This window comes from Methylophilus sp. 13 (assembly GCF_015354335.1).
In the GTDB taxonomy this organism is placed as follows: domain Bacteria; phylum Pseudomonadota; class Gammaproteobacteria; order Burkholderiales; family Methylophilaceae; genus Methylophilus; species Methylophilus glucosoxydans.
The window spans coordinates 1-57,671 of record NZ_JADKYR010000006.1 but is presented as its reverse complement, the minus strand read 5'-3'; the positions used below and the strand labels follow the sequence as shown (position 1 = coordinate 57,671).

The following is a 57,671-nucleotide window of genomic DNA, read 5'->3' as shown; positions in this document are numbered from 1 at the left end:
ACATCACCAAACTGGAACGGTTTCCAATTTACTGCAGGTTTGACACAAGGCTGGAATGCTTTGGCAGGTACAGGTACCAACAGCGTTGGTTCAACTGACCGTGCTGGTTCACAAACTGCGTACGAAGGTAAAGCTTCTTACGAGTGGACAGGTGACGTAGCTGGTAAAGTTTGGGTTTCTGCAATCAGCCAAAAAGTTGACGGCTTAGGCACTGCTGCAGTTGCTGCAACTGTATCTAACGTTAACGGTGTTGTTACTGCTGTTCCAGCTGTTGCTGCACAAAACTTTGGTAACGAGCGCGCTTACGCATGGGACTTGGGTACAAGCCTGAAAATTGCTGATTTCGGCTTAGTTGGTTACTACGGTCAAGGTAAGGGTATCGGTCAGACAGTTCAATTCTTGAACGGTTTCGATCGTAACGGTAAACGTCGTGATTCCGATCAGTGGTATGTTCAAGGTTCTTACACTATTCCAGGTGTAGGTACTAAATTGGCTGCCTCTTACGGTGAGTCCACATTGGATGGCAACGGTGTTGATTCATTCAGCGACATCAAAGCTAATATGTGGGTAGTTGGTGCTTACCACCCATTGACAAAACACCTGAACTTGGTAGCAGAGTACTCTCAAGCTAAAGATGAAGTTAACAACCGCACAGCGGCTGACACTGACTTGAAAGCAAAAACCGTTTCTTTGGGTGCTATCCTGTTCTTCTAATTTAATTGCAGTTTAACTGCTTAAATTAGAGTCAGAAAAAACGGCAACTTCGGTTGCCGTTTTTTTATCTATAAACTTTGCTGATTAGACTTGTTGGTGAATTATGAATTTGTACCCTGTAACAATCGTTGAAAATTTCTACGAAGATCCGGATGCAGTGCGCACTTTTGCACTTAATCAGAAATATCAATTTCGACATCAGTTAAAGGATGTGCCATATGTATTTCCTGGCGCAAGAACCAAAGACTTATCTGTGATCAATAAGCCATTATTTGAGAAGGTAAGCACTAAGATTATCTCGTTATTCCATAACTCGGAATATGAGCATATGCGTTGGGCCATTTCGACCAACTTTCAGAGTGTCAGTGAAGAATACGGCCGTGGTGTAATTCACACGGATGGGAATGCTGTTTTTGCAGCGGTGTTATATTTAAGTCCTGATGCGCCTTTGGATTCCGGGACTTCTTTATTTAGGCCTAATAAAAGCTTTGATCAGGCTTTATACGAAAAAGCACTTAAGGTGAATGATAAGCGCTTTGCAGATGGTACTGTAAAGATGGATACCGCTTATCACAGCATGTTTGATGAGATTGTGAGAATCAATAACGTTTATAACACCTTGATACTCTATGAAGGCAGACATTTTCATGCCGCAAATAACTTTTTTGGGAAGACATTAAAAGACTCACGACTGGCGCAAGTCTTTTTTGTCAGTAGTATTGATGCACAACGGCACAGCTCGTTCCCGCTTTGGCGCAGTCAGCAAGTACACATTTAATTTGCTAATCATCAATCCCCAACTCCTGTATCTTGCGAGTAAGTGTATTTCTCCCCATGCCCAACTGATTGGCGGCTTCAATCCGGCGGCCATCGGTGTGGGCGAGGGCACGGGTGATCAGGATGCGCTCAAACTCTTTGGTTTTGGCATCCAGGATATTGGTTTCTCCGCGATTAAGCGCGTCGGTGACTTCTTGGGCTAGCGCTTCTTGCCAGGAGCCTCCGCTACTATGTTTGCCAGTATCTTCTTTAAGCTCTGGGGGTAAGTCATTAACATCCACGTTTTGACCTGGCGCCATGACGGTGAGCCAGTGGCAGACGTTCTCAAGCTGGCGAACGTTACCGCTCCAGTTAACTGACATGAGATATTTAATGGCTGCTTGTGATAACTGTTTAGGTTCAACCCCTAATTGCTGTGCGCTGTGGGCGAGAAAATGTTTGGTCAGCAAGGGTATGTCTTCCCTGCGCTCACGCAAGGGCGGCAAGCGCAGACGAATGACGTTCAGGCGGTGAAACAAGTCTTCACGGAACAGACCTTGTTTGACGCGCTCTTCGAGGTCCTGGTGAGTGGCGGCAATCACGCGTACATTGACTTTGATTGGTTGATGTCCGCCCACGCGATAAAACTGGCCGTCGGACAAGACGCGCAACAATCTGGTTTGCAAGTCAGCAGGCATGTCGCCGATTTCATCCAGAAACAAAGTGCCGTTATCTGCTTGTTCAAAGCGGCCCCGTCTGGCGGCGGCGGCCCCTGTAAACGCTCCGCGTTCATGACCAAACAATTCGGATTCTAATAAGTCTTTGGGAATGGCTGCGGTATTAATGGCGATAAATGGCTTGTCAGCCCGTGGACTGTGTCTATGTAGGGCGCTCGCGACCAGTTCTTTACCGCTGCCGGATTCGCCGTTAATGAGCACGGTGGAGTGCGAGCGGCTCAGGCGGCCAATGGCACGGAAAACCTCTTGCATGGCGGGGGCCTGGCCGATAATTTCTGGCGAGGGGCCGGTGTCTTCTACAGCCTCGACAGATTGACGCATGCTTTCTTCAACGGCACGTTTGATAATTTCGATGGCTTGGTCTACATCAAACGGTTTGGCCAGATACTCAAACGCGCCACCCTGAAAGGCGGCGACAGCACTTTCGAGGTCTGAGTAGGCGGTCATGATAATGACGGGAATCTCGGGAAAGCGCTGCTTTACCTCGGATAAAAAGTCCAGGCCCGAGCCATTCGGCATGCGGATGTCACTGACAATGACTTGGGGTTGTTCACGATTTAAAGCGTTGAGGGCTTCTGCCGGGGATGAAAATGTTTTGAAATCAAAGTCCGTGCGGGCGAGTGCTTTTTCAAACACCCAGCGGATGGATTTGTCGTCGTCTAGGATCCAGATTGGCTTCATAGCTGTTTCTCGTGAATTATTGTACTGATGATTTTAATTGCGTACTTTCAATAGGTAGCAATATATGGAAGATGGTTTTACCCGGCTGTGAATCACAGTCGATCATGCCATGGTGTTGGGTGATAAAGGTTTGCGCCAGCGCAAGGCCCAAGCCTGTGCCGCCTTCGCGACCAGATACCAGCGGGTAGAAAATGCGTTCTTTGATGCCGGCAGGGATGCCTGGGCCGTTATCAATAATCTCTAAATGAATCCCGACACGGTAACGTTTTCTGGCTAGCGTAATTTGGCGCTCAGCACGCGTGCGGAAAGTAATGCTCGCGCCTTCGGTCTGATGCTGTTGCATCGCTTGTGCCGCATTACGCGCAATATTGAGCACGGCTTGGATCAGTTTCTCGCGATCGCCAATGAGCTCCGGCAAGCTGGTATCGTAGTCGCGGATCACGCGGATATGGTTAGGCGATTCTGCCAGTAACAGGCTGCGTACGCGCTCCAGCACTTCATGAATATTGGTGGGCTCATATTTTGGCACGCGGTGAGGTGCCAGCAGTCTGTCCATGAGGCTATGTAGTCTGTCAGCCTCTTTGATAATCACCTGGGTATATTCTTTTAGGCTGGGTTGCGGCAACTCAAACTCAAGCAATTGTGCCGCACCACGCAAGCCGCCTAGCGGGTTGCGGATTTCATGTGCCAGATTTCGCAGCAGTTCAGAATTGGCTTGCTGCTGTATCAGCATGCGCTCTTCACGCGCAATACGCAATTGCTGATCCATTTGCACAAACTCCAGAATCAGCATGTCTTCCGGCGTTTGGTTGAACGCGGCTGAAATAGGGGTGGCTGTGCAGGTCACGGCCGTTGTATGGCCGCGTTGGGTGGTCAGTGCAAACTCATGCTCACGATATGGGCTCTGTGTTTCAATGGCGTTGGTCACGGCCATTTGCAAAATTTCGCAATTCACAAACACGTCATGGATATGCGCCCCTTGAATCTGGTTGGCACTAAATGCAAACAGAATCTCGGCGCTGGAGTTGGCGTAAGTAACTTCTAGTTGGTTATTAAGCAAAATGACTGCCGTGGCAATATGCTCTAAACCACTAAAGCCGTTGGGAGATTTCTGTACCATGTCCTGAGCTTGTTAAAAAGAGTGAATCACGCCCTGTTTTAAAGCAAAACCCAAGCCAATTCTTGTGCACAACGCAAAAATGATTGAGAAAACTCCCAAAATGGTGCATTTAAAGATTGAGCTCTTTATTTAACAGCTCGATATTACGCTCATGCGCCTGAATTTCGGCCTCAATGACGCGCAGCTTTTCCTCATATTTGGCGACGTTTCTAAACGTTTTTCCATTCGCGCCTCTGTAGACTTCTGGCGTGTTCTGGGCTTCTTCATATAACAGGCGAGCATTCTCAAGTGCTTGTTTTTCTTGAGAAAGCTCGTTCATTAATAGCTCTCGCCGCTTTTGGTCGCGTTGATTTTGTGTCTGATTATCGACTTTGGGAAAATCGGCCGGAGAGGGTGTTTTGACATTGGCTTTTTTCTCTCTGGCAGGGGGTGGAGGCTCTGCGGTTCTGGGCCCACTAATAATGAGCTCTGCCTTGCTTTTGCCTTCGGGTTTGATATTGGTATAGGTGGTGACGCCGTTACTGTCGGTATATTTGTAAATATCTGCCCAGCTTTGGTTGCACATGAGCGCGAAGGTGCAAATGTAAAAAAGTCTTTTCATGGCAATAGTTTAGAGTAGATCGTTGAGGGTATCAACGTCTGCTCGCCTAAAAACGTTGACGGAACAGCGCGCACATAAAAAAACAGGGCAGCCTGGGCTGCCCTGTTTTAGTGCGTGCTCTTGTGATTAGCAAGAGTAGTACAGACCAAATTCCACTGGGTGTGGTGTTTGGCGCAGTTTAGTGACTTCTTCCATTTTCAATGCAATGTATGCATCAATCCAGTCGTCTGAGAAAACGCCGCCGCGTGTTAAGAACTCGCGGTCTTTATCCAGATACTCCAATGCTTGTTCCAGAGATGAACATACCGTTGGGATCAATGCATCTTCTTCTGGTGGCAGATGGTACAAGTCTTTAGTCGCTGGTTCACCTGGGTGAATCTTGTTCTGAACGCCATCCAGACCAGCCATTAACAGGGCTGAGAAAGCCAAGTATGGGTTAGCAATCGGGTCTGGGAAGCGCGCTTCAACACGACGGGCTTTATCAGAATGCACGAACGGAATACGAATCGCAGCAGAACGGTTTTTAGCGGAGTAAGCCAGTTTGACTGGTGCTTCGTAATGCGGTACCAAGCGCTTGTAGGAGTTAGTACCTGGGTTGGTAATCGCATTCAGTGCGCGCGCATGCTTGATGATGCCGCCGATGTAGTACAGAGCGAAATCGCTCAGGCCAGCATAACCATTGCCTGCAAACAGGTTTTTACCATCTTTCCAAACGGATTGGTGAACGTGCATACCAGAGCCGTTATCGCCAAACATTGGTTTTGGCATAAATGTGGCTGTTTTACCATAAGCATGGGCTGTGTTAGTCACTACGTATTTCAGGATTTGTGTCCAGTCAGCACGTTGTACCAAGGTCGCAAACTTAGTACCGATTTCACATTGACCGGCTGTTGCCACTTCGTGGTGGTGCACTTCAACAGGCACACCCAGTTCTTCCAAAGTCATGACCATGGCAGAGCGGATGTCGTGCAATGAATCGACAGGAGGCACTGGGAAGTAGCCGCCTTTAACGCCTGGACGGTGGCCAGTGTTGCCGCCCTCGAATTTTTCACCTGAGGACCAAGCGGCCTCTTCGGAGTTGATTTTCACAAAGCTACCACCCATGGTGGCATCCCATTGTACGCTGTCAAAAATGAAGAACTCTGGCTCTGGACCAAAATAAGCAGTGTCACCCAGGCCGCTGGATTTCAGGTAGGCTTCAGCGCGTTTTGCCAGGGAGCGTGGGTCACGGTCATAGCCTTTACCATCAGTAGGGTCTACTACGTCGCAGGTCAGAACCAAGGTTGGTTCGTCAAAAAATGGATCGATGAATGCGGTGCTTGCATCAGGCATCAATTGCATGTCAGAGGCTTGAATGCCTTTCCAGCCAGCAATGGAAGAACCATCAAAGGCGTGACCTTCGGTAAATTTATCTTCGTCGAAGGCAGACACTGGCACGGTCACGTGCTGCTCTTTACCTCTGGTGTCGGTAAAACGGAAATCAACAAATTTGATGTCGTTTTCCGCAACCAGTTTCATTACGTTTGCAACGGACATTACATTCTCCTCAGTGATCAAGATCTAAAATGATTCAACTTGCGCACGCAAAAAAGGGACATGTTGCGGATGTCCCGGAACGTGAGCAAATATAAAAACACAAACTAGCAAAACAAATAGATATGTGGAATTTTTGGTTTACGAATTCCATTGAATCTTAGGATGTAATAGTAGCAGGAAGCATGCCACCCAAAAACAGGCATTTTGCATGGATATGAGATATCTGACATAAAAAAGCAAAATCAATGCGCACCAAAAATGTGCTCAACAACAAATTGAGCACAAAAATGGTGCTTCATGCGCTTGCGTGACTTTCACAGGTATACTCGCGGTTTGACTAGCTTATTAAAAGAACGAAGGTGTCCTTTGGAAAGTGTTGAGAAAATCTTGCAACAAGCCGCTCAGCGTGCTCAGCAAAATGGTTTGCCGTATGCCGGCGCGATGACGCCCCAGGAGGCGTATGCGCTGATTAGCCAATATCAAAATGCGGTGTTGGTGGATGTGCGCTCACGTGCCGAGTTGGAGTTGGTTGGGCGCGTGCCGATGGCAGCCCATCTGGAATGGGCGTTTTATCCAGGCATGATTGCCAATCCTGAGTTTGCCGATCAGCTACAGGCGCTGGTTGATCCTGCGCGCACCGTTGTATTTATGTGCCGCACGGGTGGCCGCAGCCATAATGCTGCCTTGCTGGCGCAAAAACTCGGATATCCCAACGCTTACAATATGCTCGAAGGCTTTGAAGGCGAAGCGAATGAGGCCAAGCAAAGAACCCTGATCAATGGCTGGAAACATGCAGGCTTGCCCTGGTCCAACTAGGTGATCTTGCTATGTCGGTTGAAAAATACGCAGTCATTGGACACCCGATTGCGCACAGCAAATCGCCGTTGATTCACCAGGCATTTGCGCAGCAATTTGGCAAGACGATTGTTTACGAAAAGGTGTTGGCACCTCTGGATGGCTTTGCGTCCACGGTGCAGCAATTGCAGCAACAAGGGTATGTGGGTGCAAATGTCACGGTACCATTCAAATTTGAAGCCTATGACTTAAGCCAGACTTTATCTGAACGCGCGCAGGCGGCTGGGGCAGTGAACACCCTCAGTTTTGGCCAAACGCAGATTCAGGGCGACAATACTGATGGCTGTGGGCTGGTCAATGACATTCTCAAACATCACCAGACGGCTCTGGCCGCAAAAAAAATCTTGTTGCTGGGCGCAGGCGGCGCTGCGCAAGGTGTGATGCTGCCGTTGATTGCACAAGGCCCGGCGCAATTGACCATTGCTAACCGCACACAGGACAAGGCGCAAGCCATGCTGGATAAGTTTGCGGACGCGGGGGGGCAATGTGGCGTCTTGCTGGCCGTGACCACGTTTGCAGCACTCACCGAGACCTATGATGTGGTCATTAATGCCACTTCTGCGGGATTGTCTGAGACACCGTTACAGCTTCCATCGGATGTCTTTGGCACGCATACCCTGGCTTACGACATGATGTACGGCCGGGAGACGCCGTTTATGCAGCAGGCGCGTACCGCAGGTGCACAGGTGGCAGATGGCTTGGGTATGCTCATCGAGCAGGCGGCAGAAGCGTTTTTTATCTGGCATGGATTGCGTCCTGACACGGCCCCAGTGATTCAGACATTCCGCTAATCTTCTTTCAGTCATGAAACAAAGCATCAAGCTGTTTTTTGCCCTGTTTTTACTCTGGGCCTTGTTATATCAGGTTTGGATACTCGGCCATATTTTGTGGTGGGTAGATCACAATCCGGACGCCACTGCCTTCATGCAGGCGCGGCTGGAACTGATGCAAGAAAGCCATCCCGAAGCCACCATACAGCAGCAGTGGGTGCCTTACGCCAAGATTAGCAACCATTTAAAACGCGCAGTGATTGCGGCGGAGGATAGCAAATTCGTTGACCATGAAGGCTTTGACTGGGTCGGGATCGAAACCGCTTTTGAGAAAAACCTCAAGAAGGGCAAAATCGTCGCTGGCGGCTCCACCATTAGCCAGCAACTGGCCAAGAATTTGTTTTTATCCGGGCATCGCACGCCCTGGCGCAAAGCACAAGAAGCGGTGATTACCTTTATGCTGGAAAAGCTCATGACCAAGCGCCGGATTCTGGAAATCTACCTGAACGTGATTGAGTGGGGCGAGGGCGTGTTCGGTGCACAAGCGGCGGCCAAGCATTACTTTCACGCTTCGGCCGCCAGTCTGGCACCCGCCCAAGCGGCGCGCTTGGCGGCCATGATTCCTAACCCGCGTTTTTATGATCTGCACCGCAGTACCCGCTATTTAAATCGCCACACCGCTACCATTCAGGCGCGCATGCGATTGGTCAAAATACCCTGATTTTACGGGCCTGATTTAGGCATGAACGTGAAACACGCCTGCATACAATGTTTGCTATCAATGGATTTGATACATCATTTCCATCGGCGGTGTATGCAGATGCACCGTCAGGCAGGTTGCATGTTGACCTTAGCCTTTGACAGCGAGATGTTTTACAAGGGTGTGAGGTAACGGCCAGGTAACTGGCCGTATTTTTTTGAACGCATCCACGCTTACCTCACCAAACTTCAGTAGGTGGCCGGTATTAACTGGACCCGATATCAAACATGGCGTCCAGATCCTGTTTGCGGTACGTGCGCAGTGATAGCATGGTTTCGGTTCTCACAATGCCGTTGATGGCAGCCAGTTGGTGGTTCACCAGTGCCGAGAGTGCCTCGGGCCCGGTGACTTGTATGACGGCCACCAGGTCATATTGACCACTCACTGAATAGACTTCTGTCACTTGCGCTAATGATGCCAGGGTTTCCGCCACCGTGGCCATTTGTTGGCGCTCAGCGTTCACCAGCATAATACACGTCATCATAAGACACTCCTTTTCAAGACCTCCGCCTGTGCGCGGCGGAGGCTACGCCCTTCAAACGGTTTTGGTCTGTACCGGCATCTTCTGTGCAGCATGAGGCTGATGGCGTTGCAGCAGGGCCTTGTGCAAATACTGAAAATCCGCCGGATCAATCGGTAAAAACCACTGCTTGAAGCGGGTCGCGACGCCCAGCGGCAGGCGCATGTCCGATAACAACTCGTCAATATGATGCAGTGAGAACGGAATGATATTGGTGCCTTTAGAGTGTTTGCCTTCTGTACGCGCTTCCATCCATGCCAGACGTTCCTTGATTGTGCTGCGTTGTGCTTCTGCGGTCGGCAACTTCATCTTTCCACCAATCCAGTCGGCCAGCCAGTAAGCGCCTACTTCGGCATTGAGCTGGCTAAAGAATGAAGAGTTATAACCATTAAACGCCAGACCTGGCATGCCAACCGGTGCCATCGACCGGTACAGCACAAAATTACCTTCTGCATCGGTCACATGTTTCATCACGTCATCGTTCAAAAAAGGCACACGCTGATGCCAGCCTGTCCCGCAAATCACAATGTCGGCTGGCAAACGGCGGCCATCGGTTAAATGTGCATAACGCACGCCATGCTCAATGCTAAATCCTGTGATGCTGTTTTGTTTGGCAACGTCAATATGACCCGCTTCCACGCTTTCAAAGAAACCTTCGGTGACCAGGCTGACGGTACTGCGCGCAATCGATTCTAGTGGTTGGTCAGGCTTGAGGCCCAGTTTTTCGAGGCGGCATTGGCGGTTGATGACCCACTGCACCTGATTCAGCATGCTGTTACGGATCGGTTTGCCGATGCCGTGCAAAAAGCGCTCTATGCCTTTAAGGCGGATATATTTAAACAAGCCTTCGCCCATGCGCGTCAAAAACAGGTATTTGTAATTGAGCACATTCATGAGTCGTTTGGGCACTTTCCAGATCAAATGTCTGGCCACCACCGTAGTACTCGCCGCTTGCTGGCAAACCGCTTGTGCCACATCGGTAGAAGATTTTCCGTAGCCGACAATCAGCACATGTTTGCCTTTGGCATCTGCAAGCTCCTTGAACTCGCTGGTGTGGCAAATACGGCCACCTGCGGCGGTAAATACGGCTGCACCCGGATAGTCCGGGATCATGGGCTGCGAAAAAATTCCGTTACAGACAATTAAAAAATCAAAATGTCGCGTTTCCTCTGCTTTGCCTTCGGTCTTGACGGTGAGTTGCCAGCCTTGACCAATCGGTGTGGCCAATTTCACTTCGGTATTCAAGCTGATCAGGTGTGCAAAATTGAACTGCTTGGTATAGGCATCCAGATAGTGCTGCACCTGCTCGCCACTCGGCCACTCAGGGTAATGCTTGGGATAGGGGAAATCTGAAAAGGCATAAGTGGACTTCACATTTTGTGTGGTCAGGTTAGGGTAGCGTCTGGAGGCACTCCACACCCCGCCGACATCAGCCTCCTTCTCAAACACCGTGACCTGGTGACCAAATGCAGTCAGCACTTTTGCTGTACTCAAACCGGCAAACCCGGCACCCACAATCGCAATATTCATACGGTTTCCTTTGCGCTGAAAAAATCATACAGGGCCTATCCCTGTATCGTCGGGTGCAGTATTGAGCGAGCAAAGTTTGCCGACTATCCAGAAACTGCCTGCACTATCCGCGTTCGGCAACAACCTGCATGCGCACTGCATTTGGCTGCGCAATGCGGATAGTGGCTGCACGGAGCGGATAGCCCCGCCGTCTGCGCTGCGAGAAAGTAGCAACCACAACGAAGGTGATCACTTGCCTTCCCACCCTTCAACCGAGCAAGCGAGACGAAAAATGGGACAAATGATAGAAATCAGCGCGCAATTCCCGGCCTTTAAAGGCTATCTGGCCCTGCCAGCCACCGGCAGCGGGCCGGGCCTGGTGTTGTGCCAGGAAATTTTTGGCGTGAATGCCAATATGCAGGCCATTGCCGACCTGTATGCCGAAGAGGGTTATATGGTGCTGGTGCCAGATTTGTACTGGCGCCTGCAGCCTGGCATTACCCTGACCGATGCAGCCGAGGATATGCCGGCCGCGTTGGGCTATTACCAGCAGTTTGATGAAGCGACCGGCATGCAGGATGTCCAATTGGCCATCAGCTGTCTGCGTGGCATGGCAGGGGCCAATGGCAAGGTGGGTGTGCTGGGCTATTGCCTGGGAGGCAAGCTGGCTTATCTGGCGGCCAGTCAGACCGATGCCGATGTGGCGGTGGGCTACTACGGGGTAGGCATAGAGCAGGCCTTGCCACAGATGGCTGCGCTACGTTGCCCGTTAACCCTGCATATCGCCGAGCAGGATGCTTTCTGCCCACCTGCGGCCCAAGCCGAGATTCTGTCTGCAGCCAGCACACAGCCGCTGGCGAAGACCTATGTGTATGCCGGCGTAGATCATGCGTTTGCCCGCCTGGGTGGTGCGCATTACCACGCCCCCTCGGCACAAATGGCATATAGCCGCACCCTGGGCGCCTTGCGTAAAGCCATGGGGCCGGATTATGACCTAAGTGCGATTGCAGATCATCACTTTGCGCTCGAATTTGCCACCCGCGATGCCGATGCCACCATGACCACCATGGTCGCCCAGCCGTATGTGAATCATGTGCCCACCATGACGGGCGGGGTCGGCTACACCATGCTGCGTCGCTTTTATCAGCATCACTTTATTCACAATAACCCGGCAGACATGCAAATGACGCCAATTTCACGCGTGGTCGGTGCAGACCGCATGGTGGATGAGTTTGTGCTCAGTTTTACGCACGACTGCGAGATTGACTGGTTGCTGCCGAATGTACCGCCGACCGGGCGTCGGATTGAAATCCCCATGCTGGTGGTGGTGACTTTCCGTGGTGACAAGCTGTTTAACGAACATATTTACTGGGATCAGGCCAGCGTGCTGGTGCAAGCGGGACTACTTGATCCCGCCCTGATTCCAGCCATCTGCGGGGTCGAGCAAGCACGCAAACTGCTGGACCCCAACCTTCCTTCCAACACGCTGATGGCCAACTGGTCACTCAGCGCCAATGCATGAGGTGTGCCATGAAAGGGATCGCAAACAAAGTCGTCATCGTCACCGGCAGTGCCACGCTGATCGGTGCGGCCGTGGTCGAAGCCTTCCACGCCGCGGGCGCAAAAGTGGTGGCGGTGGATATTGATGCACGTGGGGCGGCGGTGGCGGCTGGCATCAGCCCGGACATTGTGTTTTTACAAACAGACATTACCGATGATGCCGCCTTGCAACAGCTGGTGGCGACCACGCAACACACCTTTGGCGGTGTAGATTTTCTGGTCAACCTGGCCTGTAGCTATGTGGACAACGGCTTTGCTGCCAGCCGCGAGGATTGGTTGCTCAGTTACAACGTCAACCTGGTGAGCAGTGTCATGCTGGCCAAGGCTTGCTATGCGGCCATGTGTCAGCGTGGCGGTGGTGCCATCGTGCATTTTTCCAGCATCTCAGCCAGCGCTGCGCAAACCGGCCGCTGGCTATATCCGGCCAGCAAAGCTGCAACCGAACAACTGACGCGCAGTATGGCGATTGATCTGGCCAGTGACCATATCCGGGTCAATGCAGTGGCCCCCGGCTGGATCTGGTCACGCGTCATGGACGAGCTGACGGGCGGCAACCGCGCCAAAACCGATGCCGTAGCAGCGCCTTTCCATGCCCTGAAACGCGTAGGTGACCCGCAGGAAGTCGCCGATGTGGTGCTGTTTTTATGTTCTGACCATGCTTCGTTTGTCACGGGCGCCGTGTATGCCGTCGATGGCGGCTACAGCGCGATGGGTCCCGAGCAGGCAGAGCCCGCCATTCCCAAGCTGGCGGATTGATATTTATACCCAGATTTTTTAAACGATTGAATCTCACTCTGAAAGGAACCCCTCGATGAACCTCCTCTCCTCTGGCAGTAAACCCCTTGCCACACTGGGGCTGGCACTGGCCACCACCAGCTTACCCATGCTTGCCCACGCCTACGATTTGCCCCCAATCAACCTTGGGTTCACCAGCTTTCTGGATGGTGCCCCGCCCGCAGGCAATGGCTGGTATTTCAGCCAATACGTGCAGCAATACCATGCCGACAAGTTCAAGGATAACGCGGGCAATAGTCTAGGCTTGCCTAACCCCAAAGTGGATGTCACCGTCAGTCTGTCGCAAGTACTGTATATCTCGGATATCGAAGTCGCCGGGGCTAATCTGGGCATGGATGTGATTGTGCCCGTGGTCAGTCCGCATACCAGTTATGGCGCCGCCTCCAATGCGTTCCCCAAAGCGGGTGACAGTGGCGTAGGCGATTTACTGGTCGGCCCCTTCCTGCAGTGGCCTATTGTCATGGGCGAAAAAGGGCCCAAATTCATGCAGCGCGTTGAATTACAGTTTATTTTGCCCACGGGCGAATACAGTGCTAACCGCGAAATCAACCCGGGCAGCAATGCCTGGTCGTTCAACCCTTACTGGTCAGGCACTTATTTTTTCACGCCAGAATGGACCGCCTCTGTGCGTGCCCACTATTTGTGGAACGGCAAAAATGATGATCCCAACCGAGGGTTTCAGGCACTGGGCGCCAGCAGCACGCGTGCAGGGCAGGCGTTTCATACCAACTTTGCCATGGAGTATGCCTTTACGCCGCAATTGCGCTTGGGCGTTAACGGTTACTACCTCAAGCAAACGACCGATACTCAAATGAACGGTCATGACGTGTCTGGGCGTCGCGAGCAGGTATTGGCACTGGGCGTGGGGGGCATGTACAGCTTTTCCAAGCAGGATCATCTGATGTTTAACTTCTACGATGAAATGGCGGTGAAAAACCGTACCGAAGGTGAACGTTACAACCTGCGTTTTGTGCATCACTTTTAAGGATTCGAGGTCAATATGAACGCTATTCAAGCACAAGCCGTCCAGTTCCATGCTGGCAAGTCCCAGTCTGGTGAGCCCTTGCTCAAGTTTCCCACCGATGACGGTTCACGTATTCCCTACGCCGTGTTCAGCTCGCAAGCAGTGTATGAGCTGGAGCAAGAACGCATCTTTCGCGGGCCGACCTGGAGTTTTCTCGGGCTGGAAGCCGAAATCCCCAACCCCGGCGACTTTAAAAGCACGTTTGTTGGGGATACGCCGGTGGTGATGACCCGCACCAAAGAAGGCGGACTGGCCGCCTGGGTGAACCGCTGTGCGCACCGCGGCGCACAAGTCTGCCGTCAGGCGCGCGGCAATGCCAGTGAGCATACCTGTGTGTATCACCAGTGGAGTTTTGACTGTGAGGGCAATTTGCAGGGTGTGCCGTTTCGCCGTGGGCAAAAAGGCATGTCTGGCATGCCCAAAGACTTTAACCCGAAAGAGCACGGTCTCAAGCAGCTGCGGGTAGACAGCTATAAAGGCCTGGTGTTTGCCACCTTTAGCGACACGGTGGTGCCTTTGCCTGACTATATTGGTCCTGAAATGCTGCCGTGGATAGACCGTATTTTCCACAAGCCGATCGAGTATCTGGGCTGCACCCGCCAATACTCCAAATCTAACTGGAAACTGTATCTGGAAAACGTCAAAGATCCTTATCACGCCAGTTTGCTGCACCTGTTTCATACCACCTTCAATATTTTCCGTGTCGGCATGAAGGCGCGTTCGATCCCGGATGCCACCCATGGCTTGCATAGCATCATCACCGCAACCAAAAACGAGGTGCAAACCGCCGAGGCGTATAAAGCGCAGGCCATCCGTTCGTTTGATGAAGGCTTTCAGCTCAAGGATGACAGCCTGCTCGGACAGATACAGGAGTATGAAGAGCTGACCACCAACCATATCCAGCCGATTTTCCCGCAATTGGTCGTACAGCAAATCCACAATACGCTGGTGGCGCGGCAGTTGCTGGCCAAAGGCCCCAACAATTTCGAGCTGATTTTCCACTTTTTTGGCTATGTGGATGACACGCCGGAATTGCGCGCCATGCGGCTCAAACAGGCCAATCTGGTTGGCCCGGCAGGGTATATCTCGATGGAAGACACCGAGGCGACCGAGCTGGTGCAACGTGGCACCGTGCGTGATGGCGATGCCTGCTCGGTGATTGAAATGAGCAAAGACCAGCCAGACCAGCAAGACACGCTGATCACCGAAAGCCTGATCAGACGCTTCTGGGTCGGCTATCAGCAGCTCATGGGTTTTTAAGGAGGACAGCATGCAAGAATTACAAACCTGGTTTGAAGTGCAACAGTTACAGCAGGCCTATATTGCGGCGCTGGATAACGATCAGCTGGAGCGCTGGCCACAGTTTTTTACCGAAGACTGCCACTACAGCATTGTGCCCAAAGAAAATTTTGATGCGGGCTTGCCCATAGGCATGATTTATTTTGATAACCGCAATATGCTCGAAGACCGCGTCACCTCATTGCGCCATGCCAATATTTTTGAGAGCCATACTTACCGCCACATGACCTCTGGCCTGGTGTTGCAAGCCAGCAGTGCCGATGAGGTACAGGCAGAATCCAGCTATGTGGTGGTGCAAACGCTGCAAAATGGCGAATCGCATGTCTACCAGACGGGTCGCTACATCGACCAGATTGTGCGCACCGACCAGGGCTGGCGCTTCAAGCGGCGGCAGGTGGTGTATGACACCTCACGTGTACAAACCTTGCTGGCGACGCCGATATGAGTACCGTTCATTTACACCGCTGGACAGACATTGGCGCCGTCGAAGACTTTAGCGATGATGAACCAGTTGCCGTGGAGGCAGGTGGCATGCAGCTTGCCATTTTCCGGCTTGAGGATCAGTTATTCGCTTTGCATGATTTGTGTACCCATGGTGTGGCGCGGCTATCTGAAGGCTATGTGGAAGGTGGCTGTGTCGAGTGTCCTTTGCATCAGGGCTTGTTTGATATCCGTACCGGGGCCGCCAAATGCGCGCCAGTAACCGAGGCGGTGCGCAGCTTCCCACTTAGGATACATGAGGGCAGGGTGCAGGTGGCTGTAGAGGCGGATGCCGCGCCAGCCACTGCCAAACCTACGGCGGTGGAGGTGGTGTTGACCAGCCTGGACAAGGTGGCGCCGGATGTGGCGCTGGTGCGGATGCAACTGCCAGCTGCGCACCGTTTTGCTTACCAGCCCGGTCAATATATCGATATCCTGCTCGGCGACCAGCGCCGCAGTTATTCTTTGGCCCAAGTCACGGCCAATGCGCTGGAGTTGCATATCCGTCATCTGCCTGGTGGCTTGTTTACCGATCAGCTGTTTCATCAACTCGCACCGGGCACGCCGCTGTCGATTGATGGTCCGCATGGGCAATTCACGCTGCAGGCAACACAGAAGCCAAAAATCATGGTCGCGACCGGCACCGGCTTTGCCCCGGTCAAGGCCATGCTGGAGGCGCTGATTGCTGCAGGCAACGGGGTCCCCGTCACCTTGTATTGGGGCGGCCGCACCTTGCCGGACTTGTACCAGCATAGCCAATGCCTGGATCTGGCCACCCGCTACCCCTGGTTTCATTACGTGCCGGTATTATCGGCAGCCACCGCGACGTCCTGGCAGGGGCGGCAAGGCTATGTCACGGATGCGGTATTGCAAGACTGGCCAGACTTACAGCCATTTGAGGTCTATGCCTGCGGCTCGCCAGCGATGGTGGCCACTGCCAACCAGCGCTTTGTCGCACAAGGCCTGGCACCTACGGCATTTTTTGCCGATGCCTTCTATTCGCAGGCCGACCGTCGACAGGCCGCATAACCACGTGTGTCGCGCTGGTTAACCAGCCATTACGCTGGCAAAAAGCGCGACACACGGTGCCATCCGCAAGGCTTCAACACATTATGCTGTGATGCGCCATCGTATGACTTAAGCCATCCGTTGAGCCATCGTTGGACTTAGGGCTAGCCATAAGGTCTGATGATGGCTACTGCTCACTGAGCATCAATGCCCCTGCCCAAACCGGCGGCTGGCAGAAGGCGATTCGCCAAAGCGTTTTTTATAATCAATCGCAAACCTGCCCATGTGGTTAAAGCCCCATTGCATGGCGATTTCAGTCACTGACAGGTGTGCCGTTTTTTCCGATAACAGCATCTCGCGCACGCGGTCCAGCCGCACTTGCCGCAGGTAATCCATCGGGCTCAAGCCACGATAACGCTGAAAGCCCGCGAACAAGGTGCGGGCGCTGACCCCGGCAATCGCCGCCAGGGATTCTATGGTCATGCTGTCGGCAGTATGGGCATGAATATAGTCTTCAACCCGCTTGATGTAGAACGGCGCAATATTGGTAATTGGGGCTTTCATACACAGATTGTGGGGTTGGCCATACAGCAGGGCATTAAACAGGGTGGATTCGAACTGCTCAAATACGATGGGTTCATTTAACTGCGGATACGGGCTCTGCATGTTGTCGGCCAGCATGCTCACCAGCCTTAAAAAATATTGTCCGGCTGGCGTTTGCAGTTGCAAGTCAGGATGAAACTCCAGCGGTTTTTCCAGCTGCGGCATGCCCAGATGCTGCGCACAGTGCTTGTCAAGGCGGGCGCGTTCAATGCGCAAAATGATGTCTGCACTGCCGGCTTCCCATTCAATTTCGAGCGGCAAGGTCGGTGACACCAGCGAGGCATTCTCGGGGGTAGACACAAAGCGGTGATTGCCACAGCGGATGGTGGAACTGCCATTCATCGGGATATGCACTAGAAAAAAATCATTGAGGCGGTCAGGGTCTATCACCACTTCATGCTGGTACTGCAAGCGGTTTAACGACAAGGCGCCCTGACGCACATGATGCATGCTGGCAATGCCATGCTCACGGCGGTCGCGGATTTTCAGGCGGTGAGGCTTGAAAATATCGCCTACGGTCTGTTGTACTTCGTCCATGTCCGACGAACAAAACAGCCGATTATCGTCATTAAATAATGTCGTTTCCAGCTGAGCAATCAGGGACGACACACGGTGGTCCGTCCGGCTGGATTGATCCAGTCTGCTTTGCTCCAATATAGTGCTGCCTAACACAGTCATGGTGCGCCTCTCTCTTCCCTCTGGCCTGAGGATCTGCAGTATCCGGATAGTGGCTGCACTTTTTGGATAACCTCAGCTATCTATCTGGATTAAAAAGAATTTTTTACTGTTATGTGTCTTAAAGATAGCAAGATGCATACCACCCCAAAGACGCCGAGGCATAGAAAAAAGCCAGGCGTGCAATTGCAGGCCTGGCTGGTTAAGCACGAGGATAAAATCAGGGTTTCAGCTGTTTTAACAGCGGAATCAGGTAGCGGCCCGTGTAGCTGGCGCTGTTTTCTGCCAGTGTTTCCGGCGTACCGACACCGACCACCACGCCCCCGCCATCACCGCCTTCAGGGCCCATGTCGATCAGCCAGTCGGCGGTTTTGATCACGTCCAGATTGTGTTCAATGATGACCACGGTATTGCCCGCGTCACGCAAACGGTGAATCACGTCCAGCAATAACTGGATATCCGCAAAGTGCAAACCGGTGGTGGGTTCATCGAGGATATACAGCGTGCGGCCGGTGTCGCGTTTGCTGAGTTCCAGCGCCAGTTTGACCCGTTGTGCTTCACCGCCAGACAGCGTGGTGGCTGATTGCCCCAGCGTGATATAGCCCAGGCCCACGTCCAGCAAGGTTTTCAGTTTGCGTTCAATCACCGGCTGTGCATTAAAGAACTGGTGCGCTTGTTCCACCGTCATGGCCAGCACTTCGTGGATGTTTTTGCCCTTGAACTGGATTTCCAGCGTTTCGCGGTTATAGCGCTGGCCTTTGCAGACGTCGCAAGGCACATACACATCTGGCAAAAAGTGCATTTCCACACGGATCACGCCATCGCCCTGGCAGGCTTCGCAACGGCCGCCCTTGACGTTAAACGAGTAGCGGCCCGGACCATAGCCGCGCGCGCGGCTTTCCGGCACGCTGGCAAACAAGTCACGGATTGGCGTAAACAAGCCGGTATACGTCGCCGGGTTGGAGCGCGGTGTGCGGCCAATCGGGCTTTGGTCAACATCGACCACCTTGTCAAAAAACTCCAGGCCTTCAATGCTCTGGTGCGCGGCAGGTTCGGTGCTGCTGCCGTACAGGTGCGCGGCGACCACGCGGTAAAGCGTGTCGTTGATCAGCGTCGATTTGCCGCTGCCGGAAACGCCCGTGACGCAAGTCAGCAGGCCGACCGGAATCTCAATACTGACGTCTTTGAGGTTGTTCCCGCTGGCGCCATTGAGTTTGATCATGCGCTTGGGGTCTGGCTGTGTGCGCGGCAGCTTGAAGGTAATCTGTTTTTTGCCGCTGATGTATTGCCCGGTCAATGAGTTGGGGTCGGCTTCAATCTGGGCCGGGGTGCCAAACGACACAATATTGCCGCCATGCTCGCCCGCACCGGGGCCAATGTCGACAATAAAATCTGCCAGTTGGATGGCATCCTGGTCATGTTCGACCACAATCACGCTATTGCCAATGTCGCGCAGGCGCTTGAGGGTTTCCAGCAGGCGGTCATTGTCGCGCTGGTGCAAGCCGATGGAAGGCTCATCCAGCACATACATGACGCCAGTCAGGCCGCTGCCGATTTGCGAGGCCAGGCGGATACGCTGCGCTTCGCCGCCAGACAGGGTTTCTGCCGAGCGCGACAGCGACAAGTAGTCCAGACCGACATTGGTTAAAAACTTGAGGCGGCTTTCGATCTCCTTGACGATCTTGTCGGCAATGGCCAGCTTTTGCCCGCTCAGTTGCAGTGTTTCAAAGAAATTGAGCGCCTGTTTGAGCGGCACTTCGCAAATCTGGTGAATGTTTCTTTCGCCGACCTTGACGTGGCGAGCCTCTTTGCGCAAACGCGTGCCGCCACAATCCGGGCAGGCAGTGGCATTGATATATTTTGCCAGCTCATCGCGCACCGCAGTCGAGTCACTCTCGCGATAACGGCGTTGCAGGTTATTGATAATGCCCTCAAAGGTATGCGACTTGCTAAAGAAGGTGCCACGCTCATTGAGGTATTTAAAGGCGATTTGTTCGCGGCCAGAACCATACAGCAGAATTTGCTGGGTCTCTTCCGGCAGCGTCTCAAACGGTGCTTCCAGGTCAAAGTCATAATGCTGGCTCAGGCTGGCCAGCATCTGAAAGTAAAACTGGTTGCGCTTGTCCCAGCCTTTAATCGCACCACTGGCCAGTGATAAATGCGGAAAAGCCACCACGCGCTTGGGATCAAAAAACGTGACCTGACCCAGGCCATCGCATTTTGGGCAAGCGCCCATCGGGTTGTTAAAGCTGAATAAACGCGGCTCGAGTTCGGCCAGTGAGTAGTCACACACCGGGCAGGAGAACTTGGCAGAGAACAGGTGTTCTTTTTCGCTATCCATCTCCAGCGCGACCGCTTTGCCATCTGCCAGTCGCAATGCGGTTTCAAAGGATTCAGCAATCCGTTGCTTCATGTCTTCGCGCACTTTAAGGCGGTCGACGACCACGTCTACACTATGCTTGGTGGTTTTCGCCAGTTGCGGCAGGCTATCCATTTCGTAGATCTTGCCATCAATGCGCAAGCGCACAAAACCTTGGGCCTTGAGCGTGTCAAACAAATCCAGCTGCTCGCCTTTACGGTTAGAGACGACCGGCGCCAAAATCATCAGTTTGGTGTCTTCCGGCAACTTGAGCACACTGTCCACCATCTGGCTCACGGTTTGTGCCTCAAGCTTGATGCCATGCTCTGGGCACTCCGGGTCCCCGGCACGTGCATACAGCAAACGCAGATAGTCGTGGATTTCAGTGACGGTGCCGACGGTGGAACGCGGGTTGTGTGAGGTCGATTTTTGTTCGATGGAGATGGCCGGTGACAAGCCTTCAATCAGGTCCACATCCGGTTTGTCCATGCGCGCCAAAAACTGGCGGGCATACGCAGATAAACTTTCGACGTAGCGGCGCTGTCCTTCTGCATACAAGGTATCAAAAGCAAGCGAAGACTTTCCTGAGCCTGACAGGCCGGTGACCACAACCAGTTGGTTGCGCGGAATATCCAGATTGATGTTCTTGAGGTTATGGGTGCGCGCCCCGCGAATTTTGATAAATTCCATGATACTTTCACGAACAGACAGCCAACCTGATAATATACGCAATTATTTGAAATTAAGCCAAGTTTTCTTAAAGGATTCATGCAGTTCTCCGAAAAAATGACCCAGCTGGAAACCCGTGCCACTGCGGCATTGGCCTCCATCTACGGGCTACGAATGTTGGGCATGTTTTTAATTCTGCCTATTTTTGCCATTTATGCCGAAACCCTGCGCGGCGGCAATAACCATACCCTGATTGGTCTCGCCCTGGGCGCCTATGGCTTCATGCAAGTCATTTTCCAGTTGCCGTTTGGCATGGCGTCTGACCGTTTCGGCCGTAAAAAGCTGATTTATCTTGGTTTGGTCATGTTTGCGCTGGGCAGTGTCTGCGCCGCGATGGCGCAGGATATTTACATGGTGATTGTCGGGCGGGCGATTCAGGGGGCGGGTGCCATTTCTGCCGTGGTCACTGCGCTGGTGGCCGATTCCACCCGCGAAGAGCACCGTACCCAAGCCATGGCCATGATAGGCGCGACGATAGGCGTGACCTTTGCCGTGTCACTGGTGGCGGGCCCCATCCTCAACCAATGGATAGGCGTGCCAGGCATTTTCTGGCTCACCGCCGTGCTGGCCATTCTCGCCATCGGCGTGGTTAAGTTTGCCGTGCCAGAGCCCTTGCATGCGCACTTTCACTCCGATGCCCAGGCGGTGCCCGCCAAAATCGGCGAGGTATTACGCGATAAGCAATTGCTGCGCTTGAACTTTGGCACGTTTTGCTTACATGGGGCGCAAATGGCCATGTTCATGGTGGTGCCGTTTGCCATCAAGCACAGCACCGGCATGAACGAAAATACCCACTGGAAAATTTATTTACCAGTGCTGCTGATTTCATTCGTCTTAATGGTGCCCGCCATTATTTATGCCGAGAAAAAAGCCAAGCTTAAACCGGTGTTTATCAGCGCTGTCGGCCTCATGCTGTTCACGCAAATCGCCTTCATGTTCAGCCTCAACAGCCTGTGGGGCATTGTCGCCACCCTGTTCTCCTATTTTGTAGCGTTTAATATCCTTGAGGCCTCGCTGCCTTCACTCATCTCAAAAATGGCGCCGGTTGCCGCCAAAGGTACCGCCATGGGCGTGCACAACACCGCGCAGTCCTTTGGCATGTTTTTAGGCGCCGCCCTCGGTGGCTGGCTCTCGCACGCCTATGGCAGCAGCACGGTGTTTGTCTTCTGCGCTGTCCTCATGCTGATCTGGTTTGGGCTCGCACTCGGCATGCAGGCACCGCCCAGCGTCAAAACCAAAATGTTCCATTTGCAAGCAGGGTATAATGACGCCCAGGCCGCCAAACTGGTGCAAGATATCCGCGCGATGGAAGGCGTCTATGAAGTCGTCGCCATTCCCTCAGAAACCATGCTCATGGTAAAGTTGGAAAATCAGCGCAGCAAAGCATTTCAGGCGGCATTGTCGCAAGCAATCATGAATCGAATAGGGGAGTCGTAACACCATGGCATCAGTCAACAAAGTGATTTTGATGGGCAATCTCGGGCGCGATCCTGAAGTGCGCTACATGCCAAACGGTGAGGCAGTGGCTAACTTCAGTATTGCCACCACCGAAAACTGGAAAGACAAATCCGGCGTACGCCAGGAAAAAACCGAATGGCACAACATCGTCATGTACCGCCGTTTGGCCGAAATCGCCGGCGAGTACCTGAAAAAAGGCCGTCCGGTATATATTGAGGGCCGCCTGCAAACCCGTAAATGGGAAAAAGATGGCGTCACCCGCTACAGCACCGAAATCGTCGCCGACCAGATGCAAATGTTAGGCACTGGCCGTGAAGGCGGCAGCGCCTCCTATGACGGCGGTGAGATGGATCAAGGCGGCGGCATGGACGACTACAACCAGGCCCCACCACGCCAACAGCAACCTGCTATGGGCGGTAACGCCGCTGGCGGCGCAAACCGCAATGCCTTCCAGCCTGCTAGCAAACCTGCTGGCAATTTTGACGATTTTGATGACGATATTCCGTTTTAGAGTCGACTAAAAGCTATTATGTAAATAAGGATATGGAGCCAATTGAATTGGCTCCATTTTTTTATAACAAATATAAAAAGTACAAACTGGATGGCTAGAATAGGATTTAGGGTGTTGGCAAAGTATGAGAGTCTTATTGAATAGCAATCTATTTTGGCAAAGTCTGAATTTTAGAGTGTGTTGATTGCAAGGGCATCAACGTATATTAGAGAGTCACCAACAATTGGTTTAAGGTTCGCGATTATGATTTTTGGGATTGATTTAGGTACTACTAACAGCCTCATTTGTTACTTGAAAGATGGAAAGCCAGAAGCGATTCCTAATGCTATGGGAAAAGTTTTAACACCTTCAGTTGTAGGCGTCGATGATACTGGGACTGTTTTTATTGGTGCCGCTGCTCGTGAGAGACTATATAAATTTCCCAATTTGACTGCACATTCATTTAAACGCCTCATGGGAACCAAACAATCAATAAAATTGGGTGCAAGGGAATACAAGCCAGAAGACTTATCCGCGCTGGTCTTACGTGCCTTAAAATCAGATGCTGAAGCTTATCTTGGAGTGGAAGTTAAAGATGTAGTAATTTCAGTACCAGCTTATTTTAATGATAACCAGCGAAAAGCAACAAAGCTAGCAGGGCAATTGGCAGGTTTAAATGTACTTCGACTTATCAATGAGCCTACTGCTGCTGCGCTTTTTCATGGCATTCAGGATTATGAGGCTGCAGCCAAGTTTTTAATTTTTGATTTGGGAGGAGGTACTTTTGACGTCTCAATTCTCGAAAAATTTGATGGAATTATGGAGGTTCGAGCTACCGGAGGAGATAGCTTTTTAGGCGGAGATGATTTTACTCAAGTTCTAGTGAGCTTATTTGCTGAAAAAGCCTCTCTGAGTTATGCACAAAAACAAAATCCATCCACTCTATCCGCCATACGATTTGTTGCAGAAAATGCTAAACGTAGTTTTAGTGAACAGCCACAGATTACTTTGGACGTGATTATAGACGGTGTGCAGAAGTCAGCATTGATACATTTGGATGAGTACGAGGCAGCATGCAAAGGGTTATTAGATCGATTGAGAACTCCGATTGAGAGAGCTCTGCGTGATGCAAGGTTGCGCGTGAGTGATTTGGATGAGTTGGTGATGGTAGGTGGTGCAACGCGAATGGCGATCATTCGAAAGTTGGTGACTCAATTGTTTGGACGCCTGCCTGCGAGGTATATTGATCCTGACCAAACGATAGCTTTAGGGGCTGCAGTCTGTGCCGGACTGATTGACCGGAATATTGTATTTGATGAAGTTGTTTTGACTGATGTTTGCCCTCACACTTTAGGGACGGAAGTCATTGATTATGACTATCAGAACAATCCGGTGGGGTTAACGTTTTTACCCATTATTGAACGTAATATTGTCGTACCGGCCAGTCGCGTTCAATCTGTCCTTACTGCGCATGACGGGCAGACTCAGCTAAGTATTCGTGTTTTTCAAGGGGAGTCTCGTGACTGTAGCAAAAACGTCTTACTTGACACTATTGAAATAGATATTCCATCCAAGCCTAAAGGTGAGATTTCGGCTGACATAAGATTTACATATGATATCAATGGAATGCTTGAGGTGGATGTTGATGTTGAGAAAGCGAACATTCACAAAAGTCTCATCATTAGCAAATTGGGCGCTCATGTTGATCCAGAAGAGCTTGAGGAGCGTCGTAAAGTGTTGGCTGCTTTGAAAATTCACCCCAGAGATCAAGAAGAAAATCGCTACCTTGTAGAACGAGCGGAGCGACTGTATGAGCAGTCCCTTGGTGAGCGCCGTAACACTGTTCGTTTGGTGCTGACTCAATTTATTTCAGTGCTGGAAAAGCAAGATCTCTTGGAAATAAAAAAAGCAAGAGATGCTTTTAATATGGCTTTGAACTCATTGGAAAGTGAAGGAATTTGGTAGGACCATCATGAATATTTACCAAATATTAGGAATAGAGAGTGATGCTGATATCAGGCAGATTAAGCAAGCTTACGCCAAGCAGATTAAGCATTTTCGTCCCGATACGCATCCTGTCGAATTCGGCAATATAAGACAGGCGTACGAAATTGCTCTCGCCCAATATGAGACTTTTCGTTTGAACCATGAGCAAAAAAATGTCCATCCGTTAGAGGCCGATCAATTTACCAATCAGACACTAAACAATGAAGATTCACTATTGTCGCATCCTGATGATGCGCCAGATAAAGCGCATTCACATGAAGAAAAGTTACCGGTTTTTAAGTATTTGATTAAATTGACTGATTTGGCTGGAAGAGGTGATGAGCAGGCAGCAAAGCAATTGACTCAGAGGTTTCTAGATCAGTTACAGTTTCACTCTTTAGATGAATCCTCTGCAATCGAACTTGAGATATTAAACTGGATTTTCACTTTTAATCATCCACTGCTATTAACATTTATTACATTAGATAATTATTACTCTTGGACAACCAGCCGTGCATTCTCGTTGCGGGAGTTTCAAGAGAATGAGATAGTCTGGTTGGAAGGATTCAGAAAGCTTGCTGACGACTATCAAGCCGCAATCACTCAGAAAAACATAAATCTTGCGCAAACAAAGACTCGATTACCTGTTTTCTTATTGTCGAAGTCGGATCTGCTTGCGCGAAAAAGATGGCAAATAACTTGTGATGAGCTCAATGTTCCTTTGCTAAAAAGTTACTATAAGTCACCATCAGAATCAAAGTTTCCTATTACCAGAGAGGATATGATTTTCTCGTCTCTTGCTGCTGGTTTTCTATTGCTAATAAGTTCTGCTGTTAAGGTAGATGCTATTTCATTTGTATTAGCCGGCGGGGCGTTTTTCGCTACTCTTGCCTTCCGCACGTTTGTTTGGCCTCTTTTAAATCTGCTTACCAAACAAAATAAATTTATCTATCAGTTCAGATACTTTATTTATACCTTTTTAGTGGTCATGTTTTTCCAGGGAGCAGGTTACATTTCACATGAATTATCTGAACGAGCCAATATGCAAAAGGAGGTTGTTTTAAGCGAGATGCCAGTAATTTGCAATGGAACAGACAAGAGGGAAAATCCTGTTTACCCTAAGGAATCTCGCGAGCTCGGAGAAGAGGGGCGAGCGGAAGTAAAGTTTTTAGTGGGTACCAATGGTGCAGTTGTCAGTGCAGAAATTCAAAAGACTAGCGGATTTGAACGGTTAGATAATGAGTCTTTGAGAATCGTGAAGAGATGGTGCTTCAGTCCTCCTGAACAAGAGGCTTATGGGGTTGTGCCGATTGATTATCGGTTGGACAGTCAGCTTAATAGAATGGGGTTGTGATCTACATGCCTCTCTTATTTCTATCTATTCACTAAAAAATTCCAGGATAACGTCTCTCTGTTATTTGGTGATCAAGATGTATTAGAAAGATTCTTCAAACTTTAGTGGAAAGCCTGCTGCCATGACTTTTAATAGGTATGGCAAATGGGGTGCAAGTCAGAAGCACGGCGGCATATCAGCCACTATCTGATGCACCGGTATAACTGGATACGGCCACATCAGTTTAATGAGAGATTGGCACCAGCCGTCACCGAAGAAAAACTTAACGTGGTGTCCGGGATGGGTTGACCACTACAGCGGGGATCGAACCCGGCTCAAGGCATGCGACTATGGGCAGTATTGCCAACATCGATTTTAAGCCAACCAGATGAAAACGCTAATACCGTCTTTATTAGGCTTGAGCCAAACTTACTATTTGCATTACAAAAATCGTCTAATGAAAAAGATGAATTAAGAGGTTGGGACGAAAAAATAGGAGTGCCATCAACAACACTCCGTAATGGCGCTTTACAAGCAAAAGGTAAAATTGTTTTAGGCAAGAATTTCATAAATTTATACTTGATTCGGGGTTTAAATTAATTCACTCTTGAGTTATTCGTGAATTAATTTATTTCAATGAATAATCGTATTTCATAATAAAAATCACAAGTATTCGTACGTTTTCAAGGAAGGAGCCATAGATGGCAACCCTGAATATTAATGGCACCACCCACCAAGTGGATGCACCCGCTGATATGCCTCTTCTTTGGGTGATCAGAGACATCATCGGCTTGACCGGAACCAAGTTCGGATGTGGCATCGCGCAGTGCGGCGCGTGTACAGTTCATGTGGATGGTCAGGCAACGCGTTCCTGCGTATTGCCCATTTCGGCTGTTGGCGGCAAGAAGATTACGACCATAGAAGCGATTGGGGAAACCTCCGCAGGTCAGGCTGTGCAAAAGGCCTGGCTAGATCTGGAGGTGATGCAGTGTGGTTATTGTCAGTCGGGCCAGATCATGTCTGCCTGTGCGCTGCTTGACCAGCACCCTCACCCGAATGACGCGCAAATTGATGCCGCCATGGCCGGTAATATTTGCCGCTGCGGCACTTATCCACGTATACGCGCCGCTATCAAGGTGGCTGCTAAGGAAGGGGTCTAGTTATGTCACAAGGGCTTATCCAGGGCTTGGCCGACAAATATACGGTTTCCAATCCTCCGCGACGTGATTTTCTTAAAATTGCCGCGACGGTAAGTGCGACCACTGCTGGCGGGATGCTGCTGAGTATCAGTTTGCCTGCATTGGGTCAAAGCAAGCAAACCCAACCTTATAGCGAGCTGGAAACCGGTAAGGATGTGCTCGCCCCGAATGGATTCATCAAGATTGATACTAAGGGCGAGGTCACCATGATCATGCCCAAGGTGGAAATGGGGCAGGGGGTTTATACGTCTATTCCCATGTTGTTAGCAGAAGAGTTGGAGGTTGATCTCCCATCTGTGAAACTGGAACATGCCCCCCCGAATGAAAAGCTGTATGCAGATGCGTTGCTCGGAGCGCAGGTGACGGGCGGTTCAACTTCCATCCGTGCCTTGTGGGAGCCCATGCGCCAGGCCGGTGCTGTGTGCCGGTCATTGCTGATTGCCGCGGCTGCACAGCAATGGAAAGTAGCCGAATCTTCCTGTTATGCAAAATCTGGCGTGGTTTACCACGATGCCTCTGGACGAGAACTGGGTTACGGGGAGTTGGTCAAAGTGGCCAGCACCCTGCCCGTGCCCAAGCAAGTCGCTCTCAAAGACCCTAAAGACTTCAAACTCATTGGCACCGCTGCCAAGCGATTAGATACGCCCGATAAAGTAAATGGCCTGGCGAAGTTTGGCATTGATGCCCACCCTGACAATGTGAAGTTTGCTGTGATCGCTACCAGCCCTGTGTTCGGCGGGACGCTGGCAAGTGTAGATGATAGCCGCGCCTTGAAAATGCCCGGTGTGCTGCAAGTGGTCAAGGTAGATAATGCGGTTGCCGTGATAGCCAGGAATACTTGGGCCGCCAAGCGCGGCTTGGGCGCACTGGATATTCAATGGAATGAAGGTAACAGCACTGCGGTAAAAACCAGTGATTTGGTGAATGATCTGCGTGAGGCGTCCAAGAAACCGGGGGCTGTGGCTAAAAAGCAAGGCAATGCCACCAGTGCCTACAAAAAAGCGGATAAAACGCTGAGTGTGGAGTATGAGCAACCCTTTTTAGCACATGCGACGATGGAGCCCATGAATTGCACTGTGGAGGTGAGCGCTTCTGGCTGCGATCTCTGGGTAGGGACGCAAATTCCGACGTTTGCCCAAGGCATGGCCGCCAAAACGCTCAACATTCCGGTTGAAAAGGTCAGGTTGCATAACTTCCTCATCGGCGGTGGTTTCGGCAGACGACTAGAGTTTGATGGGGTCGTGCAGGCGGTCAAAATTGCCAAGCTGGTAAAGGGCCCGGTCAAGGTCATTTGGACGCGGGAAGAAGATATTCAACATGACATGTTCCGCCCCTATTACTTTGACCGTATCTCAGCTGGATTGGATGCTAACGGCAAGCCGGTCGCTTGGTCACACCGTATTGTTGGCTCCTCCATCATGGCCCGCTTTGCGCCCCCATTAGTCAAAAACGGGGTAGACCCGGATGCAGTGGAAGTGTCGGCAGAGCCGCCATATGATTTGCCGAATCTGTATGTGGATTACGTTAGGGTAGAGCCGCGGGATGTACCCACCGCGTTTTGGCGGGGGGTTGGTCCCACACGCGGTACTTTTGTCGTCGAGAGTTTTATCGATGAACTGGCGCATTTGGCGAAAGTGGATCCGGTGAAATACCGTTTGGATCTGCTCGGTAAAACGCCTAGATTGAAAAATGCCTTGCAACTTGCGGTGAGCAAGAGTGATTGGGGCAAGCCATTAGCAAAAGGCCAAGGGCGCGGCGTCTCTGTGATGCATGCTTTTGGCAGTTTCTTGGCCATGGTGGTCGATGTCACCGTGAATGATCAGGGAGAGGTTAAAGTCGACCGCGTCGTGTCTGCTGTCGATTGTGGCATGACCGTGAATCCAGATACCGTGATTGCGCAAATTCAAGGGGGCGTTATTTTTGGCCTGACGGCCGTGCTATACAACGAAATTACCATTGAGCATGGTCGTGTACAGCAAACTAACTTTAATGATTACCGTATGCTGCGTATTAATGAAGCACCGGCTATTGACGTCCACCTGATTAAAAGCGCTGAGGCGCCGGGGGGGATTGGTGAACCTGGTACTGCAGCGATTGGCGCTGCGTTGGCAAATGCCGTGTTCTCAGCGACTGGCAAACGTATTCGCAAGCTACCTATCGGACATCAACTAAAAGCATAAGGAGTCACCATGAACATGGCCTCAGGTTTGATGAAAATAGGTTTCGCAGCCTTTACCTTTACATTTTCGTTGAGTGTGTTTGCCGTCAATCCGGCAGAGATCAAAAAAGGGGAGTATCTTGCGCGAGTAGGCGATTGCATCTCTTGTCACACCGCGCCCCATGGCAAAGCCTTTGCCGGCGGGCTGCCCATGCTGACGCCAGTGGGCGCGATTTATACGACGAACATTACGCCTGATGCTGAGACAGGCATCGGCAAATATACCGAGTCCGACTTTGCCAAAGCACTACGGCGAGGGGTGGCAAAAGATGGTCATCATCTTTATCCGGCCATGCCATATCCTTCTTATGCCAAAGTCAGTGATGCCGACATTCACACCCTCTATGTATATTTCATGCACGGCGTGAAACCGGTGCGCCAAGCAAACCGGGCGAATGAGATTCCTTGGCCACTGAATTACAGGTTCCCTTTGGCCATCTGGAATAGCCTGTTTTTAGATAAGCATGGTTACCAAGCGGATGCATCAAAAGATGCCAGCTGGAATCGTGGCGCTTATTTGGTTCAGGGGCTTGGGCATTGTGGTGCTTGCCACACGCCACGCGGATTTGCCTATCAGGAAAAAGGGCTGACGCATGCATCGGATCAATTTTTAAGCGGAGAAACCCTGGAAGGATGGTCTGCCACCAACTTGCGTGGGGACCATAATACCGGGTTAGGCAGATGGTCTGAGGCGGATATTCTTGTGTATCTGAAATCAGGCGCCAATCAGCATAGCTCCGCTTTTGGCACCATGACTACGGTCATTAATAACAGTACTGAAGGCATGACTATCCAGGATTTAACGGGCATCGCTAGCTACTTGAAAACAATCAAAGGGACAAACGATAAAGGTCAAACGACGTATAAATACAATTCTGGTGCGACATTGGCTCAGTTCAAATCATTGACAACCTATCCTGGCGCCCGGCTTTATCAGCAATATTGTGCAGCTTGTCATGGACAAGAGGGTAAAGGGGTTGCCCCTTATTTATCACCGCTTGCGGGCAACCCGGCTGTGATGGATCCAGATCCGTCCTCGCTCATTAATGTCATTTTGAATGGCTCGCCTCAACTCAAACCGCAAGGGGTGGCGGCACCCTTCAATATGCCAAAGTTCAGACATACCTTGAATGATACTGAGGTGGCGCAGTTAGTCAGTTTTATGCAGTCCGCCTGGAATCATAATCTTAAACCGACGAGTGCGAAGGCCGTTGCAGACATTCGAAAACTGCCCGCTTCGGCATATGAGTGACAGTGAAATCTATCCATCAGTGGATTGCCAATAGCGCCTTTTGCCAGAGATAAAAGGCAGGATTGTTGCTGAGAAAAATGTGTGTGCGGTTTTTTAATGACAAACATACAGTATTGAATGTCGAGAGGATTGACAACCGTTACAAAGTTTGATGAACTTGTCACCTATTGTTAAGTACCATTATAAAAGGCAAACCTGCTGAAAAGCAGGGACGCAAAGCTTCCGGTCTAAAAGCAGTTGCTGATGACAGCGGGGCTACCATTTACCGCAAGGGTTAATGTATCAAGTTCTTTCAAGTAGTGTGTTGTGTGGGCTGGGCTTATGCCGTCTCGGCAAAGCCTGAGTGCTGTTTCGCCCATTGAGGGTATCCGCCGCTGAGGGCTTTATGATCGACCACTTACTAAAGAGAAATGACTTGCTTGCACTGCGCTGTCGCAGTCGTTTGTGGTGGATTGGCAATGGTCAATTGGATGACAGGCGCGCCTAATGCCACACTTTAAAAACACTCCTCTACAACTGAGACTGGTTGCCAAACTTTTTAAAGGCGAGCTTTTTCAGTTTGCCCAAGACCCGCATCAATTGCGGGTGAAACTGTTACTGGCGATTGCTGCCTGTGCCTCAATTATTCTGGGCGGTGCTTGGAGTATTTACTATTTATGGCAGGCCAAATGGCTGTTAATGGCCTTTAACTTTTCCCTGGTGATATTGAGCATGCTTGTGGTGACCATGATCAATGCGGGCCGGGATCGCCTGGCAGCCATTTTTATGGCGCATGGCTTGGCGCTGATTATTTCTGCGATTTCTGTGTTTGATGTGCCGTTGCCCGGGGTGGTCCGCTCGGTGCATATGTACTATCTGCCGATTGCCGCAGGATCATCGCTGGTGTTCCGTAAAGAGGGCATTTATCTGCGCGTGATTTTTCCGTTGCTCATGCTGTTGGGGTGTTTGATTTTTGGTTCGTCTGACATTGGCATTACCCAGGCATCTTTGATTGCGAATCCTGAAATTCGGGCGGTTGGGGCATGGATGAATAATCTGGCCGCCTTAGGTGTTTTGGGGATTGCCTTGATTGTGATGCAGTCTGATATTACCTTGCGTAGCGGGCTTTACGCGGATATGCGCGAAGCGCTCGCCAAAGGGCATTTCTGTTTGCATTACCAGCCGCAGGTCGATGCCCAGGGTCATATTTTTGGCGCTGAAGCGTTGCTACGCTGGCAGCATCCTGAACGGGGCTTGATCCCGCCTGGTGTTTTCATCACTGCCGCGGAAGAAACCGGCCTGATTTTGCCGATTGGTAATTGGGTATTAAAAGAAGCCTGTGCGCAGTTGGTGAAATGGTCTGATCATCCGCATTTGTCCCACTTGAGTGTTGCGGTGAATGTGAGCACTTCGCAGCTGCGCCAGCCCGATTTTGTGCAAGAGGTGCAGGAGATTGTCACGCGCAGCGGCGCCAATCCCGGCCAGATTAAACTGGAGCTCACAGAGAGCATGCTGGCAAACGAAGTAGACGATACGATCCAGAAAATGCGCGCATTGCAGGCATTTGGCATGAGTTGGTCGCTGGATGATTTTGGCACCGGATACTCTTCATTAAACTACTTGAAGCACCTGCCATTTGAGCAATTAAAAATTGATCAATCCTTTGTGCGCGACTTGCTGAATAATGAAAGTGACCAGGCGATTGTCGATACGCTGGTGAATCTGGGTAAGCATCTCAAAATGACCCTGATTGCTGAGGGGGTGGAAACGATAGAGCAGCTCGAATACCTGCATAGCAAGGGCTGTATGAAATACCAGGGATATTTTTTTAGCAAACCTTTAACTGTACAGGCCTTTGAACAATTGCCTTCGCCGCTGCTTTCGCCAGTTGCGCATTCAACCTCGGGCCTGTTCTGACGAGCATATTCCCAACCCTAGCCTGGCGGTGACTGTAAAAAGGAAAATCTCCCAAGACCCACGCAACTGCGGCTGATTACACTGTGACCTTTGATTGACGGTGAAAGGGCGTGCATGTTGGTGAATTCTGCAGTCTTCAGGGGGTGTGCTTGTTTCAGGGTTTGCGTATGGGTGATCGGCCTGTGGGCAATGCTGTCTCTGCCACAGGCGGAAGCGCGCACCGCAAAAAAGGTGGCGCCCTCTTCGGCGCAGCGCGCAGAGCTCAGCCCCAAGCAAGCCATGAGTGAGCATACCGATGACTTGCGGGCATTGATGTTGCAGCTCTATACCGAACATCCAGAGGAATTGGCGAAAAGCACGCAGGTCGGGCCGCGCGAAATGACGGAATGGGTATTTGATGGCAAGGCCAACTGGAAGTTTGAGGCGATCCGCCGTTTGCAGGGCATGACCGCGATAGACCTGGCATTCGACGAAGCGTTTGGTGGTGACCGTATTCTGGCTTTGGTGGTGGGGATAGAAACCTTGCTGTTTGAAGGCTATGGCAGCCAAAATGAGTTTGAAATCCCGCCACAACGCGATCGCCAAAAACTGCAGCAGTTGCAGCAACAGCTTAAGGATTTGCAGGCACGCCTGCAGCGGGCACCGCTGCCGTCTTTGCTAGAACAACCCGCCGTGCGCCAGCCCATCGAGGCCACACTCAAGCAGCTGTTGCAACGCTTGAGCGTCTAGCCTAAGGCACCAAACTCAGGTGATGCCCCAGTCTGTGCTTTTTGGTCGCCAGATAGTCGGCATTGGCTGGATTACTTGCGATCTCTAACGGCGTCACGGCCTCCACCATGATGCCCAGCCGGGTGAGGGCGCGCGACTTATCCGGGTTGTTACTCAGTAACTCAATCGACTTCACCTCAAAATGCTGCAACATACTGGCGGCATCATCATATGCTCGCTGGTCTACAGGCAGGCCCAGGGCGAGGTTTGCCGCCACCGTATCCAAGCCGGTGTCTTGCAAATCATAGGCCTGCACCTTGTTGCTGATGCCGATGCCGCGCCCTTCATGTCCGCGCAGATACAGAATAATGCCATTGCCACGCGCCTGAATCAGTTGCTGCGAGCGTTTGAACTGTTCGCCGCAATCGCAGCGCTGTGAGCCAAATACATCCCCGGTCAGGCATTCAGAGTGCACGCGGGTCAGCACTCTGGCTTGACCGCTGACCTTTCCGAGCACCAGTGCGATCTGCTCCTGCCCGCTGTGCATATCAACAAACGCGTGTAAACGGTACTGCCCATATTCTGTCGGTAAGTGAGCACTGGCTTTCCAGCGCAGGCTGCCGCTTTCGATGGCCGCTGTTTGCAAAGAGGCAAGCTTATTTAAGCGCATTGATCGCTCCCATTTTAATCAGCTTGGCGCGCAACACATTGCGGCTCAAGCCCAGCAGCTTGGCGGTTTGCACCTGATTATGGTGGCAATGCTGATAGGCGGCACGTACCAGCGTGTCTTCCACATAGTCATAAAGCTGCGCTTTGCCCGTTTCAAACAACTGCTGCAGCGACGCCTCCAGCGAGTCAGTATCTGCTTCGCTGGGCAAGGCCTGCAGTGTCGCTTTGGGTCGGTGTAGCGAGATCGAGGACAAATGTAAATCCTCACTGCGCACCACATTGTTGCGGCAAATCAGCAAGGAGTGATGAATTACATTTTCGAGTTCGCGGATATTCCCTGGCCAACTATGCTGCAGTAATTTTTGCTTGGCCGAGTCATCGAGGCGGATGGTGGCGTAGCCCAACCGCCGTGTATATTCGCCAACAAAATAATCTGCCAGTGGCAAAATATCGCCGGGCCGGTTGCGCAGGGTTGGCAGCTCCAGGTGCGCAACGCGTAAACGGTAGAATAAATCCTCCCTGAAGTTACCAGCCAGCACGGCCTCTTCCAGGCGTACATTGGTCGCTGCAATCAGCCGCACATCAATCGGGGTTGGTTTGCGCGCGCCTAGCCGTACCACTTCCCGCTCTTGTAGTACACGTAACAGCTTCACCTGGAGACTCAGCGGCAAATCACCAATCTCATCCAGAAACAGCGTGCCGCCATTGGCCTCTTCAAACCAGCCGGCTTTGGCAGTGACCGCCCCGGTAAACGCGCCTTTTTCATGGCCGAACAATTCACTTTCGACCAGGGTTTCCGAGAACGCCCCGCAATTCACCGCGACAAATGGTTTAGATTTACGGTAGCTCAAGGCATGCACATGGCGGGCAATCAGCTCCTTGCCCGTGCCAGTTTCGCCGATGATCAAGACATTGGCGTCACTGGGGGCAATTTGCTTGATGCGATTAAGCAAGGCGATCGACTTCGGATCTTCAAACACCTGCGCGGTCGCTCGAATCGATGTCGACATGGCCCGCGAGTTCGGCATGGTTAACAGACGCTGTTGCTCAAACTGCGTGTCGTGTTCAGTCGTATAAAAATCGTTTGCTAATAGATTTGCCATCGTGAGGATCTCACTGTCTTTCCATAGAGTTAAGCCCAGATACAGTAATCCAGGCTGCAATTTCGTGCCAATAAGTAATGGCGCTATTCATATTCTTTAAAGTTATAAATAAATCTCTAATTAGAAATAATGATTTAATTACCCGTCTGAATTAGCAGAATGCATGCCAATCAGGCCGAGGTCGTGCTACCGCAGGCATGAGATGACGGGTTAAAACAATAAATGCCATCAAATCATGGGGTTAAGAAAAGGAGGACTTGTGGTTGCTTATTGCTGCGTGAGGTATGCAAATGGCACTGCTCTACATCCGCCTGCTGAAATCGATGCAGGGTGCTGCAAACGCAGCAGCACTGCTGAACAAGTTGCTGATTTTGCAGCAATCAAAAAAATAATTTTTTTAAGTGATTGAATTAAAAGTCTTTTATTTGTGGCATGGACTTTGCACTTTTCAAGCTGTTATTTCTTTTGAATGGGTTGTAAAGGGTAGTCGATGCAAATATTCTGGTTTTTACCCACGCATGGCGATCAACGGTATCTTGGCAGCAGCCAGGGCGCCAGACCGGCCACGTTTTCTTATCTGAAACAGATTGCCCAGGCGGCTGACCGGCTGGGCTATGGCGGTGTGCTGGTGCCGTCTGGCCGCTCTTGCGAAGATGCCTGGGTCATTTCTTCGGCACTGATCAATGAAACCAGCCAGCTCAAGTTTTTAGTCGCCACACGGCCTGGGTTTATTTCACCGGTGGTGTCAGCGCGCATGGCCTCGACGCTGGACCGTATCTCGGGCGGGCGGCTGCTGATTAATGTGGTGGCGGGCGGTGATCCGGCCGAACAGCAAGCCGAGGGTAGCTTTCTCGATCATGATGCGCGGTATGCGGAGGCTGAGGAGTTCTTGTCTATCTGGCGCTCGGTACTGAGCGAGCAGCGCGTGGATTTTGAAGGCGATTATTTACGCGTCAAAGGCGCCAGCCTGCCAACCGGTAGCTTGCAGAAACCTTATCCGCCACTGTTTATCGGCGGCGCTTCCGAGGCCGCCATCAAACTCAGCAGTGAGCATATTGATGTGCATTTAACCTGGGGTGAACCGCCCGCAGCGGTGGCCGAAAAAATCAAGGTGATCCGCGCGGCGGCGGCAGCCAAAGGCCGCCATATCCGGTTTGGTATCCGCTTGCATGTGATTGTGCGTGAGACCAGCGAGCAAGCCTGGCAGGCCGCCGACACGCTGATTTCGCAGGTCACCGATGACACGATCGCAGCAGCACAGGCCGCAGTGGCCAATTTTGATTCTGTGGCACAAAAACGCATGACGGCTTTGCATCATGGCCGTCGTGACCAGCTCGAAGTCTCGCCTAATCTGTGGGCTGGAGTCGGCCTGGTGCGCGGTGGTGCCGGCACTGCGCTGGTGGGCAATCCGCAAGAAGTGGCTGACCGCATTAAAGAGTATCAGGCGCTGGGCATTGATTATTTTATTTTCTCAGGCTACCCACATCTGGAGGAGGCTTACCGTGTCGCTGAATTATTGTTCCCGCTTTTGCCGCTCCAGCAACAGGCCCCACATGAGGTTAGCATTACGACCAATCTCACCGGCCCGTTTGGCGCAGCCCAATCTGTTAAGCATGCTGCGTAGGGGGGAAGATGACATTGGCTCTGAATTTACGCCCGCCCGCCGCTGAAGCGGAGCATGGCATTTTGTTTCACGGCACACCGCAACAGCGCGCCGATCAACTTTGCGACTATCTGGCACTCACCGCGGTTGAACGCGATGTCGCAGGAGGGACGCCCTATCCGCAGCGGCAGGCGGTAAGGGACAGCGGCTTGCTCAGTTTGTGGCTACCGCAACAGGCCGGGGGCTTGGGCGCCAGCTGGGCGCAGACCTACCGCATCATCCGCCAGATTGCCCGCGTCGACAGTTCGATTGCACAGGTGTTTGCGTTCCAGTTTTTGATGCTGGCGTCTATCCGTTTATATGGCAGCGAGACGCAGTGGCAGCATTATTTCAAGCTCACTGCGCACCAGAACCTGTGGTGGGGCAATGCCCTCAATCCGCTAGACCAGCGTACGGTGGCACGTAAGGTAGACGGTGGCTATGTGTTTCACGGGCAAAAAAGTTTTTGCTCCGGCTCCATGGATTCTGACTTCCTGATCGTGTCTGCCATAGAAGAAGGCAGCGGCAAATTTCTGGTGGCTGCGGTGCCGACCAGTCGCGCAGGGATTACGCTCAAGGGCGACTGGGACAACATCGGCCAGCGCCAGACCGACAGTGGCAGTGCAGAATTTAACCAGCTCAAGGTGGAAGATCATGAGTTACTCATGCAGCCTGGCCCGCTCAGTTCGTCGTTTGCCAGTCTGCGTTCGTTGGTGGCCCAGCTGATCTTTACCAATATCTACCTGGGTATTGCCGAAGGGGCGCTGGCCGAGGGTGCCAAATATACCCGTGGCAGCAGCCGGGTCTGGTCTGCTTCGTTGGCAAACAGCGTGTATGAGGATCCTTATACCTTGCTGCATTACGGCGAGTTTTGGGCAGGATTACATGCATCATCGGTGCTGGCCGACCATGCTGCCGAATTGCTCGATGCGGCCTGGCAGCAAGGACTGTCACTCGATGACGCACAACGCGGAGAAGTGGCGCTGGCGGTGTTTTCGGCCAAAGTGCAGGCGACCCGTGCCGGGCTGGATGTGACCACGCGTATTTTTGAGGTGGCAGGCGCCCGTGCGACCACAGCCAAGCTGCGCATGGACCGTTTCTGGCGGAATTTGCGTGTGTATACCTTGCATGACCCGGTGGATTACAAATTCAAGGAGTTAGGCGAGTGGGCGCTGAATGGGCAGTATCCTACCCCTAGCTTTTACTCATAGAAAACACATGATCAATGGCTGCGCGGGCGAATAATTGCGTTGCGCGGCACTCAAAATCCTCATGTACGCCTTGTACATTCCGGTTTTTGCGTGCCGTGCGCCTTGTTCTTCATCCCGCTCGCGCATCGCTTAAGTGTTTCCATCACTAAAGAATAGATATGAAACAAAAAATTATTGATTTACGTAACCGTCCTGCATTTTTGCATGACTTTTTTGGCGCCACGCCCAACACGCCTGCCTATGAGGCGGCCAAATGGCTTAATCAGCGCGTGGGTTCGCTGGAGACCGAGCATTTTCGACGTTCGTACACCGTTGAGGGCTATTTGCAAGAAATTGACGACGCCGGTATTGATATTGCAGTAGTGGTCGGCCGTGAAACGCCAGACCTAACCATTGATGATCAGCGAATTGCCGACCTGGTCAAACACAGCGCCAAGCTGGTTGGGCTGGGCTCGGTGGATATTGAAAGTCGCGGCGTGGACAGCACCTTGGCCGCGATTGAAAAAGCCATACACCATTATGGCTTTAAAGCCATCAATATCGAGCCGGGGTTTGGCAAGCCTGCGCGGCAGGTGGATGATCCGCTGTTTGATCCGGTGTATGACGCGTGCCAGCAGTATGGCGTGCCGGTGTGCGTGATGTCGGGCCCGACCACACCGGATCTCGACTATGCGCACCCGAATGCGGTGGCACGGCTGGCGCGTAAATATCCCCAATTAAACATTATTTGTTTTCACGGCTATTACCCGTTTGTTAACGAGATTGTCGGCGCCGCCTTCCGCTACCCCAATCTGTACCTGGTGCCGGATATGTACATTTTCCAGCCCGGCGCCGAGCTGTATGTGCAGGCCGCCAACCAGTTTCTGGGCGACCAGTTACTGTTTGGCACCTCTTATCCGTTCCGCCCCATGAAACAAACCATCGCTGATTTTGCGGCACTGGGCTTCAAGGATGCCGTGCTCGAAAAGGTGTTTTATCAAAATGCGGCCAGGGTACTGAATCTCAGCCTGGCCGCGTGAGTAAAAGGACTGTGTATGTTAGAAAAAAACCAACCATTTGATTCGGTCGCTAGCGCCATTCAAGCCATCGCCAACGGCGAATTCGTGATTGTGGTCGATGATACCGACCGCGAAAACGAAGGTGACCTGATTATCGCCGCCGAAAAAATCACCACCGAAAAAATGGCCTTCCTGGTCAAACACAGCAGTGGTCTGGTCTGCGTCGGTATGCCCGCACAACGTTTGCAAGCACTGGACTTGCCACAAATGGTGACACACAACGCCGACCCGTTCCGTACTGCGTTTACGGTCAGCGTCGATTACAAATATGGCACGACCAGCGGCATCTCGGCGGCAGATCGTGCCCTAACCCTGCGCAAGCTGGCGGATCCCACCACTCAGGCCGATGATTTTCACCGCCCCGGCCATATCTTCCCGCTACGCGCCCGCCGTGGTGGCGTGCTCGAGCGACCCGGCCATACCGAAGCCGCGCATGACCTCGCCGCCATGGCTGGCCTGCAGCCAGTCGGCGTGTTATGCGAAATCGTCAATGACGATGGCAGCATGGCAAGACGCCCTGATTTATTCAAGTTTTCCCAAGCCCACGGGCTCAAAATCATTACCATTGCCGATATGAAAGCCTATCGTGCGCGCGACCTCAACTACGCGTGGCCGGGCTTGCAGTCGATTCCACGCCAGCAAAGCCGATTGCTGGATGCGGCCATGGTCTACAGCGGTTAACTGCGGATACCGGCTAGCCTTGCGCCCAACCTTGTGTTGGGCTTTTTCATGGCCTGGCCGGGGGTATGGCTTGACCGGAGATCAGGTGGCCGCATTGTTTGTGAGCGCCGCAGACGCGTTTTAGGCTTGTCGATTGTCTGGCTTAATATTAAAATGAGAATTATTATCATTTATGTATTAAGCAGTCATGGCAGACTCTTCGCATTTACCGGTCACGCATTGGTATCAGGCGCATCATCATTGGTTGTGTTGCTGGCTGAACAAAAAAGTCGGTTGTACACACCACGCTGCAGACCTGGCCCAGGATACCTTTGTCAAACTGTTGCTAAAACAGGAGGCGTTACAGCATGTCTATACGCCACGTATCTATCTGTTGCAGATTGCCAAAGGCTTGATGATAGACCAATGGCGACGTCAGGCCCTGGAGCAAAGTTACCTCAATGCGCTGAGTCAGGAGGAGCCTGCCTGCATCTCCCAGGAACAGCAGGCCATGATTACCGAAGCCCTGCTGGAAGTGGATGCGATGCTGAGCCGGTTAAACCCCAAGGCCAAAGCCGCATTTTTGCTGGCGCAGATCCACGGCTTTCAATATCAGGAAATTGCAGACAGGCTGGCGGTCTCTGAGCGCATGGTCAAAAAATATATGGCAACCGCCATGATGCATTGCTTGTTGTTGCGCCGGCAATGGCAAGATGAAAGATAGACCTCATGAAGTCATCAGCCGTTAAGGTGGCGATGTCGCCGGTAGAACAGTTGGCGCTGCAGCAAGCGGCAGAATGGTTTGCCGTACTCAGTGATGACGCCCCCGAGGCGTCTGAGCGGCAGGCCTGGCAAGCGTGGCTAACTGCACACCCAGCCCACCAACGGGCCTGGGCCGAGGTGGAGGCGATTAATGCCGCCTTCTCCAATCTCAATGCTGTGGCAAGCAAGTCGGCCTCGCATCAGGCCTTGTTGCATTCTAGTGGGCGCAGGCAGGCGTTAAAAATGCTCGGCCTGGCGGGCGTCACTTACTTGGGCGTGAGCCTGTTGCATCGCTACAGCCCCTGGCAAGATTGGCTGACGACGCTCACTGCCAGCGCCATCACCTACCGTACGCCAGCCGGCAGAACGCATCGCGTGCTATTGGCGGACCAAGGCAAACTCTGGCTCAATACCGACACCCAGGTGCGCGTCGCCTTTGGCTGGATGTTGCGGCGCATCACGCTGGAATACGGCGAGATACTGCTGCAATCTGGCCATGACCCGCAAGCGCGGCCCTTGGTCGTTGATACGCAGCATGGGCGCTTGACTGCCCTGGGGACGCGTTTTACCGTCTGCCAGGAGGACACGCGTAGCTTGCTCGCCGTGTATGAGGGGCGGGTGGCGATTACGCCATCACAAGGCACCGCCATCACGTTGAGTGCCGGTCAGCAGGCCTACTTTGACCAGTATAGCGTCGGTGCAATACAGGCCGCGCTTCCTGCCCGTGAAGCCTGGACCCGTGGCATCCTGATTGCGGACAATCAATCGCTCAAAGACTTTATTGCCGAGCTGGCACGCTATCATTCAACCAGGCTATCGGTGGCCCCCGATATTGCCCATTTACGCTTGATGGGCGCATACCCGTTTGCCAACGTGCCGCTGGTGCTGCAGGAAATTACCCATAGTTTGGGCATTCGCCAGCACACCGACGCGCAAGGCAATATTCAATTGCTCCCTGCTTCTTGAGCGCCTGTGATTGTGCTTGATATCAGGCGCGAGTGAAGGTCTTGTATTTTTTTGCGCTGGAGGTTCCCTTTTTAACGGGCTGTTTCGGTTTAGAGATAACAACACGTTATTTTTAACCTAACAGGGAGCTTGAATGAAATCGCATCACACTTTGCCGCTTGCGCGGCATGTCCGGGCGGCGTTACTGACACTGATGATCAGCAGCCTCACACCCATACCGGTATTGCATGCTGCTGAAAAAGAGGCGGTGGCACAGGAATACCAGATTCCTGCCGGACCATTGAGTCAGGTATTAAGCCGATTTGCCGCTGAAGCCGGCATTCTGCTGTCAGCCAATGCTGCGCTGGCAGATGGTAAAACTAGCACAGGGTTGCATGGCAAGTTTACTGTGCAGCAGGCGCTGGACACCTTGCTCAAAGGCTCGGGTCTGGAAGTTGAGCATCGCGGGGATCACCGTTATGCCATTCTCCCGCAGTCGGCCAAGGCGAGTACTTTGCCCGAGGTGCAAGTGACAGCCGCGGCCAATAAGGAAACGGCCTGGAGCCCAATTAAAGGCTATATTGCCGAGCAATCAGCCACGGGGACCAAAACCGATACGTCGGTGATGGAAACGCCGCAGTCGGTCTCGGTGGTGACGAAAGATTTTATTCAGGCCATTGGCGCACAAAGCCTGCGTGAAGGCATGGCCTATACACCGGGTGTGAATGTGGCGCCTTACGGCCCGGATTCCCGCTATGACTGGATTGCCTTGCGTGGCATTGATGCGTATTCACCCGGTTTTTATCAAGATGGCTTGCCGTGGCGCAATGCCGGCACGTTTGCGACCGGCAGAATTGAAAATTATGGCATTGAGCGTCTCGAAATCCTGCGCGGGCCAGCCTCGGTGCTGTATGGACAAAGTACTGCAGGCGGCTTGATCAATGTGGTTAGCAAACGTCCAACAGCAACCCCGCTTAAAGAAATCCAGATGCAATTGGGGAATTACTCGCGTGAGCAGCTCGCCGGTGATTTTTCGGGGCCGCTCAATGAAGACGGCACCGTGTTGTACCGCATTACCGGCCTGGTGCGTGACGCCGATTTGCCGCGTCAAGGCATGAAGGATGACCGGGTGTTTATTGCGCCGTCAATCACTTTTCTGCCTTCTGACAAAACCAGTTTGACGGTCATGTCGCAGTATATGAACTCGGATGCCGGGATCGTGGCTGGTGCCTTGCCTGAGCAAGGCACCTTGCTGCGCACGCCATCGGGAGAAAAATTGCCTTACAAGACCTTTGTCGGCGATAGAAAGTTTAACCGGTTTGAGCAAAAGCAATGGTATGTCGGCTATCTGTTTGAGCATAGCTTCAACGACCAGTGGACCTTCAGGCAGAATGCACGCTACAGCGAGGTAGATTTGGCTTACTGGCAGGTGTTCGGCAAGAGGTACACGAAGGTCAACCTGGCTAATCCTGAGGATCCTAGCAACTTCCGCTATATCACCCGCGATATGAACGGTAGCCCGGATCACATCAAAGCGTTCACCATCGATAATCAGCTGCAATGGCGGATTCAGGCGGGGGATTGGCAACATACCTTGCTGGCGGGTCTGGATTACCAAAAGGTCAGGGACCGCAATCAATTCTATTCTGGCAGTGCGCCAGATCTGGATTTGTTGGCCCCGGATACGGCACAAACCATAGTGAGGGGTGACCCTGTGCAGGATAGCAGCATCAAACTGGCGCAAACAGGTTTTTATCTGCAAGACCAGATCAAATGGGGTTCGCATTGGATTGCGACCCTCGGTGGCCGCTACGACGATGCCACCACCCAGAACGCGGAGCGTGTGGCAGGCACCAATGATCGCTTTAATGACCACAAGTTTACCAGCCGTGCAGGCTTGCTCTATTTGGCAGACAATGGCATTGCCCCTTATTTCAGCTACTCAGAGTCTTTTATACCGACGGTCACGGTCAACACGCAAACAGGCAAAGGCTTTAAACCCGAAACCGGCAAGCAGTATGAGTTTGGCGTACGCTATCAGCCGCCAGGTAGCAAGAACCGTTACACCGCTGCCTGGTTTAATCTGGAGCGTAACAACTTTATCAGTTATGACCCCAACAGCGGCAGTCCGAGCCAGACCGGGCAGATTCAGGTGCGTGGCCTGGAGATCGAAATACAAGCGCAGCCAATAGAAAATATGAATCTGATTACGGCCTATACGTATACGCCCAAGGTTGAAGTCACTGCCAGCAGCAATCCTGCGTTGATTGGTACGCCTTTGCTGGCCACGCCGGAAAACTCGCTCGCCGTGTGGAGTGATTACCGCTTTAACAATGGGTTCAAGGTGGGCTTGGGTGCGCGCTATAACGGCTCGACCCGTGGCAATTTTGATTCTGCATCCGAGCGGATTCCGGCATTTACCTTATGGGATGCCTTGGTCGGGTATGACCTGCCGCACTGGACGCTGGCATTGAATGCACGCAACCTGACCAACAAAGAATATGTCGCCAATTGCGCCTCTGGCAGTTGCTACTATGGGGAACCACGGCGTGCCATGCTAACGGCGACTTACCGCTGGTAAACCTGTCGCCTTCGGCGCGGTTAACGGCCTGAGCCAATGCAAACAGCCCGACATCATGTCAGGCTGTTTTTTTTCAATCAATGCTGCATGACTTGCAGAAAGCGCCATCGCTTATGGCGCCTTCATGGCCTTGCCATTTAAATCCAAGGATGGCGCGGCGGTTTGACCTTGTTCAGGCTGTAGTTGCCGACGGCATGGTATTTCCAGCGCACCGGATCGTGCAGCGTATGGGTACGCGCATTGCGCCAGTGGCGGTCCAGGTTGTATTCGCCCAGGGTTGAGCGTGTGCCGGCCAGTTCAAACAACTTGCTACCCGCCAGCAAGGCGGTTTCGGTACTCAGCACTTTGGCTTCAGCCACCGCAATTGAGGCTTCTGCCACGGTGTCCTCATTCGGGTTACGCTGCGCTTCGTCTATGTATTCACCTGCGCGTGCCAACAAGGCCTCGGTGGCGTGCAGGCGAATCTGCAAGTCACCGATATCCTTGATGGTATGTGGGTCTTCATAGCCGTGTTCCAGATCGGTGTCTATCCATGGCCGTGTGTAGTTGCGTACAAAGTGCAGGGTATCTTTAAACGCTGCGCGGGCGATGCCGGTATCCACCGCCGCCTGGATAATCTGCGCAATCGGCCCCATGGTGGTCGGGCGGTCAAACGCCAGATGGTGCGGCAATACGTATTCGCTAGGCACAAAAATATTTTCCAGGATGGTCGTCCCGCTGGCCGTGGTGCGCTGGCCAAAGCTGGACCAGTCATCAATAATGGTCAGGCCTTCTGCACCAGCGGGTACAAATGCCACCACGGTATTATCGTGCTCATCCTTGGCCACTACAGGCACCCAGTCCGCCAGCAAAGCGCCAGACGAATAGAATTTTTTGCCGTTTAAAAAGTAGCCGCTATTGGTGGGCGTGAGCTTGGTTTTCACGTCATTGACGCTCTTGGTGCCAATCTCGGAGAACGCATTGCCAAACCGCACCCCTTGCAGCACCAGCTCAAAAAAGTATTTTTTCTGAAAGTCTGAGCCATCCAGGCGCAAGCCTTCCACCATATATAAATGATTCTGTGGAATCTGCCCGACACTGGGGTCCGCCTCGGCCACGGTGGCTACCACTTCTGCCAGGGTTTTGTTGGAGACGAAGGCACCACCGTATTCTTTCGGCACGGTAATGCCCCACAGTCCGCTGCTTGAAAACAGGTCTAGCTCTTTACGTGGCAATCGGCGTTCCTGGTCGCGCAGGGCGGCTTCTTTGGCAATTTCGCTGGCCACTTGTTTGGCGACGGTCAGGGCTTCTGCGTCACTTTTAATCAAATGTGCCGCTTGTCGCGGCAGGTTTACAGGCAAATGCGCAATTTTATTTGCTTGTGCAGTCATAGTCAGTCCTTATTCAAAAAGAGATCAATAAAGGCATGGCGAGCAGGCACCATGCGTCTGCAGTCACTGTTGCATTTAGTGTGCCAATCAATAAAGCATTGAATTTAAAAGAAAATGTAAAAATCCATCTCTGCTGCCGCCTCTATAGAAACAGTTTGCTGCTGAATGACTGCTTTAAAAGCAGCAGCCACTGGAGGGTGGGGTGGGAGCGAACTGCAGCGTGATCGCGCAAAACTGCTGCTTTTGCAGCAGTTGATCAGCAACTAGCGCTGGAATCTAACACCATTTAAAAAGCAGGTTTTATATTAAGTTATTGAAAAGTATAAATATTATTGCCTGGCATGGATGCTGCTAATACTACTGGCAAGCAAGGTCGTCTGCGAAGCATCGTAAGCAACGACCTCCGTCATTGTTATTTCAGGAGTCATGATGAGCCGTCCATTAAAAGTCACTGCCGTTTCCGGCAGCTATAAATTACCTTCCAGAACCGCTGCACTGGTGCAGGCGATCACACAGAAGTTGGGACAGCAAATCCCTATTGATCTGCACGTGGTGGAATTAAGCGAAATTGCGGGCAGCTTGGTCGCTTCCTACGATCCCAAAGCCTTACCAGTCAACGTACAGCAAGATATCCAGGCGATTGAAACCGCCGATTTACTGGTGGTGGCTACGCCTGTGTATCGCGCCTCTTATGGAGGGTTGTTCAAGCATTTGTTTGATCTGGTCAATCTCGAAGCATTGATTGATGTGCCCGTGCTGCTGGCAGCAACCGGCGGGACTGAGCGCCATGCCTTGATCATTGATCATGAGCTGCGCCCATTATTCAGCTTCTTCCAGGCAGTCACTTTACCGATCGGCGTATATGCGGTTGAAGCGGATTTTGAAAACTATCAAATCAAGAGTGAGGCGGTGAAAGCGCGCATTGATCTAGCGGTAGAGCGTGCCCTGCCTTTGCTCAAACATCGCGAACTTCTGAGCCAGGAAAAGTTATTAGCCATTTAAATTCAGTGATTTTTGGAGAGATTAAAGATGAGTACAGAAAACATTAAATTTGCCTATTGGGTGCCTAACGTCAGTGGTGGCCTGGTGGTCAGTAACATTGAGCAGCGCACCAGTTGGGATATCGATTACAACCGCAAGCTGGCACAAATTGCAGAAAAAGCCGGATTTGAATATGCATTGAGCCAAATCCGTTTTACAGCGGGGTATGGGGCCGAGTTCCAGCATGAGTCGGTGTCTTTTTCACATGCTTTGCTGGCGGCGACCACCAAACTCAAAGTGATTGCGGCCATTTTGCCTGGCCCCTGGAATCCGGTGCTGGCTGCCAAACAATTGGCGACCATTGATATTCTCACCCAGGGACGGATTGCGGTGAATATCGTCTCCGGCTGGTTCCGCGGGGAGTTTACGGCGATTGGCGAGCATTGGCTGGATCACGACGAGCGCTACCGCCGTTCGCGCGAGTTTATTGAAGCGCTCAAGGGCATCTGGACCCAGGATAACTTTACCTACCGCGGGGATTTTTACCGCTTTAGTAACTACTCACTCAAGCCTAAACCCTTGCAGCAGCCACATCCTGAAATTTTTCAGGGCGGCAGCTCTCGTGCTGCACGTGATAATGCGGCCGCGGTCTCAGACTGGTACTTCACCAACGGTAATACCGTGGAAGGGATCAAGGCACAGGTGGACGATATTCGCGCCAAGGCGGCGGCCAATAAGCATCAGGTCAAGATTGGGGTCAATGCCTTTGTGATTGCCCGCGATACCGAAGAAGAAGCCAAAGCGGTATTGAAGGAAATCATTGATAAAGCCAACCCTGAGGCGGTAAATGCCTTTGGCCATGAAGTGAAAAATGCCGGCGCTGCCAGCCCGGAGCGTGAAGGTAACTGGGCGAAATCGAGCTTTGAAGACCTGGTGCAATATAACGATGGCTTTAAAACCAATCTGATTGGTACACCACAGCAAATTGCCGAGCGCATTGTGGCTTTGAAGGCGGTGGGCGTAGATTTAGTGTTAGCGGGCTTTTTGCACTTTCAGGAAGAGGTCGCTTATTTTGGTGAAAAAGTACTGCCACTGGTGCGTGAGCTGGAAGCTAAAACCTTGGCCAAAGCGGCTTAATTCAACCCGGCAGGAAATTGGCAATGGCAGAGACTTTACCTCACTTGCTCGCTTTGCAGGCCTTGGAGCGCCCGCATCGTGTTGCAATTCGGCATAAACAGCTGGGCCTCTGGCAGCAGGCCTCCTGGCTTGCGGTGCAAGAGGACGTCACCCGCACAGCGCACTATTTGCAGCAACACGGCTTTCGCCAGGGCGATACCTTGTTCTTGCTCAGTGAACCACGGCCAGAAGCCTTGCTGTTGTCGCTAGCTGCCCATTGGCTGGGCGGCGTGGCGGCGCCACTGGATCCGGCCTTTGCGCAGCCGCAGTTACTGGATTTATTGCATACCTTGCGGCCAAAATTTGTGTTTGCCGAGGCGCAGGCGCAGGTGGATCAAGTCCTGGCAGCGAAGCTTGATAGCACACTGGTGATTTATGCCGATGCGCGCGGGCTAGCGGGCTATCAGCATCCTGCGCTGGTTGCTTATGCGCAGATTGTGGACACGCCTGAGACCCAGAACATTTCACCGGTGGCTGAGACTGCGGAAATCGCCTTTCGCTTTTACCGCTTAAGTGACGCCTATGCGCTGGAGTACAGCGAATTAAGCCATGCCGAGCTGCTTAGAAATGGCCGCCAATTGATCAGCCAAGAGGCGCTCACTGCGCATGAAGAGGCATTGGCGGCGCGTGCATTTGCCGCCAGCGGTCATGCGAAATACCTGCTTTCGCCGTGGCTATTGGCAGGCTTTACGCTGAATTTTCCAGAAAATCTGGCGACTCGGGATACCGACAGGCGCGAACTCGGCCCCACGCTGGTCGCTGGCACGGCAACCACTTATCAGCGCCTGTATGCGCTGACACAATCCCGTTGGCCCTTACCCGGCAGTTGGCAGCATAGGCTGGTGGGTTGGGCACTGCGTGCAGCCCGTGCCCGGTTGCCGCTGGTCGCAACGCTGGCGCGCTGGCTGGTGATTTTGCCCTTGCAGGATGTGCTGGGTCTGCGGCGTACGCGCGTGCCATTACTGGTAGGCGAGCCCTTGTCGCCCGAGGCCACACAGTTTTTCAGTGACATTGGCATTGATGTGCGTGCCTGGCCAGAAGCTTCTGCCTGGCAGACCAGCCAGCTGCAAGTGATTCCACATCAGTCCAATGACTTGCACAGTTATTTGGGATTAGCGACATGGAAGGCCGCGATATGAGTACCACCCTTGCTGCACCTCAGCCATTACTGGCATTAGACGGGATTTCATTGTCGTTTAAGGGCGTGAAAGCCATTACCAATATCAGTTTTGCCGTCAATGAGGGCGAAATTTGTGCCTTGATCGGCCCCAATGGCGCCGGCAAAAGCTCATTGCTTAACGTGATTAATGGCGTCTACAAGCCTGATGAAGGCAGTATCCGCTACCAGGATGTGGTGCGTCGCGCCATGCATCCGCAATGGGCTGCCAGACGCGGCGTGGCGCGCACGTTTCAGAATATAGCCCTGTTTAAAGGCATGTCGGTGCTCGACAACGTACTGACCGGCACCAACCTCAAGGTGAAAAGCAGTTGGCTGGAGCAGGTATTTAATGTGGGCCGCGCGCCTGCGGATGCCTTGGCGCAACGGCAGAAAGCAGAGCGTGTGATTGCCTTTCTCAAGCTGCAACCCTGGCGTAACAGCATTGTGGGCAGTTTGCCCTATGGCTTGCAAAAGCGCGTCGAGCTTGCCCGTGCGCTGGCCGCCGAGCCTCATCTGCTGCTGCTAGATGAACCGATGGCGGGCATGAACGCCGATGAAAAGGCAGAGATGAGCCGGTTTATCCGTGAAACCAATCGCGAGTTTGGCACCACGATTGTGCTGATTGAGCATGATATTGGCGTGGTGATGACGCTGTCAGACCATGTAGTGGTGCTGGATTATGGCAAGAAAATCGGCGATGGCACGCCGGATGAAGTGCGCGCCAACGCGGAGGTGATTGCCGCCTATCTGGGCACCAAACACTGAGGCAATACAAGGATCAATTGAGATGAGTTTCTTTTTCGAAGTCCTGACCGGTGGCTTGCTGGCGGGTGTCATGTATTCGCTGGTCGCGATCGGCTTTGTGCTGATCTATAAGGCCTCTGGCGTGTTTAATTTTGCCCAGGGGTCTATGGTGCTATTCGCGGCATTGACCTTTGTCAGCCTGGTCGAACGCGGCGTACCTTTCTGGGGCGCCTTTGTGCTGACCTTGCTGACCATGGCGGTGCTCGCCTGGCTGATTGAATGGCTGGTGTTGCGGCCGCTGGTGAACCGTTCACCGATTACCTTGTTCATGGCGACCCTGGGCCTGAGTTATATCGTCGAAGGGCTGGCGCAAGCGGTGTGGGGCGCACAAGTGCATGCGCTGGAGATTGGCATCAATGATGAGCCGTATGAGGTGTTCGGTATTTTGCTGTCGCAATTTGATTTGTTTGCGGCGGCCATTGCCGGTGGCCTGGTCGCGCTGCTCGGTGTCCTCTTCAATAAAACCCGCATTGGCATTGCCTTACGCGCCGTGGCAGACGACCAGCTGGCGGCGCTGGCGGTTGGGATTAATCTGCAACGCTTGTGGCTCATCGTTTGGGCGGTAGCCGGCTTTGTCGGACTGGTTGCCGGCATGTTGTGGGGTGCACGCGTCGGCGTGCAGTTCTCGCTGTCGCTGATTGTGCTCAAGGCGTTGCCGGTGCTGATTATTGGCGGCTTTACCTCGATTGAAGGTGCGATTGTTGGCGGCTTGATCGTCGGCGCCACCGAAAAACTGGCGGAGGTCTTCATTGGCCCCTTGATAGGCGGTGGCATTGAAAACTGGTTCCCTTATGTGTTGGCGATGTTGTTTCTGCTGGTCCGGCCCTATGGATTATTTGGCGACAAAGCGATTGAGCGTGTTTAGAAAATAGAGAGCAGGCGGGCTTAGCATGTGGTATCAAGAAACAGGACAATTTATTACCGAGTATAGGCTGGATAAACGGTTTTTCCGGCTCAAGCAGGAGCGCTGGGCGTTTGCGGCCTTACTGGCATTTGCCTTTCTGGTGGTCCCCGCCATTGGCAATGATTACTGGTTTAGCGCCATCCTCATCCCGGTGCTAGTGCTGTCGCTAGCCGGGCTGGGCTTGAATTTGCTCACCGGGTATGCGGGCCAGCTCTCCTTGGGCTCTGCGGCCTTTATGGCGGTAGGCGCGTTTGCCACCTACAACTTTCACCTGAGGATAGAGGGCTTGCCATTGATTGCCAGCCTGATATTGGGCGGGTTGACGGCAGGTGGCGTCGGCCTGGTGTTTGGGCTGCCGAGTTTGCGCATCAAGGGCTTTTACCTGATTGTGGCAACACTGGCTGCACAGTTTTTTGTGCAATGGGTGTTCACCACATTCTCCTGGTTTTCCAACAACTCCTCTTCTGGCGTCATTACAGCGCCGCCCTTGCAGATATTAGGCACGGATTTGAGTACACCGGCGGGCCGCTACCTGCTGACCTTAACCGTCGTCGTGGCGCTGGGGTGGCTGGCAAAAACCATTGTCAGTGGTGAGCTCGGACGCAAGTGGATGGCGGTACGCGACATGGATACCGCTGCCGCCGTGATCGGGATCTCTGTGCCAAAAACCAAATTACTGGCCTTTGCCATCAGCTCGTTTTACCTGGGGATTGCCGGTGCGCTGTGGGCATTCACTTACCTGGGCACCGTCGAACCACATGGCTTTGATTTGTCACGCTCCTTCCAGATTCTGTTCATTATTATCATCGGCGGTATGGGTAGTATCCTCGGCAACTTTCTGGGCGCGGCTTTTATTGTGCTGTTCCCCATTTTGCTTTCCAACCTGACCAGCAGCCTGTTGGCCGGAGCGATTGATCCTGGCCAGCTGGAGAATTTTCAGAAAATGATTTTTGGCGCCTTGATCATCTTTTTCCTGATCAAAGAGCCCCATGGCTTGGCCAAGGTCTGGCAAACCCTCAAGCAACGGCTGCGGGTCTGGCCGCTACGTTTCTAGGCCGTTCCATACGAATTGATTGAAGGAGACTTCCATGTGTTAAACAGCCTCACACGGTCTTTTATATAACCAAGAACGATTAAGAGAGATTTCTATATTTTTATAAGGAGTATTTAAGTGAACTTTTTAAGTAAACATCGCTGGCTGTGGCTGGCATTGGGCTTGGGGGTTGCCAGCTTGTCTACGCAAGTGCAAGCCGCCAATGAGCAGTATTTCCCGCTGCAGAGTTACCGGATTGGCCCTTATGCGGCAGGCGGCTCCGGCTTTTTTGGTGGCTTTATCGACTATTTGCAATACATCAATGCCAAAGAGGGCGGCGTCAATGGCGTCAAGCTGACCTGGAGTGAGTGCGAAACCGAATACGTGGTGGAGAAGGGCGTAGAGTGCTACGAGCGCCTGAAAAAAGGCCTGAACGGCGCGCCTGCTGCGGCGACCAATCCGCTGTCCGTGGGTATTGCCTACGCGACCCTGGAGCGCTCGACCACAGACAAATTGCCGCTGATCACGATTAACCACGGCCGCACCGATTCGACCGATGGTAGCGTGTTCCCATATGCCTTCCCCTTGCAGTTGAACCCGTACAGCGAAGTGTCTGCGATTGTGAACTATATCGCCCAGCAATCTGGCGGACTGGACAAGCTCAAAGGCAAAAAAATTGTCACCTTGTATCACGGTTCGCCTTACGGCAAGGAAACCAGCCCGATTCTGGAACTGCTGGCTAAGAAATACGGCTTTGAACTGACCTTGCTCGAAGTGCCGCATCCTGGCAACGAGCAACAGTCACAATGGCTGACAATACGCCGCATCAAGCCGGACTGGGTGATTTTACGTGGTTGGGGCGTGATGAACCCGGTGGCCTTAAAAACCGCTCAAAAAACCGGTTTTCCGGCCGACCATATCATCGGCAATATCTGGAGCAACTCTGAAGATGATGCGGCGCCTGCGGGCAACGCAGCCAAGGGTTTTATCTCAATCACTACCCATCCCTCCGGCACCAGCTTCCCGGTATTGCAAGGCATAGACAAATATGTGATCAAGGCTGGTAAAGGCAACCTGCAAGACGCTAAACGCTTTGGCAATGTGTATTACAACCTGGGTGTGGTCAATGGCATCCTCAACGTGGAAGCCGTGCGTGTGGCGCAAGCCAAATTCGGCAAACGTCCATTGACCGGCGAAGAAGTACGCTGGGGCTTTGAGAACCTCAAACTGGATGATGCGCGCCTTAAAGAGTTGGGCGCTCTGGGTCTGGTACAGCCGCTCAAACTGAGTTGCGCTGACCATGAGGGCGGCGGTGCCGTCCGCTTCCAGCAGTGGGATGGCAGCAAATGGAAAGTGATTTCTGACTGGGTGCAGGCAGACCGCCAGTTGTTGCGTCCGATTATTGAAAAATCTTCCCATGAGTATGCCAAGGAAAAAGGCATCACGCCACGGGATTGCAGTAAAGAAGTTGTTGCTGCCAACTAAAAACTCGTTGCACAACGATACACAGGGCACACCGCATGGCGGTGTGCCTTTACAGTTTGCTGCCGTGGGCAAGGCCCTGCACCTTGCCGACGACAGTCAATTGAGGAGTCAAACATGACACAAGCACAGTTAAATACGATCCCAGTGCAAGCGCTCACTGCGGCTGAGCCCTTGTTGCAGCTGGACAATGTTGAGGTGATCTATGAAAAGGTCATTTTTGCTATCAAGCATATTTCTTTAGAGGTTAAACCACAGTCTATTGTGGCTTTGCTCGGTGCGAATGGCGCGGGCAAAAGTACCATCCTGAAAGCGATTTCTGGCCTGGCCCCGGCACAACGCGGTGAGATTGTACAAGGTCGGATTGTCTATGCCGGTAAAGACGTGACCAAGGCCACACCGGGCCAACTGGTGGCACAGGGTCTGGTTCAGGTGCTTGAAGGTCGGCATTGCTTTGGCCATTTAACGGTTGAGGAAAACCTCCTGACCGGGGCCTTTATTCGCAGACCGTCGAGCAAAGGGCTGGCGCAAGACCTGGAAAAGGTCTATGCCTTTTTCCCACGCCTGAAGTTATTGCGTAAAAACTATGCCGGGTATACCTCCGGGGGCGAGCAGCAAATGGTGGCGATCGGCCGTGCGTTGATGGCGAATCCCCAACTGATTCTGCTCGACGAGCCTTCCATGGGGCTGGCGCCGCAAATTGTGGAAGAGATTTTTGAAATCGTGCACCAGTTACAGCAAACGCAAGGCTTGAGCTTTTTGCTGGCGGAGCAGAACGCCACCGTGGCCTTGCGTTACGCCAACCATGCTTATGTACTCGAAAGTGGCCATATCAAGCAACAAGGCGATGCACAGACCATTGCCAATAGCCAGGCCTTGAGTGACTCTTATCTGGGGAGCCGCTAATTAAAATGGCGGCTAATAAAAAACGGCCATCATGGCCGTTTTTTATTACAGGATACTTTTAGAAAAAGTGTGCCACATGGAAAATGGCTTTAATGCCATCAATATCAGGTAGCGTATTACGGGTTTCTCTAAAGTAAAACACATCAATTCGCTTGTTGCTGTCACCGTCAATTAAATACCCTACACCAATGTCTACGCGCTTGCGGTCCAAGCCGGTGGTGTCATTGTTAAATTCCTGGTAAATCACTTTGGGCTGGAATTTGCCTATGCCCACTTTTTCGGCAAAGGTATAGCTGCCATTCACAAAAAAGCCTTTGGCTTCTGGCAAGACGGTATCGCCGGTATTGTCATTGTCATAGTTGTAATAGGAGGCTTCTGCCCCCAGCACGGCGCCATCACTCAATGGTTTTTCCAGGCGTGCATCCAGGTTCCAGTATTTGGAATCGCCTTTATTCAGGATCGTCCCTGCGCCATCTTTTTGATAACGGTAAGAGCCGCCCACAGACAAAATCGATTTCTTGCCATCATAGCTGGCCAGGTTATAAAAGCCTGGCTCGGTATCCCAGAAGTTATATTGCAGACGGGTGGCATAAGACAAGTTATCAGCCTGATTGGAGCCGCCCTGGCGACCGTTAGTGGCTGAAACGTAGTATTTGAAGGCCTCGCTCTTGTCTGTACCGAAGAAGACTGCACCATTATCCCGACCAGCAAACTGGTAAGAGCCTAACTCGGCAATCGGGAAGTCAAACGTGGTGGAATACATCGGTGCAGCAGCGGAGGCGCGGCTCGCTGCCGGTAAGAAGCGACCCACCCAAACATGCGCGTAGTTGTTAAACTCCAAGCCCAGATGACCATCCAGCAACTCAACTCTGTTGTCTGCTGAATTGCGTGCGAAGTTGAACTCAAAGGAGACGTTCTCATGCACCTTACCGTTGGTATATAAACGTGCCTCTTCAACCTCAAAGTCATTCGAGCGGTCTTTGCCATTCGGCGCGGCATCTTTAATCGAGCTAAAGCTGACGCGAGAGGCAATGCCGATATTGATAAATTGGTTTTCGTTGCGTTGCAGCGTGGCCTCGGCAAAAGCTTGTGTACTCAGCAGGGCCAAGCTGGTGTAGAGAGAAATTTGTCGTAGTTTAGGATTAATGGTTTGTATATTCATGTGTTCACTCTGTGATAATCAGTTATCAATAAATGGAGATCAGGCAACCGGATGACGATGAAATGGTTGCTTTCCAGAGTGAGCTTTTGCAGAATCTGTGCCAGAAAATTATTTTATAAAAATCAATGGCTTATGTTTTATTTAACTGGGTGTGCTTGCTGGCGATGGCGCAAGCTGCTGTTCGCCTGTCTTTTAATCAGCAAAGGGTGAACGCAGCATGTGATTGGGTGGAATGACGTACGATGACAAAACACGCGCGGCATGCGCAGAAGCGGGTGCGATACCCAATGGACTCGGCAAACAGGGGACATGACCACCGTAAACAGTGGCCATGGATAGATGAGAATCAGTGTTTATTTGGACGTATCGGCGGTCTTGCAACCTTTGAGGTGCAAGTGGTCACTGTCATCCAGCGTGGTTTGGTCGCCATTCAGGCGCAAATCCATGGTGCCATAATGGTAGTGTTGCTTATCGTCGGCATCACGTAACAGCCCCACCTCATGGTCAGGCAGCATGACCCATGCTTCATCGCCAGTGGCAGAGAGTTTGAGGCCAAACGACTGATAATTTTCGCATTGGTAATGCAAAGCTTCTTTGCCATAGCGTGGAACTTCCTTGGTCCCTTTGTCGAACACGCTCGGCAGTTCAACGCTTTTGCAGCCAAACAATAGACTGCTGGCGCCAACCAATAGGATGAAGGAGTGGATGTTTTTCATGATTTAAATCTGGGCTTTATTTAAGATAAGGGAATCGACGATGCACGCTATTGTGCCAGCCATGCTTGCCAGACTCAATCGTTTTGGCGCTTGGGTTGGTAGGCTGCCCGTTGCAGCCGGTCTCGCACGGCGTCCCAGGCCGCGGTGTTAGGCGGCGATTCTATTAAGATCACGTCAGCATGTGCGGCATCCAATATGTGCAGCGCCGCATAGAGTTGCTCGGCGGCTTGTGCAGGCGTGGCTGGCAAATGTGTATCTTTGGCCGTGACCGCCGCCCCGGCGCCAAACAGCAAGGCGACAGCATGAGGGTGCTGCTGTGCATAGTCTGTCATCGCTTGCCTGGAAGAAAACAGCAGGCAGGGTGTTCGTGGCGAATAATGCAGCAAATGCTGCCCGGGGGCCTTGGGAATCTGCGCCGATGCATCTACAGACGCCGGCGTGCCTGCGACGGCTGCAATCGCCGCCTCATCTATCATGCCGGGTCTGAGCAATCGCCAGCCATCTTCATGCACGCTGACAATGGTCGACTCTATGCCTATCTGGCAATCGCCACCATCCAGCACCGGAATGTTTGCCCCCAGCCCTGCTTCCACATGGTCTGCCGTGGTGGGGCTCAGTTGCGTATACTTATTCGCTGAAGGGGCTGCCAGGCCCAGGCCACTTTCGTTGAGCAGCGCCAGCGCCACGGGGTGTGCCGGCACGCGTAAAGCCACCGTTGGCTCGCCAGCCCTCACCGCCGCTGAGACCTCCGCGCGCGCAGGCAATACCAATGTCAGCGGACCCGGCCAGAAGGCCGCGGCCAGCCTTTGTGCCAATGGCGGAAAGCTGCTGGCCCAGTCGGCCACTTGTTCTGTGCGTCCAATATGGACGATCAATGGGTTATTGGCAGGTCGCTGTTTGGTGGCGTAGATGTTGGCAACAGCTAAGTCATTGCGTGCATCTGCCGCCAGGCCATAGACGGTCTCGGTCGGGATGGCGACCACCTCACCACGTTGCAATCGTTCTATCGCCTCTGCCTGGTTGATCCGCATTGCGCACTCTATATATAAATCATCAAAAAATGTATTTTACTCTGTAAAACCCTGACGGCTAAAGCGGGCTTGCTATAAAATGCCCGCTTTGATTCAAGGAGCGACACATGCAAATTCAAGTTCAGCACAATCCTGCCGAAACACAACTAAAGGACTTGGGTGTGTCCAAGTGGCCTACATGGAAAAAAGAAGTATCAACCTTTGATTGGATTTTTCACGAACAAGAGCAGGCTTATATACTAGAAGGTCAATGTGTAGTGACGCCTGTGGGTGGTGCGCCAGTCAGCTTTGGTAAAGGAGACTTTGTGGTCTTTCCTGCCGGCCTCAAGGTGAGTTGGGAAGTCAAACAACCTTTGCACAAGCATTATCAGCTGGATGGCAATGTCTTGACGCAAACCTGGTTGCGCATTAAGGCCGCTTTCAAGAAATAATCATCAATTTGTAACAAAATTGTAAGAATGGCAAATAAGGGTTGACCGCAACGCTTATCGCTGTAAAATGCGCGGCTCTCTTCAACGAAACGGTTGTTTAGTTGGGTGAGAAGAAATAATAAGCGCAGTATGTTTGAGCGTTAAGTTGGCAGCGGAATAAAAGTTGTTGACGAAGTAAAAAACCTCTGTATAATGCGCGCTTCGCTTGAAACGTTGGAAGTTAAAACGGAAGAGCGAAAAGCCTTCGAGGCACT

At 52.1% G+C, this 57,671-nt stretch carries 51 protein-coding genes, 1 pseudogene and 1 riboswitch (1 of these 53 running past the window's edge); of the genes and pseudogenes, 38 read left to right on the top strand and 14 right to left on the bottom strand.

All coding sequences use genetic code 11. The features are described from left to right. Positions 1–714 carry the 3' portion of a porin gene (locus INP77_RS13390; protein ID WP_194749618.1) on the top strand. The gene continues 549 nt to the left of window position 1, outside the view, so the window shows 714 of its 1,263 coding nt (coding positions 550–1,263); the start codon falls outside the window, past its left edge; it ends in the stop codon at positions 712–714. Positions 715–817: 103 nt separating this feature from the next. Continuing rightward, complete coding sequence (locus INP77_RS13385; RefSeq protein WP_194749577.1) at positions 818–1,492, top strand: DUF6445 family protein; 675 nt, start codon at positions 818–820, stop codon at positions 1,490–1,492. Between the two features lie 4 nt (positions 1,493–1,496). Here INP77_RS13385 and ntrC read toward each other — a convergent pair whose 3' ends face one another. The 4 genes from ntrC to glnA all read right to left on the bottom strand — a co-directional run bounded on the left by ntrC (position 1,497) and on the right by glnA (position 6,145). Further along, on the bottom strand, positions 1,497–2,888 hold the full coding sequence (gene ntrC, locus INP77_RS13380; RefSeq protein ID WP_194749576.1) for a nitrogen regulation protein NR(I): 1,392 nt from the start codon (positions 2,886–2,888) through the stop codon (positions 1,497–1,499). Positions 2,889–2,904: 16 nt separating this feature from the next. Then, positions 2,905–4,008 carry a nitrogen regulation protein NR(II) gene (gene glnL / locus INP77_RS13375; protein WP_194749575.1) on the bottom strand — a complete coding sequence of 368 codons (1,104 nt, stop codon included), beginning with the start codon at positions 4,006–4,008 and terminating at the stop codon, positions 2,905–2,907. A 109-nt stretch (positions 4,009–4,117) separates the two neighbouring features. Further along, positions 4,118–4,609: a DUF4124 domain-containing protein gene (locus INP77_RS13370; protein ID WP_194749574.1), complete on the bottom strand. Its 492-nt coding sequence runs from the start codon at positions 4,607–4,609 to the stop codon at positions 4,118–4,120. A gap of 126 nt (positions 4,610–4,735) precedes the next feature. Beyond that, positions 4,736–6,145, bottom strand: a complete 1,410-nt coding sequence (glnA, locus tag INP77_RS13365) for a type I glutamate--ammonia ligase (protein ID WP_194749573.1) — start codon at positions 6,143–6,145, stop codon at positions 4,736–4,738. Between the two features lie 366 nt (positions 6,146–6,511). Here glnA and INP77_RS13360 point away from each other — a divergent pair, with 366 nt between their 5' ends. Genes INP77_RS13360 through mtgA form a run of 3 tightly spaced genes read left to right on the top strand, consistent with a single transcriptional unit; the run spans position 6,512 to position 8,491 of the window. Further along, on the top strand, positions 6,512–6,961 hold the full coding sequence (locus INP77_RS13360; protein ID WP_194749572.1) for a rhodanese-like domain-containing protein: 450 nt from the start codon (positions 6,512–6,514) through the stop codon (positions 6,959–6,961). 11 nt (positions 6,962–6,972) lie between these two features. Then, positions 6,973–7,791 (top strand): shikimate dehydrogenase, encoded by an 819-nt coding sequence (gene aroE / locus INP77_RS13355; protein ID WP_194749571.1) that lies wholly within the window; start codon positions 6,973–6,975, stop codon positions 7,789–7,791. 13 nt (positions 7,792–7,804) lie between these two features. Then, positions 7,805–8,491, top strand: a complete 687-nt coding sequence (gene mtgA / locus INP77_RS13350; RefSeq protein WP_194749570.1) for a monofunctional biosynthetic peptidoglycan transglycosylase — start codon at positions 7,805–7,807, stop codon at positions 8,489–8,491. A gap of 244 nt (positions 8,492–8,735) precedes the next feature. Here mtgA and INP77_RS13345 read toward each other — a convergent pair whose 3' ends face one another. Then, positions 8,736–9,014: an Lrp/AsnC family transcriptional regulator gene (locus INP77_RS13345; protein WP_194749569.1), complete on the bottom strand. Its 279-nt coding sequence runs from the start codon at positions 9,012–9,014 to the stop codon at positions 8,736–8,738. 51 nt (positions 9,015–9,065) lie between these two features. Further along, positions 9,066–10,580 (bottom strand): NAD(P)/FAD-dependent oxidoreductase, encoded by a 1,515-nt coding sequence (locus INP77_RS13340; RefSeq protein ID WP_194749568.1) that lies wholly within the window; start codon positions 10,578–10,580, stop codon positions 9,066–9,068. A 61-nt stretch (positions 10,581–10,641) separates the two neighbouring features. Between INP77_RS13340 and INP77_RS13335 the strand changes: the two genes are divergently transcribed. From INP77_RS13335 to andAb, 6 genes are read left to right on the top strand one after another with little or no spacing between them, the layout of a single operon-like run. Further along, positions 10,642–12,081: a dienelactone hydrolase family protein gene (locus INP77_RS13335; RefSeq protein ID WP_228518944.1), complete on the top strand. Its 1,440-nt coding sequence runs from the start codon at positions 10,642–10,644 to the stop codon at positions 12,079–12,081. Positions 12,082–12,089: 8 nt separating this feature from the next. Next, the gene (locus tag INP77_RS13330; protein ID WP_194749567.1) at positions 12,090–12,875 is read left to right on the top strand and encodes an SDR family oxidoreductase; all 786 of its coding nucleotides are present in this window, start codon (positions 12,090–12,092) and stop codon (positions 12,873–12,875) included. Positions 12,876–12,930: 55 nt separating this feature from the next. After that, positions 12,931–13,899: a transporter gene (locus INP77_RS13325; RefSeq protein WP_228518943.1), complete on the top strand. Its 969-nt coding sequence runs from the start codon at positions 12,931–12,933 to the stop codon at positions 13,897–13,899. A gap of 15 nt (positions 13,900–13,914) precedes the next feature. Then, on the top strand, positions 13,915–15,198 hold the full coding sequence (andAc, locus tag INP77_RS13320) for an anthranilate 1,2-dioxygenase large subunit AndAc (protein ID WP_194749566.1): 1,284 nt from the start codon (positions 13,915–13,917) through the stop codon (positions 15,196–15,198). A gap of 10 nt (positions 15,199–15,208) precedes the next feature. Then, complete coding sequence (andAd, locus tag INP77_RS13315; protein ID WP_194749565.1) at positions 15,209–15,682, top strand: anthranilate 1,2-dioxygenase small subunit AndAd; 474 nt, start codon at positions 15,209–15,211, stop codon at positions 15,680–15,682. After that, complete coding sequence (gene andAb / locus INP77_RS13310; protein ID WP_194749564.1) at positions 15,679–16,746, top strand: anthranilate 1,2-dioxygenase ferredoxin subunit AndAb; 1,068 nt, start codon at positions 15,679–15,681, stop codon at positions 16,744–16,746. Before andAd ends, andAb begins: the two co-directional genes overlap by 4 nt. 183 nt (positions 16,747–16,929) lie before the next feature. On the opposite strand, the gene INP77_RS13305 is transcribed toward andAb, so the two are convergent. Next, positions 16,930–18,006, bottom strand: coding sequence for an AraC family transcriptional regulator (locus INP77_RS13305; RefSeq protein WP_194749563.1), 1,077 nt, complete (start codon positions 18,004–18,006; stop codon positions 16,930–16,932). Between the two features lie 217 nt (positions 18,007–18,223). Continuing rightward, on the bottom strand, positions 18,224–21,052 hold the full coding sequence (uvrA, locus tag INP77_RS13300) for an excinuclease ABC subunit UvrA (protein WP_194749562.1): 2,829 nt from the start codon (positions 21,050–21,052) through the stop codon (positions 18,224–18,226). A 78-nt stretch (positions 21,053–21,130) separates the two neighbouring features. Between uvrA and INP77_RS13295 the strand changes: the two genes are divergently transcribed. The 11 genes and pseudogenes from INP77_RS13295 to INP77_RS13245 all read left to right on the top strand — a co-directional run bounded on the left by INP77_RS13295 (position 21,131) and on the right by INP77_RS13245 (position 33,652). Beyond that, positions 21,131–22,528: an MFS transporter gene (locus INP77_RS13295; protein WP_194749561.1), complete on the top strand. Its 1,398-nt coding sequence runs from the start codon at positions 21,131–21,133 to the stop codon at positions 22,526–22,528. Positions 22,529–22,532: 4 nt separating this feature from the next. Continuing rightward, complete coding sequence (gene ssb, locus INP77_RS13290; RefSeq protein ID WP_194749560.1) at positions 22,533–23,060, top strand: single-stranded DNA-binding protein; 528 nt, start codon at positions 22,533–22,535, stop codon at positions 23,058–23,060. A gap of 243 nt (positions 23,061–23,303) precedes the next feature. Next, positions 23,304–25,004 (top strand): Hsp70 family protein, encoded by a 1,701-nt coding sequence (locus INP77_RS13285; RefSeq protein WP_194749559.1) that lies wholly within the window; start codon positions 23,304–23,306, stop codon positions 25,002–25,004. A 7-nt stretch (positions 25,005–25,011) separates the two neighbouring features. After that, positions 25,012–26,379 (top strand): TonB family protein, encoded by a 1,368-nt coding sequence (locus INP77_RS13280; protein WP_194749558.1) that lies wholly within the window; start codon positions 25,012–25,014, stop codon positions 26,377–26,379. A 153-nt stretch (positions 26,380–26,532) separates the two neighbouring features. Then, positions 26,533–26,667: pseudogene (locus INP77_RS13275) on the top strand (IS3 family transposase); the annotation flags it as partial. Positions 26,668–26,700: 33 nt separating this feature from the next. Next, positions 26,701–26,958, top strand: a complete 258-nt coding sequence (locus tag INP77_RS13270; protein WP_194749557.1) for a hypothetical protein — start codon at positions 26,701–26,703, stop codon at positions 26,956–26,958. Positions 26,959–27,059: 101 nt separating this feature from the next. Next, positions 27,060–27,518 (top strand): (2Fe-2S)-binding protein, encoded by a 459-nt coding sequence (locus INP77_RS13265; protein WP_194749556.1) that lies wholly within the window; start codon positions 27,060–27,062, stop codon positions 27,516–27,518. 2 nt (positions 27,519–27,520) lie between these two features. Next, complete coding sequence (locus tag INP77_RS13260; protein WP_194749555.1) at positions 27,521–29,737, top strand: xanthine dehydrogenase family protein molybdopterin-binding subunit; 2,217 nt, start codon at positions 27,521–27,523, stop codon at positions 29,735–29,737. Positions 29,738–29,746: 9 nt separating this feature from the next. After that, positions 29,747–31,027: a cytochrome c gene (locus tag INP77_RS13255; RefSeq protein WP_228518942.1), complete on the top strand. Its 1,281-nt coding sequence runs from the start codon at positions 29,747–29,749 to the stop codon at positions 31,025–31,027. Positions 31,028–31,205: 178 nt separating this feature from the next. Further along, positions 31,206–31,290, top strand: a riboswitch (cyclic di-GMP riboswitch). A gap of 223 nt (positions 31,291–31,513) precedes the next feature. After that, the gene (locus tag INP77_RS13250; RefSeq protein WP_194749554.1) at positions 31,514–32,923 is read left to right on the top strand and encodes a bifunctional diguanylate cyclase/phosphodiesterase; all 1,410 of its coding nucleotides are present in this window, start codon (positions 31,514–31,516) and stop codon (positions 32,921–32,923) included. 114 nt (positions 32,924–33,037) lie between these two features. Beyond that, entirely contained in the window at positions 33,038–33,652 is a 615-nt protein-coding gene (locus tag INP77_RS13245) for a hypothetical protein (protein ID WP_194749553.1), read from the top strand. A gap of 1 nt (position 33,653) precedes the next feature. Here the strand turns inward: INP77_RS13245 and ribA are convergent, their stop codons facing one another. Next, entirely contained in the window at positions 33,654–34,301 is a 648-nt protein-coding gene (gene ribA / locus INP77_RS13240) for a GTP cyclohydrolase II (RefSeq protein ID WP_194749552.1), read from the bottom strand. Next, positions 34,288–35,328 carry a sigma-54-dependent Fis family transcriptional regulator gene (locus tag INP77_RS13235; protein WP_228518946.1) on the bottom strand — a complete coding sequence of 347 codons (1,041 nt, stop codon included), beginning with the start codon at positions 35,326–35,328 and terminating at the stop codon, positions 34,288–34,290. The genes ribA and INP77_RS13235 overlap by 14 nt, the downstream gene beginning before the upstream one ends. A gap of 565 nt (positions 35,329–35,893) precedes the next feature. On the opposite strand from INP77_RS13235, the gene ssuD reads away from it, so the two are divergent. From ssuD to INP77_RS13200, 7 genes are all read left to right on the top strand, one after another. Beyond that, on the top strand, positions 35,894–37,027 hold the full coding sequence (gene ssuD / locus INP77_RS13230) for an FMNH2-dependent alkanesulfonate monooxygenase (protein ID WP_194749550.1): 1,134 nt from the start codon (positions 35,894–35,896) through the stop codon (positions 37,025–37,027). A gap of 8 nt (positions 37,028–37,035) precedes the next feature. After that, positions 37,036–38,256, top strand: a complete 1,221-nt coding sequence (locus INP77_RS13225) for an acyl-CoA dehydrogenase family protein (protein WP_194749549.1) — start codon at positions 37,036–37,038, stop codon at positions 38,254–38,256. 158 nt (positions 38,257–38,414) lie between these two features. Then, positions 38,415–39,275: an amidohydrolase family protein gene (locus INP77_RS13220; protein WP_194749548.1), complete on the top strand. Its 861-nt coding sequence runs from the start codon at positions 38,415–38,417 to the stop codon at positions 39,273–39,275. 15 nt (positions 39,276–39,290) lie between these two features. Next, positions 39,291–39,995: a 3,4-dihydroxy-2-butanone-4-phosphate synthase gene (gene ribB, locus INP77_RS13215; RefSeq protein ID WP_194749547.1), complete on the top strand. Its 705-nt coding sequence runs from the start codon at positions 39,291–39,293 to the stop codon at positions 39,993–39,995. 187 nt (positions 39,996–40,182) lie between these two features. After that, on the top strand, positions 40,183–40,698 hold the full coding sequence (locus INP77_RS13210; RefSeq protein WP_194749546.1) for a sigma-70 family RNA polymerase sigma factor: 516 nt from the start codon (positions 40,183–40,185) through the stop codon (positions 40,696–40,698). A gap of 5 nt (positions 40,699–40,703) precedes the next feature. Beyond that, positions 40,704–41,702 carry a FecR domain-containing protein gene (locus tag INP77_RS13205; protein ID WP_194749545.1) on the top strand — a complete coding sequence of 333 codons (999 nt, stop codon included), beginning with the start codon at positions 40,704–40,706 and terminating at the stop codon, positions 41,700–41,702. A 133-nt stretch (positions 41,703–41,835) separates the two neighbouring features. Further along, complete coding sequence (locus INP77_RS13200) at positions 41,836–44,262, top strand: TonB-dependent siderophore receptor (RefSeq protein ID WP_228518941.1); 2,427 nt, start codon at positions 41,836–41,838, stop codon at positions 44,260–44,262. A gap of 137 nt (positions 44,263–44,399) precedes the next feature. On the opposite strand, the gene INP77_RS13195 is transcribed toward INP77_RS13200, so the two are convergent. Continuing rightward, the gene (locus INP77_RS13195; protein ID WP_194749544.1) at positions 44,400–45,632 is read right to left on the bottom strand and encodes an SfnB family sulfur acquisition oxidoreductase; all 1,233 of its coding nucleotides are present in this window, start codon (positions 45,630–45,632) and stop codon (positions 44,400–44,402) included. A 429-nt stretch (positions 45,633–46,061) separates the two neighbouring features. Between INP77_RS13195 and msuE the strand changes: the two genes are divergently transcribed. From msuE to INP77_RS13155, 8 genes are all read left to right on the top strand, one after another. Continuing rightward, a complete protein-coding gene (gene msuE, locus INP77_RS13190) occupies positions 46,062–46,634 on the top strand; it encodes an FMN reductase (RefSeq protein ID WP_194749543.1) in 573 nt (190 codons plus the stop codon). A 27-nt stretch (positions 46,635–46,661) separates the two neighbouring features. Continuing rightward, positions 46,662–47,750, top strand: a complete 1,089-nt coding sequence (sfnG, locus tag INP77_RS13185) for a dimethylsulfone monooxygenase SfnG (protein WP_194749542.1) — start codon at positions 46,662–46,664, stop codon at positions 47,748–47,750. 23 nt (positions 47,751–47,773) lie between these two features. Then, positions 47,774–48,928 (top strand): AMP-binding protein, encoded by a 1,155-nt coding sequence (locus INP77_RS13180; RefSeq protein ID WP_194749541.1) that lies wholly within the window; start codon positions 47,774–47,776, stop codon positions 48,926–48,928. Continuing rightward, entirely contained in the window at positions 48,925–49,713 is a 789-nt protein-coding gene (locus INP77_RS13175) for an ABC transporter ATP-binding protein (RefSeq protein WP_194749540.1), read from the top strand. The genes INP77_RS13180 and INP77_RS13175 overlap by 4 nt, the downstream gene beginning before the upstream one ends. A 22-nt stretch (positions 49,714–49,735) precedes the next feature. Continuing rightward, positions 49,736–50,617 (top strand): branched-chain amino acid ABC transporter permease, encoded by an 882-nt coding sequence (locus tag INP77_RS13170; RefSeq protein WP_194749539.1) that lies wholly within the window; start codon positions 49,736–49,738, stop codon positions 50,615–50,617. A 25-nt stretch (positions 50,618–50,642) separates the two neighbouring features. Next, on the top strand, positions 50,643–51,710 hold the full coding sequence (locus INP77_RS13165; RefSeq protein WP_194749538.1) for a branched-chain amino acid ABC transporter permease: 1,068 nt from the start codon (positions 50,643–50,645) through the stop codon (positions 51,708–51,710). 117 nt (positions 51,711–51,827) lie between these two features. Beyond that, a complete protein-coding gene (locus INP77_RS13160) occupies positions 51,828–53,174 on the top strand; it encodes an ABC transporter substrate-binding protein (protein WP_194749537.1) in 1,347 nt (448 codons plus the stop codon). Between the two features lie 114 nt (positions 53,175–53,288). Then, entirely contained in the window at positions 53,289–54,077 is a 789-nt protein-coding gene (locus tag INP77_RS13155; protein WP_194749536.1) for an ABC transporter ATP-binding protein, read from the top strand. Between the two features lie 58 nt (positions 54,078–54,135). Here the strand turns inward: INP77_RS13155 and INP77_RS13150 are convergent, their stop codons facing one another. The 3 genes from INP77_RS13150 to INP77_RS13140 all read right to left on the bottom strand — a co-directional run bounded on the left by INP77_RS13150 (position 54,136) and on the right by INP77_RS13140 (position 56,986). Further along, positions 54,136–55,239 (bottom strand): porin, encoded by a 1,104-nt coding sequence (locus tag INP77_RS13150; RefSeq protein ID WP_194749535.1) that lies wholly within the window; start codon positions 55,237–55,239, stop codon positions 54,136–54,138. Between the two features lie 353 nt (positions 55,240–55,592). Further along, entirely contained in the window at positions 55,593–55,955 is a 363-nt protein-coding gene (locus INP77_RS13145) for a hypothetical protein (protein ID WP_194749534.1), read from the bottom strand. A 74-nt stretch (positions 55,956–56,029) separates the two neighbouring features. Next, the gene (locus tag INP77_RS13140; protein ID WP_194749533.1) at positions 56,030–56,986 is read right to left on the bottom strand and encodes an L-threonylcarbamoyladenylate synthase; all 957 of its coding nucleotides are present in this window, start codon (positions 56,984–56,986) and stop codon (positions 56,030–56,032) included. Positions 56,987–57,093: 107 nt separating this feature from the next. On the opposite strand from INP77_RS13140, the gene INP77_RS13135 reads away from it, so the two are divergent. Further along, positions 57,094–57,417, top strand: coding sequence for a cupin domain-containing protein (locus INP77_RS13135; RefSeq protein ID WP_194749532.1), 324 nt, complete (start codon positions 57,094–57,096; stop codon positions 57,415–57,417). Positions 57,418–57,671 lie beyond the last annotated feature (254 nt).

Excerpts from the sequence above, each read along its gene's own strand:
- INP77_RS13385 (WP_194749577.1), top strand. The coding sequence starts at position 818 with ATGAATTTGTACCCTGTAACAATCGTTGAAAATTTCTACGAAGATCCG.
- ntrC (WP_194749576.1), bottom strand. The coding sequence starts at position 2,888 with ATGAAGCCAATCTGGATCCTAGACGACGACAAATCCATCCGCTGGGTG.
- glnL (WP_194749575.1), bottom strand. The coding sequence starts at position 4,008 with ATGGTACAGAAATCTCCCAACGGCTTTAGTGGTTTAGAGCATATTGCC.
- INP77_RS13370 (WP_194749574.1), bottom strand. The coding sequence starts at position 4,609 with ATGAAAAGACTTTTTTACATTTGCACCTTCGCGCTCATGTGCAACCAA.
- glnA (WP_194749573.1), bottom strand. The coding sequence starts at position 6,145 with ATGTCCGTTGCAAACGTAATGAAACTGGTTGCGGAAAACGACATCAAA.
- aroE (WP_194749571.1), top strand. The coding sequence starts at position 6,973 with ATGTCGGTTGAAAAATACGCAGTCATTGGACACCCGATTGCGCACAGC.
- mtgA (WP_194749570.1), top strand. The coding sequence starts at position 7,805 with ATGAAACAAAGCATCAAGCTGTTTTTTGCCCTGTTTTTACTCTGGGCC.
- INP77_RS13345 (WP_194749569.1), bottom strand. The coding sequence starts at position 9,014 with ATGATGACGTGTATTATGCTGGTGAACGCTGAGCGCCAACAAATGGCC.
- INP77_RS13340 (WP_194749568.1), bottom strand. The coding sequence starts at position 10,580 with ATGAATATTGCGATTGTGGGTGCCGGGTTTGCCGGTTTGAGTACAGCA.
- INP77_RS13330 (WP_194749567.1), top strand. The coding sequence starts at position 12,090 with ATGAAAGGGATCGCAAACAAAGTCGTCATCGTCACCGGCAGTGCCACG.
- INP77_RS13325 (WP_228518943.1), top strand. The coding sequence starts at position 12,931 with ATGAACCTCCTCTCCTCTGGCAGTAAACCCCTTGCCACACTGGGGCTG.
- andAc (WP_194749566.1), top strand. The coding sequence starts at position 13,915 with ATGAACGCTATTCAAGCACAAGCCGTCCAGTTCCATGCTGGCAAGTCC.
- andAd (WP_194749565.1), top strand. The coding sequence starts at position 15,209 with ATGCAAGAATTACAAACCTGGTTTGAAGTGCAACAGTTACAGCAGGCC.
- andAb (WP_194749564.1), top strand. The coding sequence starts at position 15,679 with ATGAGTACCGTTCATTTACACCGCTGGACAGACATTGGCGCCGTCGAA.
- INP77_RS13305 (WP_194749563.1), bottom strand. The coding sequence starts at position 18,006 with ATGACTGTGTTAGGCAGCACTATATTGGAGCAAAGCAGACTGGATCAA.
- uvrA (WP_194749562.1), bottom strand. The coding sequence starts at position 21,052 with ATGGAATTTATCAAAATTCGCGGGGCGCGCACCCATAACCTCAAGAAC.
- INP77_RS13295 (WP_194749561.1), top strand. The coding sequence starts at position 21,131 with ATGCAGTTCTCCGAAAAAATGACCCAGCTGGAAACCCGTGCCACTGCG.
- ssb (WP_194749560.1), top strand. The coding sequence starts at position 22,533 with ATGGCATCAGTCAACAAAGTGATTTTGATGGGCAATCTCGGGCGCGAT.
- INP77_RS13285 (WP_194749559.1), top strand. The coding sequence starts at position 23,304 with ATGATTTTTGGGATTGATTTAGGTACTACTAACAGCCTCATTTGTTAC.
- INP77_RS13280 (WP_194749558.1), top strand. The coding sequence starts at position 25,012 with ATGAATATTTACCAAATATTAGGAATAGAGAGTGATGCTGATATCAGG.
- INP77_RS13270 (WP_194749557.1), top strand. The coding sequence starts at position 26,701 with ATGCGACTATGGGCAGTATTGCCAACATCGATTTTAAGCCAACCAGAT.
- INP77_RS13265 (WP_194749556.1), top strand. The coding sequence starts at position 27,060 with ATGGCAACCCTGAATATTAATGGCACCACCCACCAAGTGGATGCACCC.
- INP77_RS13260 (WP_194749555.1), top strand. The coding sequence starts at position 27,521 with ATGTCACAAGGGCTTATCCAGGGCTTGGCCGACAAATATACGGTTTCC.
- INP77_RS13255 (WP_228518942.1), top strand. The coding sequence starts at position 29,747 with ATGAACATGGCCTCAGGTTTGATGAAAATAGGTTTCGCAGCCTTTACC.
- INP77_RS13250 (WP_194749554.1), top strand. The coding sequence starts at position 31,514 with ATGCCACACTTTAAAAACACTCCTCTACAACTGAGACTGGTTGCCAAA.
- INP77_RS13245 (WP_194749553.1), top strand. The coding sequence starts at position 33,038 with ATGTTGGTGAATTCTGCAGTCTTCAGGGGGTGTGCTTGTTTCAGGGTT.
- ribA (WP_194749552.1), bottom strand. The coding sequence starts at position 34,301 with ATGCGCTTAAATAAGCTTGCCTCTTTGCAAACAGCGGCCATCGAAAGC.
- INP77_RS13235 (WP_228518946.1), bottom strand. The coding sequence starts at position 35,328 with ATGCCGAACTCGCGGGCCATGTCGACATCGATTCGAGCGACCGCGCAG.
- ssuD (WP_194749550.1), top strand. The coding sequence starts at position 35,894 with ATGCAAATATTCTGGTTTTTACCCACGCATGGCGATCAACGGTATCTT.
- INP77_RS13225 (WP_194749549.1), top strand. The coding sequence starts at position 37,036 with ATGACATTGGCTCTGAATTTACGCCCGCCCGCCGCTGAAGCGGAGCAT.
- INP77_RS13220 (WP_194749548.1), top strand. The coding sequence starts at position 38,415 with ATGAAACAAAAAATTATTGATTTACGTAACCGTCCTGCATTTTTGCAT.
- ribB (WP_194749547.1), top strand. The coding sequence starts at position 39,291 with ATGTTAGAAAAAAACCAACCATTTGATTCGGTCGCTAGCGCCATTCAA.
- INP77_RS13210 (WP_194749546.1), top strand. The coding sequence starts at position 40,183 with ATGGCAGACTCTTCGCATTTACCGGTCACGCATTGGTATCAGGCGCAT.
- INP77_RS13205 (WP_194749545.1), top strand. The coding sequence starts at position 40,704 with ATGAAGTCATCAGCCGTTAAGGTGGCGATGTCGCCGGTAGAACAGTTG.
- INP77_RS13200 (WP_228518941.1), top strand. The coding sequence starts at position 41,836 with ATGAAATCGCATCACACTTTGCCGCTTGCGCGGCATGTCCGGGCGGCG.
- INP77_RS13195 (WP_194749544.1), bottom strand. The coding sequence starts at position 45,632 with ATGACTGCACAAGCAAATAAAATTGCGCATTTGCCTGTAAACCTGCCG.
- msuE (WP_194749543.1), top strand. The coding sequence starts at position 46,062 with ATGAGCCGTCCATTAAAAGTCACTGCCGTTTCCGGCAGCTATAAATTA.
- sfnG (WP_194749542.1), top strand. The coding sequence starts at position 46,662 with ATGAGTACAGAAAACATTAAATTTGCCTATTGGGTGCCTAACGTCAGT.
- INP77_RS13180 (WP_194749541.1), top strand. The coding sequence starts at position 47,774 with ATGGCAGAGACTTTACCTCACTTGCTCGCTTTGCAGGCCTTGGAGCGC.
- INP77_RS13175 (WP_194749540.1), top strand. The coding sequence starts at position 48,925 with ATGAGTACCACCCTTGCTGCACCTCAGCCATTACTGGCATTAGACGGG.
- INP77_RS13170 (WP_194749539.1), top strand. The coding sequence starts at position 49,736 with ATGAGTTTCTTTTTCGAAGTCCTGACCGGTGGCTTGCTGGCGGGTGTC.
- INP77_RS13165 (WP_194749538.1), top strand. The coding sequence starts at position 50,643 with ATGTGGTATCAAGAAACAGGACAATTTATTACCGAGTATAGGCTGGAT.
- INP77_RS13155 (WP_194749536.1), top strand. The coding sequence starts at position 53,289 with ATGACACAAGCACAGTTAAATACGATCCCAGTGCAAGCGCTCACTGCG.
- INP77_RS13150 (WP_194749535.1), bottom strand. The coding sequence starts at position 55,239 with ATGAATATACAAACCATTAATCCTAAACTACGACAAATTTCTCTCTAC.
- INP77_RS13145 (WP_194749534.1), bottom strand. The coding sequence starts at position 55,955 with ATGAAAAACATCCACTCCTTCATCCTATTGGTTGGCGCCAGCAGTCTA.
- INP77_RS13140 (WP_194749533.1), bottom strand. The coding sequence starts at position 56,986 with ATGCGGATCAACCAGGCAGAGGCGATAGAACGATTGCAACGTGGTGAG.
- INP77_RS13135 (WP_194749532.1), top strand. The coding sequence starts at position 57,094 with ATGCAAATTCAAGTTCAGCACAATCCTGCCGAAACACAACTAAAGGAC.